Annotated in this window: 47 protein-coding genes and 1 pseudogene; 36 read left to right on the forward strand and 12 right to left on the reverse strand. The window is 51.2% G+C overall.

Features of this window, described 5'->3' with window-relative positions; all coding sequences use genetic code 11:
- The first annotated feature begins 199 nt into the window (after positions 1 to 199).
- Positions 200 to 454, forward strand: a complete 255-nt coding sequence (locus J3482_RS13010; RefSeq protein WP_146824355.1) for an antibiotic biosynthesis monooxygenase family protein — start codon at positions 200 to 202, stop codon at positions 452 to 454.
- 345 nt (positions 455 to 799) lie between these two features.
- Here J3482_RS13010 and gyrA read toward each other — a convergent pair whose 3' ends face one another.
- The 6 genes from gyrA to dnaA form a co-directional block, all read right to left on the reverse strand.
- Positions 800 to 3262, reverse strand: coding sequence for a DNA gyrase subunit A (gene gyrA / locus J3482_RS13015; RefSeq protein ID WP_146824356.1), 2463 nt, complete (start codon positions 3260 to 3262; stop codon positions 800 to 802).
- 21 nt (positions 3263 to 3283) lie between these two features.
- A complete protein-coding gene (gene gyrB, locus J3482_RS13020; RefSeq protein WP_146824357.1) occupies positions 3284 to 5200 on the reverse strand; it encodes a DNA topoisomerase (ATP-hydrolyzing) subunit B in 1917 nt (638 codons plus the stop codon).
- A 125-nt stretch (positions 5201 to 5325) separates the two neighbouring features.
- Positions 5326 to 6429 (reverse strand): DNA replication/repair protein RecF, encoded by a 1104-nt coding sequence (gene recF / locus J3482_RS13025; RefSeq protein ID WP_206922511.1) that lies wholly within the window; start codon positions 6427 to 6429, stop codon positions 5326 to 5328.
- Complete coding sequence (locus J3482_RS13030) at positions 6416 to 6652, reverse strand: RNA-binding S4 domain-containing protein (protein ID WP_438938622.1); 237 nt, start codon at positions 6650 to 6652, stop codon at positions 6416 to 6418. Before J3482_RS13030 ends, recF begins: the two co-directional genes overlap by 14 nt.
- Positions 6653 to 7819: a DNA polymerase III subunit beta gene (dnaN, locus tag J3482_RS13035; protein ID WP_223204267.1), complete on the reverse strand. Its 1167-nt coding sequence runs from the start codon at positions 7817 to 7819 to the stop codon at positions 6653 to 6655. It abuts the gene before it with no gap.
- Between the two features lie 189 nt (positions 7820 to 8008).
- Positions 8009 to 9394, reverse strand: coding sequence for a chromosomal replication initiator protein DnaA (gene dnaA / locus J3482_RS13040; RefSeq protein ID WP_146824359.1), 1386 nt, complete (start codon positions 9392 to 9394; stop codon positions 8009 to 8011).
- 479 nt (positions 9395 to 9873) lie between these two features.
- On the opposite strand from dnaA, the gene rpmH reads away from it, so the two are divergent.
- The 13 genes from rpmH to J3482_RS13105 all read left to right on the forward strand — a co-directional run bounded on the left by rpmH (position 9874) and on the right by J3482_RS13105 (position 20743).
- The gene (rpmH, locus tag J3482_RS13045; protein ID WP_081654075.1) at positions 9874 to 10008 is read left to right on the forward strand and encodes a 50S ribosomal protein L34; all 135 of its coding nucleotides are present in this window, start codon (positions 9874 to 9876) and stop codon (positions 10006 to 10008) included.
- A gap of 74 nt (positions 10009 to 10082) precedes the next feature.
- Positions 10083 to 10421 carry a ribonuclease P protein component gene (gene rnpA / locus J3482_RS13050; RefSeq protein ID WP_206922512.1) on the forward strand — a complete coding sequence of 113 codons (339 nt, stop codon included), beginning with the start codon at positions 10083 to 10085 and terminating at the stop codon, positions 10419 to 10421.
- 22 nt (positions 10422 to 10443) lie between these two features.
- Positions 10444 to 10662, forward strand: a complete 219-nt coding sequence (yidD, locus tag J3482_RS13055) for a membrane protein insertion efficiency factor YidD (RefSeq protein ID WP_081654076.1) — start codon at positions 10444 to 10446, stop codon at positions 10660 to 10662.
- A 14-nt stretch (positions 10663 to 10676) separates the two neighbouring features.
- Positions 10677 to 11783 (forward strand): YidC/Oxa1 family membrane protein insertase, encoded by a 1107-nt coding sequence (locus J3482_RS13060; RefSeq protein ID WP_206922513.1) that lies wholly within the window; start codon positions 10677 to 10679, stop codon positions 11781 to 11783.
- 30 nt (positions 11784 to 11813) lie between these two features.
- Positions 11814 to 12464, forward strand: a complete 651-nt coding sequence (jag, locus tag J3482_RS13065; protein ID WP_146824362.1) for an RNA-binding cell elongation regulator Jag/EloR — start codon at positions 11814 to 11816, stop codon at positions 12462 to 12464.
- Between the two features lie 72 nt (positions 12465 to 12536).
- The gene (gene mnmE / locus J3482_RS13070; RefSeq protein ID WP_206922514.1) at positions 12537 to 13919 is read left to right on the forward strand and encodes a tRNA uridine-5-carboxymethylaminomethyl(34) synthesis GTPase MnmE; all 1383 of its coding nucleotides are present in this window, start codon (positions 12537 to 12539) and stop codon (positions 13917 to 13919) included.
- Between the two features lie 74 nt (positions 13920 to 13993).
- Positions 13994 to 15880: a tRNA uridine-5-carboxymethylaminomethyl(34) synthesis enzyme MnmG gene (mnmG, locus tag J3482_RS13075; RefSeq protein WP_146824364.1), complete on the forward strand. Its 1887-nt coding sequence runs from the start codon at positions 13994 to 13996 to the stop codon at positions 15878 to 15880.
- A complete protein-coding gene (rsmG, locus tag J3482_RS13080) occupies positions 15873 to 16577 on the forward strand; it encodes a 16S rRNA (guanine(527)-N(7))-methyltransferase RsmG (protein WP_146824365.1) in 705 nt (234 codons plus the stop codon). Before mnmG ends, rsmG begins: the two co-directional genes overlap by 8 nt.
- Before the next feature lie 154 nt (positions 16578 to 16731).
- Positions 16732 to 17592 carry a nucleoid occlusion protein gene (noc, locus tag J3482_RS13085; protein ID WP_021296368.1) on the forward strand — a complete coding sequence of 287 codons (861 nt, stop codon included), beginning with the start codon at positions 16732 to 16734 and terminating at the stop codon, positions 17590 to 17592.
- A 178-nt stretch (positions 17593 to 17770) separates the two neighbouring features.
- Positions 17771 to 18538, forward strand: a complete 768-nt coding sequence (locus J3482_RS13090) for a ParA family protein (protein WP_021296369.1) — start codon at positions 17771 to 17773, stop codon at positions 18536 to 18538.
- Complete coding sequence (locus J3482_RS13095; protein WP_206922515.1) at positions 18531 to 19391, forward strand: ParB/RepB/Spo0J family partition protein; 861 nt, start codon at positions 18531 to 18533, stop codon at positions 19389 to 19391. Before J3482_RS13090 ends, J3482_RS13095 begins: the two co-directional genes overlap by 8 nt.
- A 12-nt stretch (positions 19392 to 19403) precedes the next feature.
- On the forward strand, positions 19404 to 20123 hold the full coding sequence (locus tag J3482_RS13100) for a DUF554 domain-containing protein (RefSeq protein ID WP_146824367.1): 720 nt from the start codon (positions 19404 to 19406) through the stop codon (positions 20121 to 20123).
- A gap of 95 nt (positions 20124 to 20218) precedes the next feature.
- On the forward strand, positions 20219 to 20743 hold the full coding sequence (locus J3482_RS13105; protein ID WP_206922516.1) for a DUF4446 family protein: 525 nt from the start codon (positions 20219 to 20221) through the stop codon (positions 20741 to 20743).
- Between the two features lie 44 nt (positions 20744 to 20787).
- Here the strand turns inward: J3482_RS13105 and yyaC are convergent, their stop codons facing one another.
- Positions 20788 to 21399: a spore protease YyaC gene (gene yyaC / locus J3482_RS13110; RefSeq protein WP_021296373.1), complete on the reverse strand. Its 612-nt coding sequence runs from the start codon at positions 21397 to 21399 to the stop codon at positions 20788 to 20790.
- A 93-nt stretch (positions 21400 to 21492) separates the two neighbouring features.
- On the opposite strand from yyaC, the gene J3482_RS13115 reads away from it, so the two are divergent.
- The 8 genes from J3482_RS13115 (at position 21493) to rpsR (ending at position 27959) form a co-directional block, all read left to right on the forward strand.
- Positions 21493 to 22104 carry a hypothetical protein gene (locus J3482_RS13115; protein WP_021296374.1) on the forward strand — a complete coding sequence of 204 codons (612 nt, stop codon included), beginning with the start codon at positions 21493 to 21495 and terminating at the stop codon, positions 22102 to 22104.
- A gap of 22 nt (positions 22105 to 22126) precedes the next feature.
- Positions 22127 to 23026, forward strand: coding sequence for a mechanosensitive ion channel family protein (locus tag J3482_RS13120; protein ID WP_021296375.1), 900 nt, complete (start codon positions 22127 to 22129; stop codon positions 23024 to 23026).
- Positions 23016 to 23246 (forward strand): DUF951 domain-containing protein, encoded by a 231-nt coding sequence (locus J3482_RS13125; RefSeq protein WP_021296376.1) that lies wholly within the window; start codon positions 23016 to 23018, stop codon positions 23244 to 23246. The genes J3482_RS13120 and J3482_RS13125 overlap by 11 nt, the downstream gene beginning before the upstream one ends.
- A complete protein-coding gene (locus J3482_RS13130; RefSeq protein WP_146824369.1) occupies positions 23218 to 25242 on the forward strand; it encodes a molybdopterin-dependent oxidoreductase in 2025 nt (674 codons plus the stop codon). The genes J3482_RS13125 and J3482_RS13130 overlap by 29 nt, the downstream gene beginning before the upstream one ends.
- A gap of 375 nt (positions 25243 to 25617) precedes the next feature.
- The gene (gene ychF, locus J3482_RS13135) at positions 25618 to 26718 is read left to right on the forward strand and encodes a redox-regulated ATPase YchF (RefSeq protein WP_146824370.1); all 1101 of its coding nucleotides are present in this window, start codon (positions 25618 to 25620) and stop codon (positions 26716 to 26718) included.
- Between the two features lie 146 nt (positions 26719 to 26864).
- Complete coding sequence (rpsF, locus tag J3482_RS13140; protein ID WP_021296380.1) at positions 26865 to 27152, forward strand: 30S ribosomal protein S6; 288 nt, start codon at positions 26865 to 26867, stop codon at positions 27150 to 27152.
- A 17-nt stretch (positions 27153 to 27169) separates the two neighbouring features.
- Positions 27170 to 27655: a single-stranded DNA-binding protein gene (ssb, locus tag J3482_RS13145; protein ID WP_021296381.1), complete on the forward strand. Its 486-nt coding sequence runs from the start codon at positions 27170 to 27172 to the stop codon at positions 27653 to 27655.
- A 73-nt stretch (positions 27656 to 27728) separates the two neighbouring features.
- Positions 27729 to 27959, forward strand: coding sequence for a 30S ribosomal protein S18 (rpsR, locus tag J3482_RS13150; RefSeq protein WP_021296382.1), 231 nt, complete (start codon positions 27729 to 27731; stop codon positions 27957 to 27959).
- 113 nt (positions 27960 to 28072) lie between these two features.
- Here rpsR and J3482_RS13155 read toward each other — a convergent pair whose 3' ends face one another.
- A complete protein-coding gene (locus J3482_RS13155; protein WP_021296383.1) occupies positions 28073 to 28258 on the reverse strand; it encodes an H-type small acid-soluble spore protein in 186 nt (61 codons plus the stop codon).
- Between the two features lie 165 nt (positions 28259 to 28423).
- On the opposite strand from J3482_RS13155, the gene J3482_RS13160 reads away from it, so the two are divergent.
- The 11 genes from J3482_RS13160 (at position 28424) to rlmH (ending at position 38751) form a co-directional block, all read left to right on the forward strand.
- A complete protein-coding gene (locus J3482_RS13160; RefSeq protein ID WP_021296384.1) occupies positions 28424 to 28729 on the forward strand; it encodes a MazG-like family protein in 306 nt (101 codons plus the stop codon).
- A 160-nt stretch (positions 28730 to 28889) separates the two neighbouring features.
- Positions 28890 to 29333 (forward strand): 50S ribosomal protein L9, encoded by a 444-nt coding sequence (gene rplI / locus J3482_RS13165; protein WP_021296385.1) that lies wholly within the window; start codon positions 28890 to 28892, stop codon positions 29331 to 29333.
- Positions 29334 to 29411: 78 nt separating this feature from the next.
- On the forward strand, positions 29412 to 30797 hold the full coding sequence (gene dnaB, locus J3482_RS13170; protein WP_146824372.1) for a replicative DNA helicase: 1386 nt from the start codon (positions 29412 to 29414) through the stop codon (positions 30795 to 30797).
- Positions 30794 to 31243, forward strand: a complete 450-nt coding sequence (locus J3482_RS13175) for a hypothetical protein (protein ID WP_146824373.1) — start codon at positions 30794 to 30796, stop codon at positions 31241 to 31243. The genes dnaB and J3482_RS13175 overlap by 4 nt, the downstream gene beginning before the upstream one ends.
- A 19-nt stretch (positions 31244 to 31262) precedes the next feature.
- Positions 31263 to 31988, forward strand: coding sequence for a response regulator (locus J3482_RS13180; RefSeq protein ID WP_146824374.1), 726 nt, complete (start codon positions 31263 to 31265; stop codon positions 31986 to 31988).
- 1 nt (position 31989) lies between these two features.
- The gene (locus tag J3482_RS13185; RefSeq protein ID WP_146824375.1) at positions 31990 to 33765 is read left to right on the forward strand and encodes an ATP-binding protein; all 1776 of its coding nucleotides are present in this window, start codon (positions 31990 to 31992) and stop codon (positions 33763 to 33765) included.
- Entirely contained in the window at positions 33762 to 35066 is a 1305-nt protein-coding gene (gene yycH / locus J3482_RS13190) for a two-component system activity regulator YycH (RefSeq protein ID WP_146824376.1), read from the forward strand. The genes J3482_RS13185 and yycH overlap by 4 nt, the downstream gene beginning before the upstream one ends.
- Complete coding sequence (yycI, locus tag J3482_RS13195; protein WP_146824377.1) at positions 35063 to 35890, forward strand: two-component system regulatory protein YycI; 828 nt, start codon at positions 35063 to 35065, stop codon at positions 35888 to 35890. Before yycH ends, yycI begins: the two co-directional genes overlap by 4 nt.
- 11 nt (positions 35891 to 35901) lie before the next feature.
- Positions 35902 to 36711, forward strand: coding sequence for an MBL fold metallo-hydrolase (locus tag J3482_RS13200; protein WP_146824378.1), 810 nt, complete (start codon positions 35902 to 35904; stop codon positions 36709 to 36711).
- Positions 36712 to 36849: 138 nt separating this feature from the next.
- The gene (locus J3482_RS13205; RefSeq protein ID WP_236018225.1) at positions 36850 to 38175 is read left to right on the forward strand and encodes a S1C family serine protease; all 1326 of its coding nucleotides are present in this window, start codon (positions 36850 to 36852) and stop codon (positions 38173 to 38175) included.
- A 96-nt stretch (positions 38176 to 38271) separates the two neighbouring features.
- Positions 38272 to 38751: a 23S rRNA (pseudouridine(1915)-N(3))-methyltransferase RlmH gene (gene rlmH, locus J3482_RS13210; RefSeq protein WP_031218573.1), complete on the forward strand. Its 480-nt coding sequence runs from the start codon at positions 38272 to 38274 to the stop codon at positions 38749 to 38751.
- A gap of 65 nt (positions 38752 to 38816) precedes the next feature.
- Here the strand turns inward: rlmH and J3482_RS13215 are convergent, their stop codons facing one another.
- Complete coding sequence (locus J3482_RS13215) at positions 38817 to 39410, reverse strand: hypothetical protein (RefSeq protein WP_206922517.1); 594 nt, start codon at positions 39408 to 39410, stop codon at positions 38817 to 38819.
- A 202-nt stretch (positions 39411 to 39612) separates the two neighbouring features.
- Between J3482_RS13215 and J3482_RS13220 the strand changes: the two genes are divergently transcribed.
- Together J3482_RS13220 and J3482_RS13225 are read left to right on the forward strand one after the other, a co-directional pair.
- Entirely contained in the window at positions 39613 to 40440 is an 828-nt protein-coding gene (locus tag J3482_RS13220) for an AbiTii domain-containing protein (protein ID WP_206922518.1), read from the forward strand.
- A gap of 50 nt (positions 40441 to 40490) precedes the next feature.
- A protein-coding gene (locus J3482_RS13225; protein WP_206922519.1) for an IS3 family transposase occupies positions 40491 to 41758 on the forward strand; the annotation gives its coding sequence in 2 pieces (ribosomal slippage) (positions 40491 to 40794 and positions 40794 to 41758; 1269 coding nt in all).
- Between the two features lie 299 nt (positions 41759 to 42057).
- Here J3482_RS13225 and J3482_RS13230 read toward each other — a convergent pair.
- On the reverse strand, positions 42058 to 42531 hold the full coding sequence (locus J3482_RS13230; protein WP_206922520.1) for a hypothetical protein: 474 nt from the start codon (positions 42529 to 42531) through the stop codon (positions 42058 to 42060).
- A gap of 339 nt (positions 42532 to 42870) precedes the next feature.
- Between J3482_RS13230 and J3482_RS13235 the strand changes: the two genes are divergently transcribed.
- Positions 42871 to 43965: a hypothetical protein gene (locus tag J3482_RS13235; RefSeq protein WP_206922521.1), complete on the forward strand. Its 1095-nt coding sequence runs from the start codon at positions 42871 to 42873 to the stop codon at positions 43963 to 43965.
- A gap of 32 nt (positions 43966 to 43997) precedes the next feature.
- On the opposite strand, the gene J3482_RS13240 is transcribed toward J3482_RS13235, so the two are convergent.
- The gene (locus J3482_RS13240) at positions 43998 to 44525 is read right to left on the reverse strand and encodes a hypothetical protein (RefSeq protein WP_206922522.1); all 528 of its coding nucleotides are present in this window, start codon (positions 44523 to 44525) and stop codon (positions 43998 to 44000) included.
- Positions 44526 to 44543: 18 nt separating this feature from the next.
- Positions 44544 to 44720, reverse strand: a pseudogene (locus J3482_RS22165) (recombinase zinc ribbon domain-containing protein); the annotation flags it as partial.
- Positions 44721 to 44776: the final 56 nt, after the last annotated feature.

Here is a 44776-nt window from a genome sequence, read left to right on the forward strand (position 1 = left end):
TTCATTTCATCCAAGTTCTGCTGAACTCTGAAAGGAACGAAACATCGCACGATGACGCGTATCGTACACTTTAGATAAGCTGTGCCGCCGAAGCGACGTCAAATAGATTATCACTTCCATACCAATCTGTCAACTAGCGTTGTCGAGATAATCGATGAATCGGAATCGGATTGAACGGAAATAAGGAGGCATGAATCCTATGGCAACCATCGCAAGGACACTGAATCTACCCTACTACGCGGTCATTTTCACATCAGAGCAATCCGACGTGTGTACCGGTGATGCGGATATGGCAAAAGGCGTGATGGAACTTGTGCAAGGACAACCTGGTTTTCTCGGCGTCGAGCGGGCTTCGGGTATTACCACATCGTACTGGCGGGACTTCGCGTCCGTCCGCCCATGGAAGGAAAACGAGCGTCATCCGCCCGCTCAAGCAAATGGTAAGGCGGTCTAGTATGATGCCTATCAAACGAGAAACTGCAAAGTAGAGCGCGATTATGGGTTCCCTCGCGAGACTGTATTAACAAGCCATCCCCCGTTAAACACAAAAACAGCCACTGGGAGAAGAAGACCCATGGCTGTTTTTGCTGACTCTCGGGCGCATCATCCATCGCCCTATCCGTGGTGAATCCGACCGGTGGCGTTAGTCCCGAACAATCCTATCCACGACGATGTAACAAAGCCCTACAAATGTAGCAAACGCGAGGAACATCGCGGCAGTGTGAATAAGAAACTGCCATAAGACGTTAGTCATCATAGACGATATCCTCCTTTGCTTTAAGCGTACCAGAAAAGTAGATTACTCTTCCACTGTCTCCTCGTCTTCAGAAGCCATCACACGACTGACGGTGGCGACTTCATCGCCCTCCGCAACATTAATCAGTCGCACCCCTTGCGTGTTTCGGCTCTGTGTCGAGATGTCCTTGACGTGGATGCGAATGGCAACGCCACTTTGCGTAATAATCATCAAATCATCTTCCGGTGTCACCATGCGCATTTCAATGACGTTTCCGTTCTTCGGTGTGCAGTGCATCGTCTTGATACCCTTGCCACCGCGCATCTGGCCCCGGTATTCCGTGACCGGCGTGCGCTTGCCGTACCCGTTGGCAGTGACGACGAGGACGTCGTGATCATCTTCCGCCACATCCATCGCGATAACCGCGTCGTCGTCGTTCAAGCTAATTCCCTTCACACCTGTCGCCCCGCGGCCCATCGCGCGGACGTCCTTCTCGTTGAAGCGAATAGCCAACCCAAGGCGCGTAACCATCATGATATTCTTCTGCCCGTCGGTCAGTTTGACCGCAATGACGTCGTCATCATCCCGCAGGTTAATGGCAATCAGACCGTTCTTGCGAATATTCGAGTACTCACTCAAGGCCGTTTTCTTCACAATGCCGTGGCGCGTTGCGAAGAACAGGTTAATGCCGGAGATCTCGTCGGGATCGAGCGATTGAACCGGGATAACCGCCGTGATTTTCTCGTCCTGCTCGATATTGAGCAAGTTGATAATCGGAATCCCCCGCGCCTGGCGACTGAATTCAGGCACCTCGTAACCCTTGATGGCGTACATTCTGCCGCGGTTCGTAAAGAACAAGAGATAGTCGTGCGTCGAGGTCACATGAAGTTGCTCCATAAAGTCCTCGTCGCGCGTCCCCATCAGCGACATGCCGCGACCACCGCGCCGCTGACTGTGATACGTCGAGAGCGGGATGCGCTTGATATAGCCACGATGCGTCACTGCAATGACGACGTCGTGCATCGGAATCAAGTCCTCGTCGTTTATCTCGCCCTCAGCCGCACTGATCTTCGTCCGCCGCTCGTCGCCAAACTTATTGGCGATTTCGAGCAATTCCTCGCGGATGACGCCAAGCAATTTCTGCTCGTCTGCGAGAATCGAGCGCAGTTCCGCGATGCGCGCCTGCAACTCCGCGTACTCTGCTTCAATCTTCTCGCGTTCCAAACCGGTCAACCGCTGCAGACGCATATCGAGAATCGCTTGTGCTTGCTCTTCCGACAGAGAAAAGCGTGTCATCAGGCCTTCTCTTGCGATCTCTGCCGTCTGCGAAGCCCGAATCAGGTTAATCACTTCATCGAGATTGTCGAGCGCGATGCGCAAGCCCTCCAAAATGTGTGCACGGGCTTCCGCCTTGTTCAAATCGTACTGCGTACGACGGCGAACGACTTGTCGTTGGTGATTTAAATAGTGAACCAGCGTCTGCTTAAGCGTCAGGACCTTTGGCTCGCCATTGACCAGGGCCAAATTGATGACGCCAAAGCTGGTCTGCAGGCTGGTATGTTTGAACAGGTTGTTCAACACCACCTGCGGGCGGACGTCGCGGCGGAGTTCCACGACGACGCGCATTCCGTTTCTGTCCGATTCGTCGCGCAAATCGGTGATGCCGTCGATCTTCTTATCCCGAGCCAATTCCGCAATCTTTTCGACGATACGCGCCTTATTTTGCTGATACGGCAACTGGGTGATGACAATTCTCGTTTTGCCACCAGACATCTCCTCAAAGTGCGTGACCGCGCGGACTGGAATCGAGCCGCGCCCCGTCTCATAAGCCTTGCGGATGCCTTCCCGACCCAAGATGATACCGCCTGTCGGGAAATCTGGGCCCTTAATCGACTTCATCAACTCTTCGAGCGTCACATCTGGGTTGTCAATCAACTTGATGACGCCGTCAATGACTTCACGCAGGTTGTGCGGCGGAATATTGGTCGCCATACCCACCGCGATACCAGATGAACCATTGACCAATAAGTTTGGATAGCGAGCCGGCAAAACCGTCGGTTCCTGCTCCGTCTCGTCGTAGTTCGGCATGAAGTCGACAGTCTCTTTGTTGATATCGCGGAGCAATTCGAGGGCAATAGCAGACATGCGAGACTCTGTGTAACGCATCGCCGCTGCAGAGTCGCCATCAATCGAGCCAAAGTTCCCGTGACCGTCGACAAGCGGGTAACGAGTCGAGAAGTCCTGAGCCAACCGAACCAAGGCGTCATAGACCGACGAATCGCCATGCGGGTGGAACTTACCGAGCACTTCGCCGACGATACGGGCGGACTTCTTATACGGTTTATCTGGTGTCATGCCAGAGTCGTACATCGCGTACAAAACTCGGCGGTGTACAGGTTTTAATCCATCGCGAACGTCTGGAATCGCGCGAGCGACAATGACGCTCATCGCGTAATCCATAAACGAATTTCGCAACTCTTGGCTAATATCAACCGGCAGTACACTGCGGTTCTCTTCGTCTGCCAAACAGATTCCTCCTCGAGTCGATTAGATGTCCAGGTTGCGGACATAACGCGCGTGTTCCGCGATGAAATCGCGGCGCGGTTCCACTTTATCCCCCATTAGCGTACTGAAGATCATATCCGCATCCATAGCGTCTTCCATCGTCACTTGCAGCAGGGTCCGAGATTCCGGATCCATCGTGGTCTCCCACAACTGCTCCGGATTCATCTCACCGAGACCTTTGTATCGTTGGATGCCGACACCCTGACGGCCAGTCTCCTGCAAAATGGCTTCGAGTTGCGCGTCAGAATACGCATAGCGAACCGTTTTCCCCTTTGAGATCTTGTAAAGCGGAGGCTGCGCGATATACACGTAACCCGCATCAATCAACGGCCGCATAAAGCGATAAAACAACGTCAATAGCAGAATGCGGATGTGGCTGCCATCGTGATCGGCATCCGTCATAATGACCACCTTGTGGTAACGCGCCTTCGAGAGATCAAATTCGTCACCAATACCGGTGCCCGCAGCTGTGATAATTGCGCGAATTTCCTCGTTAGACAAGATTTTGTCCAGCCGGGCCTTCTCCACATTGATAATTTTCCCGCGCAGTGGAAGAATGGCTTGCGTCTGTGGATCCCGCCCCATCTTCGCTGATCCACCTGCGGAGTCACCCTCCACCAGGTAAATTTCCGATCGCTCTGGATCTTTCGACACACAGTCGGTCAACTTACCCGGCAGACTGCTGACTTCCAGTGCACTTTTGCGCCGCGTCAACTCGCGAGCCTTGCGTGCCGCTTCCCGCGCACGTGCCGCGGTGACACATTTGTCGATAATTCTGCGCGCAACCGATGGATTCTCGTCGAGGAATGTCTGCAACTTGTCGCCAAAGAGACTCTCGACGATACCGCGAACCTCGCTGTTGCCAAGCTTTGTCTTGGTCTGCCCTTCAAATTGCGGCTCCGGAACTTTCACACTGACGACAGCGACAATCCCCTCGCGGACATCGTCCCCTGTCAGGTTGCTCTCGCTCCCCTTAATCAGGTTGTTCTTGCGGCCGTAATCGTTAATCACGCGAGTCAACGCGCTCTTAAAGCCAGATTCGTGCGTCCCGCCTTCACCTGTGTTGATGTTGTTGGCGAACGAGTAAATCGTTGAAGCATAGCCGTCGTTGTACTGCAGGGCCACTTCGATGGTGACATCGTCCTTGACACCTTCGACAAACACCGGCTCTGGATGCAAGACATCTTTGGATTTATTTAAATAGCTGACGAATTCCTTGACGCCGCCCTCGTAATGAAATTCTTGCGTCTTGCCACCTTCGCGCTGATCTTCCAGCACAATCGCCAATCCTGCGTTGAGGAAAGCCAACTCGCGAAGGCGATGCTGCAGTGTTTCAATCTGAAACACCGTCGTCTCTGTAAAAATCTCCGGATCTGGCAGGAACGTGACACTCGTACCGTGTTTATCAGTATCGCCAACCACTTTCAAATCGTACTTGGGAACACCGCGTTCGTACTCTTGCACGTATACGTGCCCGTCGCGCCAGACTTCAACTTTGAGCCACGAAGACAACGCATTGACGACCGATGCGCCGACGCCATGAAGCCCGCCCGACACCTTGTAGCCGCTGCCGCCAAATTTACCGCCTGCATGAAGCACGGTCAGTGCCGTCTCGACGGCCGGCCGACCGGTCTTTGGGTGAATTCCCACAGGAAACCCGGCGCCGTTGTCAATAACTGTGACACTGTTGTCCTCGTGAACTTGCACAATAATGCGCGTACAACGCCCAGCGAGCGCCTCGTCTACCGCATTATCGACAATTTCCCAGACGAGGTGGTGAAGTCCCTTTACACTCGTGGAGCCAATATACATGCCCGGACGCTTGCGAACAGCCTGCAAGCCTTCCAGGACTTCTATCTGAGACTCATCATAAACTTGTTCCGTACGTGTATCCGCCAACTAGTTTCCCTCCACATTCGCACCAGTTGGTCGGTCAGTACAAACCAACCGACGTGCTGATACGATGTCACGTTCCACTGCTGTATAGGCTTCAGAATCACCCAGTTTACGCCGTTTCAGACGTTTCACTCCGTTATTATACCAGAAGCCACCTGAAACAGGCGGGCATCTGAAGTCAGCTCGTGTTCCAGGTGAAACAGGCTGGTCGTCGTGATGATGGTTTGCACTTTGCGACTCATCGACAACACCAAATTGCGCTGACGCGTATCATCCAGTTCCGACAACACATCGTCCAGCAAGAGTACTGGGTACTCGCCTATTTCCCTGTAAATAAAGTCAATCTCGGCAAGCCGCAAAGATAACGCGATTGTCCGCTGTTGCCCTTGGCTTGCAAAACTTTGTACATCTTGTCCATTGAGAAAAAGTTGTATGTCATCGCGGTGTGGTCCCACGGTTGTATAACCCATGCGAAGGTCCATCTGCCGTCGATCCGCCAAAGCCCGCACAAATTGTTCGGCGATATCGTCGATGGACAACTCCGCGCTCACGCGTGGCACTGTCGACGTGTACCGAAAATCGAAGATTTCCCGACCTTCGGAAATATCGACGTATACCTGATGAGCAACTGGCTGCAACTGTGTCAAAAAGCGTAGCCGCCGTAGAATCACATGGGCGCCATAGACGGCTAACTGTTCGTCAAAAGAAGCGAGGTAAGCGTCGTCGGTTATGCCATTTTTCAAAAGTTTGTTTCGCTGGGCGAGCGTTCGTGTGTAATTCGACAAATGGTGTAAATACATCGGCTGGGTTTGACCGAGCTCGACATCAATAAACCGTCGACGCTCTTTGGGTCCGCCTTTGACCAATTGAAGATCTTCAGGTGCGAATAAGACAACCTGAAAATGACCGACAAAATCCGTCATTTTCGTTTGTTGAACGCGGTTCACATAAGCCTTTCGACCCGATGTGCCAAGTTCAAGGCGCAGTCGCCGCGGCCCGTGTAACGCTTCTACAACGCCGTCGACGACTGCTTGTTCTTGATTCCAGCGCACCAAGTCCTTATCTTTCGCCGTGCGATGCGATTTCCCAATGGCCAATAATGCAATGGCCTCAAGTGCGTTGGTCTTTCCTTGTCCGTTTTCACCGCAAAACACATTCACATGTTCGGACAAATGAAGGGCTTGCTCATCATAATTCCGAAAATTGACCAGCGTTAAGTCAGTCAGATGCATTCGGGTCGCCCTTTAACATATATGTCTGTCTGCCAATGCGCACTGTATCCCCGTCTAGGAGTTTCCGGCCGCGTCGCGTTTCGCGTTCCCCATTGACAAAAAGTCGACCTTCCTCGAGAAAGATTTTGACCTCTCCGCCGGAAGATACGATATCCAGTTTTTTGAGCAATTGGCCGACGGTGATGTAAGGCCCGGAAAATCGAATTTCCATAAGCTTTGTCAATTACCTCCAAAGCACAGGGGAAATCAGTTGCAGCATGGTTTGATCCCCTGTCTTCTCAATGACGAACGCTTGTGTCGTTCCGTTGAATCGCGCAGTCACTTGAGCGGCATCTAACGCTCTCAATGCGTCCAAGACATATCGCGCATTAAAGGCAATCTGTAAATCATCCCCAGTCTTTTGTTCGACGGTGATGGTTTCAGAGACATTACCAATCTCAGGTGAGTTAGAACTGACTGTGATGGTGTCGTTTTGAATTTCCATGCGCACCATATGATTATCTCTATCTCGCGCAATTAGCGCAGCACGATCAATGGCGCCTAATAAAGCTTGTCCCGCAGCTGTAATTTCCGTCTTATGCGATGTTGGAATAATGCGAGATGTATCTGGATAAGTGCCATCGATGAGTCGCGTATAAAAGCGCGTATCTCCGATGACAAATAGACTGTGACTTTCGGTCAGATACAATTCCACAATAGAGTCATCCGTTGGCAAAATTTTTCCCAACTCGAGCATCGACTTACCTGGAATCACAGCTTGCCACACAGGAGCATCTGTCAAATGAACATAATGTGTCGCCATCCGTAAGCCGTCAGTGGCCGTAAAGGTTAATCGATCATGATTGCATTGAACGTTGATTCCGGTCAGGATAGGGCGCACTTCGGTATTCGCGGTTGCAAATGCCGTGGTTCGAATCAAATCTCCCAACAGCGAAGCCTGAATTTGTAGTCCCTGTACACCGACAAACGTTGGGAGTTTAGGGAATTCTTCCGCGTCAATCCCATGCAAATGAAATTCAACAGATGTCGTCGATATTTCTGTCATATAGTTGTTCGCAACTTGCATAGTAATGACTGTGTCTGGCAATTTACGAACGACTTCTGAAAAATATCTCGCCGGAAGGACAATTGAACCAGCTTGTTCAACCGTCAATTGATTGTCGTCCGAGGCATATATTCGCGTTTGAATTCCCAATTGTGTATCATACGCGGTCGCAACGATTTCTTGGTTGCTAACCTCTAGCAATATTCCGGATAACACTTGTTTAGTCGTGCGAACAGCAACAGCCTTCGACACAGTTTGAATAGCTTGCATTAATGCTGATTTTTGAATGGAAAACCGCATCACGATGGCGTACCCCTTCCAAGTTTCCGCATCACGTTCAGCCAATGATGTACTCACTAAAGTATATAGAATGAGGATCTAGGATCATATATCTAAAATCGTAATCATAGTAATAGGGCCGGTGAATATGTGGATAACCGGAACATCTATGGAATCTAGCAATCAACAGCCTGTTCATAAACCTGTGGATATATGCATTAGTTTTTCGGACAAACGTTATCCACATGTGGACAATCAGGTCAGGGTACGAATCGCTTGCGCCAAACGCTCTAACGTCGCTTTCAATTCGGCATCTTTTTGCAACTCTTCGTTGACCCGCTCGCAAGCGTGTAACACAGTAGTATGATCTCGCCCGCCAAACGCTTCACCAATTCTCGGCAGGGACATTTCCGTCAGCTCTCGTGTCAGATACATTGCAATTTGTCGAGGAAAGGCGATATTCCGCGTGCGCTTTTTCCCCTTTAGATCTTCTATTTTCAGGCCAAAGTGGTCGCCAATGACCTTTTGGACATGGGAAACGGTAATCGTTCGAATGCGGTCTGGCGAAATAATGTCTTTCAGCGCAGCCTTGGCCAGTTCTGGTGTGACATCCTCATTAACCAATGAGGAATAAGCGACAACCCGAATGAGAGCGCCTTCCAGTTCACGAATGTTTGAATCGATTTGATTGGCAATGTACGACAATACTTCTTCCGGAATCTCTAGTCCCTCGGAGCGGGCTTTGCGTTGTAGAATCGCAATCCGCGTCTCCAAATCGGGCGGCTGAATATCCGTGATTAGTCCCCATTCGAATCGCGATCTCAACCTATCCTCCAACGTTGGAATTTCTCGCGGGGGACGGTCACTGCTGATGACAATTTGTTTGCCGGCTTCGTGCAAGCTGTTAAATGTATGAAAGAATTCTTCCTGAGTCGATTCTTTGCCGGCCAAAAACTGAATATCATCAATCAGCAAGACATCGATTGATCGATACTTGTTGCGAAACGCTTCGGTCTGACTGTCACGAATGGCTGTGATGAACTCATTGGTAAATTTCTCGGACGACAGATATGAGATTTTTGCCGTCGGATCATGCGTTTTTACGTAATGTCCGATGGCATGCATCAAGTGAGTTTTGCCGAGACCGACACCGCCGTAGATAAACAGCGGGTTGTAACCCTGAGCAGGGCGCTCTGCTACAGCAAGACATGCGGCGTGTGCAAATCGGTTGCTGGCGCCGATGACAAACGTTTCAAATGTGTATCTCGAAATCAGCGTGCCCTGCGACTGGTCTTCTTCTGTGTCAGGTTGGGCGTATAGTTCAGGCCTGGACGGCTGACGAACAGGTAACGTGTCCTGTTTTTCCTCCGACCAATCGGTGACGAACTGGATTCGATACTCTTGTTCGGTCAGTGCGATAATCATGTTTTGAATTGTGGTCGTATAATGCTCCTCAATCCAATTTTTGACGAACGGCGTCGGCGTATAGACGAATAAGGAATGATTTGCCGCGTCGTACTTCAAGATTTTCGTACCCTCGAACCAGGTTTCGAACGTTGGACCTGACAGGCGCTCCTTCATCATGGCCAGCACTTGGCTCCATAGGCCATCGAAGTATTTCGTATCCGTGCGCGCACTCATTTGAACTGATGGCCCTCCTAAAGAAAAAACATAAAAACTTCGCACAACCCCAAAATGCCCGGTGTTACGCGAAATTTTCCGGTTGTCCCCCGTTTGATGTGGATTGAAAACGACGGAACTACACATATTCACTCGATGTGGGTAATGTTATCCACAACGTGTGGATAAACTTGTGGATACATTGATTAATGCACAGGGTCTGTGGATGATTGCAGCGACTATATTACCAGAAAAGACGATAGTCGAGCAATGTCGAAATAAATTATCCACAAAACCCACAAAGCTGCGAAAAATGTGGTTTCCACATGTGGAAATGTGTCTAAACTTGTGGATGTTTGTCTGTGGACAACTTGAAATGAGGATTTGTGCAGAAAGTTGTCCACATGTGGATTGTTGATGAGGAGAAGGCCTTGTTTTGTTGACAATTGTGTGCTTGTCATGTATCCTTTGTAACGTCTGTCTGCAAGGGAGGTGTCCTGATGAAACCGACCTATCAACCGAATGTACGGAAACGCAAAAAGAACCATGGATTTCGCCAACGCATGGCCACAAAAAATGGTCGTCGGGTTCTCGCAGCTCGCCGTAAACGGGGACGTAAAGTTTTGTCAGCATAAAGGCCACGATTCGTGGCCTTTTTTAATGGTTGTCGATATACCTTAGTTTTTTGGTTGCAAAAGGAGGGCGAGTGATGCAGAGTCAATACCGGTTAAAGGAGAATCGTGACTTTCGACGCGTATTTCGTCGAGGAAAATCGTTTGCGACGCCGCGACTGGTATTGTATTATTGCGACAATCGCCTGTCTTCTTTTCGCGTGGGATTCTCTATTAGTAAGAAGGTTGGCAACGCGGTGGTGCGGAATCGAGTGAAGCGGGTGTTGCGCGCGGGATTTCAGTCACTCATTCCAGAACTCTCGGATAAGCCAATCGATATTGTGATTGTCTGCCGCAAAGGCGCTGCAGCGTCCGATTACCACGAATTGATGAACGATGTCATGAAACTCCTGCAGAAAGCCAAAATCGTGGTATGATTTGGACGAGGAGCTGAGTGGAATGAAGTTCATTCTTCTCGCATTTATCCGCTTTTATCGGAAGTGTATATCTCCACTAACACCCCCCAGTTGTCGCTTTGTTCCGACGTGTTCGGAATATGCGATGGAGTCAATCATGCGGTTTGGGGCCATAAAAGGTGGATGGTTGGCAGTCAAGAGGTTAGTCAAATGTGGGCCTTGGCACCCAGGCGGTGTCGACGAGGTTCCGTTACCGAAGTAGTAGGGGGATTTGTGTTGGAGTCAAAGCGTAAACAACGCAGATGGACGTTCGCACTCAGCGCCTTGGTAGTCGTCGCGCTGACGGGTTGCGGAATGTATCCGAAGAAGCCGGGAGATTGGCCGCACAATGTCTGGGGAACCGTCCTCAAGGCCATTTCGGATGTCATTGATTTCTTGGCCCGGCACTTGGGAGATAGTTACGGACTTTCTATCTTGATTGTCACCATTATTGTCCGATTGATTATTCTTCCGTTGTTCATCAGGCAGATGCGCTATCAGAAGTACATGATGGAATTGCAGCCTGAGATGCAAAAAATTCGTTCGAAGTACAAAGGCGACAACCAAAAAATACAGCAAGAAACCATGAAGTTGTACCAAGAGCGCGGCATTAACCCAGCGGCAGGTTGTTTCCCAATGGTCATCCAGCTGCCTGTGCTGTATGCGCTTTATGGTGCCATCATGGGCAACTACGGTTTACACCATAGCGTGTTCCTCGGCATTTGGCAGCTTGGCGCCAAAGACCCATATTACGTGTTGCCAGTTATCGCGGCTTTGAGTACGTTCCTTTCCTCGTGGATCACGATGCGAAACCAACCTACTCAACAACGTGCCATTTTGTTCGTTATGCCAGTGTTCATCTTTATTATCGGAATGCGGTTGCCGGCTGGATTAGTTCTGTACTGGGTGTACACGAACTTGTTCACGGCACTTCAAACATATGTGTTTATGAATCGCAGGGCTGCAGCAACAGCGCCAGTTCCCGCTGCGGCTACCACGACGTCGCGTTCGCGCGGTGGGGGTAGCAAGTCGGGTGGCACATCGAATGCCGGTAAATCTGGTACTCGGACAAGTACAGCGAAAGGTACGGCGAAAGGCAAATCGTCCAATGCTGGTCGTGTAGAGAACAAGTCGTCTGGAAAATCAGGTTCTGCGAAGGCGAAATCTGGTTCTGGTAAATCTGCTACAAGTGGTTCAAAGTCAGGTGGCAAGCAGGGAAACCAGGGGACAAAAGCACCGATGACTTCAGATGATAGTGTGAAAAACAAGCCAAATGAGGCGAATAAAACGGCACCACCAGACACGACGAGCAATGCCCCAGTTGATCATCCGCGGGACGAATAGACCTTTATCGCGACTGAAGGGGAAAGTCAGATGAAGCGCTTAGTAGTAACGGGTCGAACGGTCGAAGAGGCAGTGACATCGGCGCTCGTGAAACTTGGGGTGCCGAGATCGCAGGCACAGGTGCGTGTGATTTCCGAACCGGTGAAAGGATTGTTTGGATTCCTTGGTGGGAAGGATGCTCAAGTTGAGGTGAGTGTTCCACAGAGTCCACTCGAGAACGCGCGTGACTTTGTCGAGACGGTCTTGCGCGAGATGGGTGTTTCGGCCAGGGTGACCATCGATGCGGATGAGGAGACGGACGCGGAGTACGTCGTGAACATCGATGCTGACGCGGATGTTTTGCCATCGCTGATTGGACGGCATGGGTCAACGCTAGATTCCTTGCAGTATCTCGTCAATATTGTGGCGAATCGGGAGCACGAAGGGTTTGTGAAGTTTTCGGTCGATGCGGGGGCTTATCGCAAACGCCGACGTGATAGTTTGCGACGTGCAGCTGATCACGCTGTGGAACGGGTGATTCGAACGGGACGAGCGGTTTCTATGGAGGCGATGTCGCCTGCGGATAGAAAATGGGTTCATACATATTTGCAGGCGCGTACCGATATTTCCTCGTTGAGTGAGGGGGAAGAACCGCATCGCAAAGTGAAAATTGTACCGAGGCGAAATGAGTATCGCGTGTAAGTGTTGTGATGGGATGATGAGCCCTTCTCTGTTGGAGGAGGGTATCTTTTTTGTTCGGAGGAGGCGAAGCAAGTGAATCTGGAGACTATCGCGGCCATTGCCACTGCACTGGGCGAAGCCAGCATTGGTGTTGTTCGGGTGAGTGGAGAGCACGCCAAGGCGGTTGCTGAACGCATGGTGCGGACGCCGAAGGGGCGTAGTGTATCGTTTTCTGGACCACGTAAAATCCTCTATGGACAAATTGTGCATCCGCGTACTGAGGTCGTGATAGATGAAGGGATTATCTTGTGGATGCCAGGACCTCACAGTTATACGGCGGAAGATGTCGTGGAGTTGCAGGTGCACGGCGGGATTCAACTGGTTCAGACAGTGTTGGAGGCTACGCTTGCAGCGGGGGCCAGATTGGCGGAGCCCGGAGAGTTTACGAAGCGCGCGTTCCTCAATGGCCGAATCGATTTGTCGCAGGCTGAGGCCGTGATGGATCTGATTCGTGCAAAGACGGATTTTGCGGGTCGCGTCGCGTTGCAGCAGGTTCAAGGGCGTTTCAGTGAAGAAGTTCGAAGCATTCGGCGCGCGCTCATCGAATTGCAAGCGCATGTCGAGGTGACGATTGATTATCCAGAACACGATGTCGAAGCGGTCGCTTGTGAGCAAGTGGTCGAGGTCGGAACTGCACTGATGCGGCGGATTGGGGCGCTTTTGGATGGGGCGAAACTCGGTCAAATTTTGCGCGATGGTGTTGCGACCGCGATTGTCGGGCGCCCCAATGTGGGGAAGTCGTCGTTGTTAAATGCGTTGTTGCGGCGAGATCGGGCGATTGTGACTGATATCCCAGGAACCACGCGGGATGTGCTTGAGGAGTACGTGAACGTGCGGGGCATTCCGCTCAAGCTTATCGACACAGCGGGTATTCGAGAGACCAGTGACGTAGTTGAACGAATTGGGGTCGATAAGTCGCGGCAGTCCATCCGCGAAGCTGAATTGGTGCTAGTTGTCCTAGATGGCACGATGCCACCGACATCAGAAGACGTCGAGATTTTGCAGAGTACGCGGGGCTTAAAGCGCGTCCTTGTGGTCAATAAAATGGATGCAGGTATCCATCCGGAATTGGCGGAGTTCGTGGATGGCGCAGAGGCCGCTGCGGTCGTGCATGTCTCTGCGCGAGAACAACAGCAGATTGAGCAGTTGGAGTTGGAAATTGCAAGGCTTGTGCAGGGAGAAATGTCGCTAGAGCGGGACACGACGTATATGACAAACGTTCGCCAGAAGAATTTGCTCGAAGTGGCAACAACAGATCTACAGATGGCTATAGACGCTGCGCAAGCAGGTGCTACACTAGATTTGATTGCGGTTCATCTGCAATCCACATACGAAGAGTTGGGACTTGTAATCGGTGAAGAGACGGGAGAGGACTTGCTCGACGAGATTTTTTCCCGGTTTTGTCTCGGAAAATAAGCGTTTAAACATATCATAGTATCTCGTTTTAGCGGGACTTGGTTCGATTCCATCGAGATGGTGAGGTGACCATTGTGAATTTCTTTGCTGGCGAGTACGACGTCATTGTCATTGGTGCCGGCCATGCTGGTTGTGAAGCGGCGCTTGCGGCCGCGCGGATGGGTTGTAAGACGCTGTTGCTGACAATTAATTTGGATACAGTAGCGTATATGCCCTGTAACCCTTCGATTGGTGGCCCTGCGAAGGGCATTGTGGTGCGCGAAATCGACGCGTTGGGTGGGCAGATGGCGCGGAACACGGACGCCACTTACATCCAGATGCGCATGTTGAATACAGGCAAGGGGCCGGCTGTTCAGGCGTTGCGGGCGCAGGCGGATAAAGCGTATTACGCCCTGAACATGAAGTGGACGCTCGAAGCGGAGCCGAATTTGGATTTGAAGCAGGCGATGGTCGAACAACTGTTGACGGAGAACGGGCGTGTCAAAGGGGTTATCACGAAGAGTCACCAGGAGTTTCATGCGAAGGCAGTCGTATTGACGACAGGGACGTATTTGCGCGGTCGCATTTTTATCGGCGACGTCTCGTATGAAGGTGGACCCAATGGTCAGATGCCGGCGATTAAACTGTCCGACAGCCTGTTAGATCTCGGTTTTCAGTTGGTGCGGTTTAAGACGGGTACACCGCCGCGAATTAATCGCAATACCATTAATTTTGACAAATTGATTGCGCAGCCTGGTGACCCAGTGCCACAGCATTTTTCGTTCGATCCCGACACGAAACCGCGCGACCAAGTTCCTTGTTGGCTGACTTCGACGACCGAGGAGGGACATTCGATTATTCTCGAAAACTTGGACCGTGCACCGATGTTCTCTGGTGAAATTAAGGGGACAGGGCCACGGTATTGTCCGTCGATTGAGGATAAGGTGGTGCGCTTTCGGGATCGGCCAAATCATCAGATTTTCCTCGAGCCAGAAGGCCCGAATACGTCTGAGTGGTATGTTCAGGGGTTGTCGACGAGCCTTCCGGAAGACGTACAGTTGGCGCTCTTGCGGACGATTCCTGGGTTGGAGAACGCGGAAATGCTGCGGCCAGGGTATGCCATTGAGTACGATGCAATCGTTCCGACGCAACTGTGGCCAAGTCTTGAGTCAAAGCGCGTTGAAGGGTTATTTACCGCAGGGCAAATCAATGGTACCTCAGGTTACGAGGAGGCGGCTGGTCAAGGAATTATGGCCGGTATCAACGCTGCCCGCAAGGTGCGGGGGGAAGAGCCTGTAGTTCTGTCGAGATCAGATGCGTATATCGCAGTGATGATTGATGATCTCGTCACAAAAGGAACGAATGAACCATATCGGCTGTTGACTTCCCGGGCTGAGTACCGGTTGTTGCTGCGGCACGACAATGCAGATCTGCGTCTGATGGAAATTGGTCACGAAATTGGCTTGCTTAACGAGAAAGCATATGATCGGATGATGAAGAAGCGCGCAGGCATTGAAGTGGAATTACAGCGCCTGCGTCGGACAAGGGTTAAGCCAGTGAGTGCCAATGAGAAGCTGGTGGCGTTTGGGTCAAAACCGGTGGAAGACGGCGTGACGCTGGAACAGCTGCTCCGCCGACCGGAATTGAGCTATGAACAGGTAAAGGCGTTAGATCCGACGGGTGGAGTCGAGTTAGATCCGGAAGTGGTCGAACAGGTCGAGATTCAGACTAAGTACGCGGGATACATTCAGAAGCAGGAGCAGGTGATTGACCGTCAGAAGCGGCTGGAGCATAAACTGATTCCGCCTGAGGTAGACTTTTACAGCATCGCGGGGCTTGCGACAGAGGCAAAGGAAAAACTGACGAAAATTCGCCCGAGGACGGTGGGCCAAGCGTCTCGTGTCGCTGGTGTGACTCCGTCTGATATCTCTATTTTGCTGGTCTATCTGGAAGCCTGGAGAGGAAAGGCTGCTAATGCTTGAGATTTCGTGGCCGAGGCCACTTTCTGCGAGACAACTGAATCAGTTGGACATGTTTATGAACTTGCTTGTCGACTGGAATGCACGTATGAATTTGACTGCCATTACGGATGAGGAACAGGTTTATGTAAAGCATTTTTACGATAGCCTCGCCGTGTTATTGACACCGCAGTGGCAAGTGATGACCAAGAAGGATTTGCGGGTGATAGATGTGGGAACCGGTGCAGGGTTTCCGGGTATCCCGCTTGCGATTGTTGAGCCGGAGATGTCGTTTGTGTTAAATGACGCCTTGCAGAAGCGGGTTGGCTTCTTACAGGCGGTTGTGGATGAATTGCAGTTGTCCAACGTGCAAGTGATTCACGCGCGTTCGGAAGATTTGGCGCGGGATGCGAAGTTTCGCAAGCAGTTTGATGTGGTCGTCTCGCGGGCGGTCGCGCGTCTGAATGTTTTATTGGAACTCATGTGTCCTTTTTTGGTTCAAAACGGTGTAGGATTCTCATATAAAGGTCCTAGTTTTGACGAAGAGAAAGCAGACGGCCTGCGTGCAGCTAAAAAATTGGGTGCTATCTTACAAGAAGAATTGACCTACACCTTGCCGCTAGAGATGGGAAAACGGACGATTGTTCCGTTTCGACAAACAACGCCTGTTCCGAATGCGTATCCGCGTAAGGCGGGGGTTCCACAGCGCAAGCCACTATAACGTACAGCCCAGTGTCGGACGTTGTCGATGCGCATGGTATCTTGTAAATTTTTGATAATGTTTGTCGACCTGAAGGATTATTAGGCTTTGGTGGTGAAAACCAGAGAACAGTGTCGAGATATCGCTTTGTTCTGTGGAGAATTGAGGGGTAAGAATGAAAGAAGCGTGGGGACGGTTTATTAATCTTCGCGACTCGGGGAACACAAATGCGCAAGTGGTCCAACTCCCTGTAGGTGACATAGTATCGAACCCATATCAACCACGAACGATTTTTAATCAAGAGGCCATCGAGGAGCTCGCAAAGACCATTCATACCCATGGCGTCATTCAACCGATTGTCGTGCGCAAGAAAGACAATCAATACGAGTTGATAGCCGGCGAGCGTCGTCTGCGTGCAGTTCGGCATCTGGGGTGGACAACCATTCCCGCTATCGTTCGGGAGATGAACGACGCGCAGACTGCGTCTGCGGCGCTCATTGAGAATCTCCAGCGCGAAGGTCTTACGCCCATTGAGGAAGCTGTTGCTTACCAGCAGTTATTGGAGTTACACGGTTTGACTCAAGAAAGTCTTGCGCAACGTTTGGGCAAAGGGCAATCGACGATTGCGAACAAGTTGCGCCTATTGAATCTACCAGAAGCAGTACAAACGGCCTTATTGACGAAATCAATTACTGAGCGCCATGCCCGTGCCCTGCTTGCGATTCCTACTGAAGAAGTACAGATTGAGCTGCTCCAGGAGTGCATTGACAAAGGTTGGAACGTGAAGCAAATGGAAGAGCGCGTGAAGGCGAAACTCGCTGGATTCCAACAGGAAGGCCAGAAGCGCGGTCGACCGCGGCGCAGAGGCCTGTCTAAGGATGTTCGATTGGCCGTCAACACCATTCGCCAGTCGCTTGAAATGATTGAAAGCACCGGACTTACAGTGAACTATGAAGAAGCGGATGAGGAAGAATACTATCAATTTACCATCCGTGTTCCAAAACAGAAAATCGCTCCGGCCCCGCAAGCGGAGTGAGCCCATGCGGCAGCGGCCTTGATTGGGTCGCTGTTTTGTTTTTCCCACCCGCAGTTAACGCAAAGTCAAATAGGCGTCGAATACCGATACATTTTTTTCGCCACATCTAAGCTGTTTTGCAGTAGAATGTGAAATAGTCACTTCGGACGTATGTTTCATGAATGAAGGAGGACTGTTTGTGTCCAACGCCCGAGTTATCGCTATTGCAAATCAAAAAGGTGGCGTCGGTAAAACAACCACAGCGGTCAACCTCGGCGCGTGTTTAGCGACTTTAAACAAGCGTGTATTGCTGATTGACATTGACCCACAAGGCAATACCACTTCAGGGGTAGGCATTAACAAAGCCGATGTTAAGTATTGTGTGTATGATGTGATTATTAACGACGTCTCGATGTCTGAGGCGGTCATGCCTTCCGGATTGGAGAACCTTTCTCTTTTGCCGGCCACCATTCAGTTGGCGGGCGCCGAGATAGAATTGGTTCCTACGATATTGCGAGAAGTCCGCCTTCGTCGAGCAGTGCAGACGATGCGCTCCCAATATGATTACATCGTCATTGATTGTCCGCCTTCCCTCGGGCTGTTGACCGTCAACGCGTTGACAGCAGCTGATTCGGTTTTGATTCCCATTCAGTGCGAGTATTACGCGTTGGAAGGGTTAAGCCAACTGCTAAACACCATTCGCCTGGTTCAAAAACACCTGAATACGTCGCTTGAAGTTGAAGGTGTTGTTTTAACGATGTTAGACGCTCGAACCAACTTAGGTTTACAAGTCATTGAGGACGTCAAAAAATTCTTTGGTGAAAAAGTGTATCGCACGATTATTCCGCGTAACGTTCGACTCAGTGAGGCGCCTAGTCACGGCCGCCCAATCATTCATTATGACCCGAGGTCAAGAGGCGCTGAATCTTATATGGAATTAGCCAAGGAAGTGATTGGAATTGAGTAAACGTGGTCTTGGAAGAGGGCTCGATGCACTGATTCCACAATTGAACGTTTCCGATCATGATCACGTCGTTTCTGTTGACGTTCGGGATCTACGGCCGAATCCATACCAACCTCGTCGGGAGTTTAACGAGGAGAAACTTCAAGAGTTGTCGCAATCCATTCTGGAGCATGGCATTATTCAGCCGTTGATTGTGCGAAAGAGTGAAGTGCGTGGATTCGACATTGTTGCTGGTGAACGGCGCTTTCGAGCCGCGAAGTTGGCTGGATTGCAAGTCGTTCCAGCGGTGGTTCGGGAACTCAGTGACATTTTATTGATGGAAATCGCCTTGATTGAGAACTTGCAGCGGGAAGATCTCAATCCAATAGAAATTGCCGATGCTTATGCAAATTTAATTGAAAAATGTCAGTTGACGCAGGAAGAACTCGCACATCGGGTTGGTCAAAGTCGAAGTCATATCGCGAATATGCTGCGATTGTTGAATTTGCCTGTCCAAATTCGCGAGATGGTCTCTCGTGGCACACTGAGCATGGGTCATGCAAGGGCACTCTTGTCTGTCGAGGACGAGGCGCGTCAAATCTCGTTGGCGAATCAAGCCGTCGAAGAGGATTGGAGTGTACGTAAACTAGAAACTGTGATTTACGAGCCCAAGAAAAAACTTGTTTCACGTGAAACACAGAAGGAAAAGAAAGTCTTGCCCTTGGCATATCGCAGATATGAGGAACAGGTTCAACAGTTCCTGGGGACTGCGGTCCGTATCCAGCATGGTAAGAAACGCGGTAAAATCGAGATTGAATACTTCTCAGAGGACGACCTTGAACGCATTATGAATCTAATGTTGTCCAGCATTCAGTAGGCGGGTGTAGGCATGTTTCTCCTGGGTACGATTGTGGATGCGCTGGCCATCCTCGTGGGATCCGCGATTGGTCTCGCGCTGCCGCGCATCCCTGATCGGATGAGAGATACGGTCATGCAGGGGCTCGCTCTTTGTGTTCTGTTGATTGGAATGAGTATGGCGCTTGGTGATACAGGTGACATTCTCATCATTATCGTCAGTGTGGTTTTGGGTGCGGTTCTTGGCGAATGGATGAACATTGATGAGGCGCTTATCCGCTTTGGCCATGGCCTAGAAGGTTTTTTTCAGCGCGTCTATAAAGGTCCGATTGCGGAGGGGTTTGTCTCTGGCACCTTATTGTTCTGTATTGGGTCGATGGCGATTGTAGGTGCGATACAGGATGGCCTGAGTGGCAATCATAAAACACTATTCGCAAAGTCCGTGCTCGACATGTTTACAGCAATTGTGTTCTCGACCACATTGGGTTTTGGTGTCGGCTTGGCCGCTGTCCCTGTGTTTCTGTATCAAGGTGCGATTGCACTGATTTCACATTGGGCTGGAAGCGTATTGAACGCCCCAGATATCATCGCGTGCATCACGGGTACCGGTGGTGTATTAATTATCGGAATGGCATTGAATATGTACGGCATCAAGCGATTTGCAGTGGCAAATCTGTTACCTGCCATCGCGATTGCGCCAATTCTAAAGAGCACTTGGCCGCACATTCTCCACATCGTTCATGTCGTTTCATGAAGACTTCTCAACAAGTAATATTTGGGTGATGTGATGGATGAGTTTCACGTTATACTAGGTACAGGCATTGTCGCAGGAAGGGACGAAGTGACTCAATGTTTTGGTCGTTGTTACAGCCTTATTTACCGTACATAACTGTGGGCGCAGGCGTCCTATCCATTATTTGTCTCATTATTGCCATTGTCGCTTTGGCTTCCAGTCGGCGCATGAAACGTCGACTGTCGCAGTGGAAGGACATTGCCTCAACTTCTGACCTGGAAGATGTGTTTCTCAGCACAAAGCAAGCTGTGAAATCCATTCAGGAACAGATGTCGGATGTCGAAATGGCACTCGCGCAAATGCATGAGGCGTTGCAACGCAAAGTGTCGACACCAGTTATGCAACGCTACAACGCGTTTGCGGAAGTGGGCAGTGATTTAAGTTACTCGGTCGCATTTTTAGATGATGTGGGAGACGGCGTGGTGCTTACGTCGATTTACGGCCGGGACGATTCGGTGACTTACGGCAAGCCGGTCGTTCATGGCGATTCTGAGTACCTACTGACGGCAGAAGAACAAAAAGTCATAGAGTCCGTCATGCAGCATGAAGCGTCGGATAAGGTTAAGGTGAAGAGTTTGTAAGCGGAGACGCATGTCTCCGCTTTTTGCATGAATCGCGATTCTGGTTACACCCCGAGGCGCATTCGTTGCGTGACAGCATATTTTTGTAGGCTCGCATGTAATGCGTGAACGACGATGTCACACATTTTAATTACGATTCCAAGCCGCGTATTTTGCAAGACGAAGTACTCCATAAATCCACTGACATTCACTATTCCGGTTACCGTTAAATCGCCAAACTCCGGCAGCGTTTTCTTCACACCCGCCCCAGGCCGTAGCGGCCCTTGTTCGACCATAATGTGTCCGACGTGATCGAATTTTCCGAGGCACGCATCGATGGCGATGACAAACGGCGGATCCTGATACTGTTCTTTAATCCGTTCTAACGTATGCCCTAAATTGACTGCATGTACCGGCTCGTCCAACGTACCGAATACATCTACGCCGGTGATGCGGGGCAGTGCGCGCAGGCGCGAGCCAATGATTGGGCCGAAGGCGTCACCTGTTGAGCGATCAGTCCCCACACAAACAACCAAAATCTGCGATTGGCGGCATAGTGCGAGACCCTGGTCGAGAAATTCGCCCAGACGTTGTGTCGCATCTAATTCATCAAATGCGACTCGTCCAATCACGCCTCCCGCTGGCATTTCTGTAAAGTCTGTCTGGCTATTTTTCAACGGGAATCCTCCTACAACGGAATATTCCCAGTATACGTTCGCGTAGCATCAACTATACCTGTCCCATAGTTGAAACAGAAAAGGGGTACTTCATTGGTAGATATCATGCTGATAGGAGAAGTGTTCTGGGTCTGGCTGTGGGTGCGCAACAGAAGTGCGGAAAGAGCGCTTTTATACGTGGGCGCCATGTTTACAGCGGTGTTCGTCGCGACGCATGTTTCGCCGTGGTTCGCTCGTCGGTTCATGGAGACGGGGAACACCTTTATGTGGTTGGCCGACAGGATGCAAGAGGCCACGCGACCGGTCGGTGCCGTTGGCGCGTTAGTTCCGCCTGTTCCCGTGGGTGCCATGGGCTCGTACGCCGACACGCGATGGATTGCACTTCATCTATTGCAGGGAATGTTTACAGTGCTTATGACCTGGGCCATTTTTACGTTGTTCATGGTAACAGAGCATTTGATGGAGGCGTTTTGGGACGACCATCGAACCTTGGTGGTCTATGGCGACACGTTCTTGGCCAATTTGTCCGGCGTCATTTGTGGGCTTGTCTTGGCGTGGACCAGTGTTTGGTTTGTGGCCAATTTATCGTGGTTCTCGTTACCAAGTGTTGTGTATGAGTCGATTAACCGGTCTTTGTTTTTTATCACGGGTTCGCATATTGTAGCCTATCTTTCAAGTCTACATGCTATGTTATCATGGGCATAATGACTTGGGAGGAGGACGACATGTGCAAAACAATCTCAGCTGGTGGAAACAATTCAAACACGACTTGGTCGATCCGACGCATGTGGAACGCCTTCTTCTGACTGTGGGCGAGGATTTGCTTCGGGTGATTGTGCTGTATATCATCGCTCGAATCATTATCCGCCTTGCGTTGCGGTTGTCGCGAAGGCTCTTGAAGCTCCATCGCAATCGTATGGACAAGCGTCGGCTTGATACACTAGATTCCCTGTTCAGCAATATCATTCGTTATACGGTGTACTTTTTGTTTGCTGTGGAGTCGCTTGCCGTTTTCCATTTAAATATCACGACGCTATTAGCCGGTGCAGGAGTCGTCGGACTGGCTGTCGGTTTTGGGGCACAAGGACTGATTAAAGATCTGATTTCGGGTCTCTTTATTCTATTTGAAGACCAGTACGGTGTTGGCGATACGGTGCAGATCAACGGGTTTACAGGCACGGTCGTATCGATAGGTGTTCGCTTGACTCGCGTGCAGGCGTGGACGGGAGAAGTGGAGATTATCCCGAATGGGCAAATTGCTACGGTGACGAATTACTCGCGGACCAACTCGGTCGCTGTAGTGGACGTCGGCGTTTCGTATAATGCAAATCTGAAGCAAGCGATGCAAATCATCGAGCAGGTGATGAACCAGTTGAAGCAAGAGGAAGAGAATGTCATCGGGGATGTCTCCATCGCTGGTGTGCAGGAGTTGCGGGATTCCGATGTGTTGATTCGTGCGACAGCTGTTTGTGCGCCGATGACGCAATATGGCATTCAACGAAAGGCACAGCAGCGAATTAAGGAGGCATTTGATGAAGCTGGTATCGAAATTCCGTTTGTCCATCGGACAGTGGTCTTAAAAGGCGACGTCAATGCGATGGAGAGGGGGAACGACCATGTCGGTTGAGTACGCCATGCACGATATTGTGAAGATGAAAAAGCCACACGCCTGTGGCGAGAACGCTTGGGAAATCATCCGATTGGGCATGGACATTCGTATCAAATGTCAGAAGTGCGGACACAGTGTGTTGATTCCTCGGGCGCGTTTTGATCGGCTGATTCGCAAGATATTGGTCCCGCACGAGGGGAGGGCACCAAATGACCATCAAGACGGCCTGTCCCATTGATTGTTACGACGGTTGCAGTATGCTTGCGACTGTAAAAGAAAACGGAGAAATTCAATTGCAGGGGAACCCGGAACATCCAATTACGCGGGGGGCTTTGTGCAATCGCGGGCGCCGCTTGGCGGCGCGGCGAGATGGTGAAGACAGGGTCGTCTATCCACTCAAAAAGGTAGGTGGAGAATGGGTGCCAATCTCCTGGGCGCAGGCTTATCGGGAGATTGGTCAGCAGATTCGCGTCGCGATCGACAAGTATGGCCATCATTCCATTTTGCACGCCTTCGACTGGGGGTCAGGTGCTCTGCTGAAGAGCCTGAGTCAACGGTTCTTTTATCAACTTGGCGGCTGCACGGAGACAGTGGGCAGTCTTTGTTGGGACGCGGGTTTAGAAGCGCAACGCTATGATTTCGGACAAGCTCGTAGCCATGCGCCAGATGATATGGTGCGCAACAGTCGTGGAATCGTGGTTTGGGGTCGGAACGTAGCGACGACCAATGTTCACATGATGCCATTTATTAAAGCGGCACAGGCGCGTGGTGCAAAGCTTGTGGTCGTGAATCCACTGCCTACGGATGTGGCGCGTCGGGCAGATATGTGCGTCTATCCGCGACCTGGGACAGATGCCCTGTTGGCGCTTGGCGTGCTTCGAGTATGTCGCGATTTAAATCTTATCGACCAGCGATTCACGCAAACATGCGCAGTTGGTTGGGACGCGTTTGCAAAGACGTTGGATGCGTATGCGCTTGACCGTGTTTCACGTGAAACAAATGTGGAACCTGAGCAAATTCGGGCTTTAGCCGAGTTCTATGGGCAATCGGGTCCTGTCACCACACTGCTTGGCATCGGGATGCAGCGATATGCTGGTGGAGGCAATGCGATTCGCGCCATCGATGCCTTGGCGGCCGCCACAGGTAACGTCGGTATTCCAGGAGGTGGCGTCAATTATGCGCAGCGGGGGATGGCGGCGTTTGTGGACGAAGACGCACTCACTGGACGTAGTGCGGCGGATGTCCGGGAATTTGTGCGTGGAACACAGGCGCAGGAAATTCTGTCGTCGAATCCACCGATTCAGGTGTTGTTTGTCACACGAACCAATCCATTGACACAGGTGCCTGACTCTGCTACTTTGCGCAAGGCATATGCGGGGATTGGTTGTAAAGTCGTCATTGATATGTACATGACGGAGACGGCACAGGCCGCCGATTATGTTTTACCTTGCACCAGTGTATTGGAGGAGGAGGACGTCACCTATACGACGATGTGGCATCCGTATCTGTCTTATATTCACCCTGTGGTACCGCCAAGAGGAGAGAGTAAACCGGAGTGGCAGATTTTCTCGGAGTTGGCGGACGTACTGGGTATGGGTGAGAAGATGGCGGGAAGTGTGCAATCGTGGTTGACATTAGCTTTGAGACCGTTATTGGCGCAAGGTATCACATTGGAACAAATCCAAACAGATGGATTCGTTCGTCTGCCCATTGAAGAGGTTCCATTTGCAGATGGTCGGTTTTTGACGCCAAGTGAAAAGTTCGAATTCTGGTCGAATGCGGCAGTCGCAGATGGACAATCTGCGGTGGCGACGTATGTGCCGCCGCGCCGTGCCCATGGCAGTGGCCATCATCGGTTGACATTGTTGACGATTCACCCGCGCAAACACGAAAATTCTCAACGTCAACATGTCGTTGGGGACGTGGTTTACCCAGTGGTTGAGATGTCGCGCGTGGTGGCCGACGAGCACGGTATCCGATCCGGCGACGCAGTGCGCCTATACAATGATAAAGCGAGCCTTCAAGGGGTTGCAAAGGTGCGCGAAGAAGGTCATCCTTATACGGTGCAAGTGGAGTCTGGGTGGTCTGGACAGGGTATTTCTATCAATGATTTTACAGACGCTGATTCGGCTGATTTTGGCCAACAGACGGCTCAGTATGATTGTGCGTGCAGCGTTGAACTTATCGCATCTGCGCTGGTCATCGGTGTAGAAAAGAGAGAGCCCGTACAATAGGCGGGCTCTCTGCATCTATAAGGAATAAAAATGCCGATTATGAGGCTTGGCAGTTGGGACTGGTCTGGACACGCTTGCTGAGGTCTTCGGGTTGAATCGCCAATGCTTTTGGGTTGAGTTTGCGTACTTTGAGCCTACGCAGCAGTTTCCGTAGCATGGACAGTCACCTCCTTATAGTCATAGTATTACTTCAAAACGCGAAAGTATCCAAGGGGTTGTCCATCAAGTTGTGGTCCCATGGTGCGTTTTGCGTGTCGCACGTTGTGTTTGAACGCTACAATATACTATACGCGCTTTTGTCGTACAAAGTTGCATTGTCAGAGATAAGTTGTTCCACCTATACTTGATTTGCAAGGTACGTAGCGAGGTGTCAATATGCCATTACAGGCTGGAATTGTAGGATTGCCGAACGTTGGTAAATCGACGTTGTTTAACGCGATTACTAAAGCTGGGGCAGAGGCTGCCAATTATCCGTTTTGCACGATTGATCCTAACGTTGGTGTCGTTGAGGTCCCGGATGTCCGTCTACAGGGACTCGCTGAGATTGTTCATCCGAAGCGAATTGTTCCGACGGCGTTTGAATTTGTCGACATCGCGGGATTAGTCAAAGGCGCGAGTCAAGGCGAAGGGCTTGGCAACCGATTTCTTGGTCACATTCGGGAAGTCGATGCGATTGTTCACGTGGTGCGCTGTTTTGAAAATGGGGACATCACGCATGTGTCAGGGTCGGTTGATCCACTTCGAGACATCGAGACGATTGAAATCGAGTTGATTTTGGCTGATTTAGAAACGGTGCAGAAGCGGCTCGATAGAGCGAAGAAAAACATGAAGAGCGGCGACAAGAAGTTTAAAGTTGAGGCGGATGCGCTGGAACGCTTGGCCGCTGCGTTAGAAGCGGGGCAACCAGGCCGCTCAGTTGAGCTGTCTGATGACGAAACGGCGCTTCTGCGGGATTTGCACTTGTTGACCACCAAACCCATTCTCTATGTGGCTAACGTGGGTGAGGACGAGGCTGCTGACAGCAGTGGGAATCCTCACGTAGAAGCCGTGCGGCAGCGCGCTGCCAGTGAACAGGCTCAGGTGGTGGTGGTGTCCGCCCAACTTGAGGCGGAAATCGCTGAGTTGGAGGGGGAGGACCGGGATGCATTCTTGGCCGACCTCGGACTTGCTGAAGCTGGATTGGACAAGCTCATCCGCAGTGCATATGACTTGCTCGGTTTGCGGACGTATTTCACGGCTGGCGAACCGGAGGTTCGTGCCTGGACGATTCGTGAGGGAACGAAGGCGCCGCAGGCAGCGGGCGTCATCCACAGCGACTTCGAACGCGGCTTTATTCGAGCCGAGGTGGTCGCGTACGAGGATTTAATCCGCGCGGGCAGTTACACTGCGGCCCGGGAACAGGGCAAAGTGCGATTAGAAGGAAAAGACTATATCGTGGAAGACGGCGATGTGATGCATTTCCGGTTTAATGTCTGATACGGGCAGCCTGAGAATGGATTGAAAGTATTGTATCTAGGCTGTATGTGTGTTAACATTGTTAATCGGCGCATTAAATTCGTTTTTTGTCGCCATTCATCCTTGCTCCGAATAGGGGCCATGAGACCAGAAGGAGGTGTCACGGTATGCGTAAGTACGAGACGATGTTCATTCTGAATCCAGCTCTCGAAGGTGAACAGACGACGGAGTTGGTTCAAAAATATCAAACGCTCATCTCTAACCAAGGCGGTCAGATTGACGAACTGCAGGAGATTGGCAAGCGTCGTTTGGCGTACGAAATCGAAGGCGACCGTGAGGGCTACTACGTGTTGATGCAATACACGGCAGGTACAGAAGTGCCAAAAGAGCTCGAACGCGTCATGCGCATTGACGACAATGTCGTTCGTTATTTGACAGTCCGCGTGGGTGAGTAATTCGCGGAGGGGAATTTATGCTGAACCGGGTAATATTAATTGGCCGTTTGACCGCTGATCCTGAGTTGCGTTATACCAATTCAGGAACACCTGTTGCGTCGTTTACACTCGCTGTCGACAGAATGCGTTCTGGTCAGGCGGGGGAACGGCAAACAGACTTCATCAATATTGTGGTCTGGCAGAAACAGGCGGAAATCGTATCGCAGTATTTGCAGAAGGGTCGGTTGGCTGCGGTTGACGGGCGCCTGCAGATTCGGACATACGATAACCGAGAGGGTCAAAAGGTTCGGGTTGCTGAGGTTGTGGCGGAATCTGTTCGCTTTTTGGACAGGGGGTCCGACGCACCACAGGGTGGTGGTTATGGTGGCGGTGCGCCAAGCACAAGCACCAATACGAATCGGTCACCGCGCCCAGAACGTGGTTCAGCACCTCTGTACGAAGATGATCCATTTGCTGACGACAGTCAAACTATCGACATTTCGGAAGATGATTTGCCCTTTTGATTTGTACGACAGGGTATTTTACCAAAACAAACGATTGGCTGTTATTCAGTCATAACGACGAGGAGTGATTCTTATGCCGCGCAAAGGTCGTGGCGGGAAGCGTCGTAAGGTTTGCCAATTCTGCGTCGACAAGATCGATCATGCAGATTATAAAGATATCGGTCGTTTGAATAAGTTCTTGACCGAGCGTGGCAAAATTCTTCCACGGCGTATTTCCGGCAACTGTGCACGCCACCAACGTCAGGTGACGGTTGCAATTAAACGTGCACGTCAAATCGCGTTGATGCCATACACCACTGAGTAATTTTGTGGTGTGAGATAGAACAAAAAGCACCCAGCCTTGGTGGCTGTGGTGCTTTTTGTTATGACAGGTTGTGCAGGTGTGATAAACGCTTGTTTTGCTTGTGCTGGTACAAGTTAGTGGACAGTTTTTTTCTCCTGTAGTTCCGATACAGGAACGTTCGTTACAGATCCGTTTTCATAACTGACTTCAGCATATGGGCTTGATTCAAATAGCCTATCGATACGGACGGGTGTACCCTCATATGTCACATCAATATAATCTGGTGACTCAAAAATCTCTTTCGCGCGTTGCATATCCATATGAAACACCTCTCGTCGTGTTTAATCTGTATTGTTGCCTTGGACGGCGTCAGGCATGCGAGTAATCACGCGGGTTCGGGCAGGAATCAGTGGTTGGCTTGTGGAACCTTACATAATAGATTTTTGTTCGGGTATGCCATTACGCCGGGGGGAGGGAGGATTCGCATGGCTGACTTGGAATCGAAAGTGGACTTGACCCGCAAGTTGCAAACGGTCGAGCACGATAGGATTGAACTCGTCCAACAGGCAGTTGAGGTGTTACGTAGCATTCAGTCCGGCAATGAGGCGGAATTGACAGATGCGTTGGCAGGTGTTGTGGGGCTGGGTTACTTACTGGCTGTGCAAATGGGGATTCATCCACATCGAATTGACAACGTGATTGCCGGAGGGTACCGGGTGGCTGCAGAAGTGGATGCCAGTCGCAAGCCCGAATTACTAGAGGTCGCGAAATACCTCTCAGAACGTCTGTAATCCGTGATGGCGATGAATCCAGTTGTCAAAATGCGGACATCGACACGTTTGTTGTGTCGCTTGGTCGCTTTTTCATTTGCTCTATTGCGCTTGGCAGACTACCATAAACTTATATCACTGTCGGCTCTCTGAGATTCGGCAAGATAAGGGGGACATGTCGATGAAAGTCATCTTGTTACAGGATGTGAAAGGTCAAGGGAAAAAGGGAGAGGTCAAGGATGTGAGTGAGGGGTATGCTCGCAATTTCCTGTTGCCTCGCAACTTGGCCGAAGAGGCGACGGCATCGGCATTACACCGCCTTCAAACCCAACACGACAAAGTTGCCCGGCATAAGGCGCAGGAGCTCCAGGAAGCGAAAGACCTCGCGGCTCGGTTGGAAGATAAAAAGATTGTCGTGAAAACACAGGTCGGCGAGGGTGGAAAGCTGTTTGGTGCCATCACGACCAAACATATCGCAGATGCGATGAAACGCGATGGATTTGCGGTGGATAAGCGTAAAATCCAGTTGCATGATCCCATTAAGTCACTTGGTGGGCACCGTGTTCAGGTAAAACTTCATCCAGATGTATCCGTCAACATTTTGGTTTACGTGGAAGCCGAGTGAGCATGGAGCTTGTGTGGATGCCCGCGGCTTCTCGAATCTGGTTTACCTGCGAGCTCTTGACAATGGAAGGCGATAGATATGGCAAGTGAACAGTCTGTATGGGGGCGTCCTGCAGTGAACGATTCGATGTTGCGGATGCCTCCGCAACAGGTTGAGGCTGAGCAAGCGGTGCTGGGCGCGATGTTGATTTCCGAAGACGCTGTCAACGAAGCGCTTGAACTCCTGGAGGCAGAGGATTTTTATCGGTCTGCGCATCAGTCCATCTACCGTGCCATGCGGGAGGTTTATGATGCGGGTCAGCCAATTGACGTCGTTACTGTGGCGGCGGCGCTGCGCAATCGTGATGACGCGCTCGATCAGGTCGGTGGTGCGGAGTACTTGGCCGATTTGGCCGCGGCTATGCCCACCGCGCTACATGTGGGGCAATACGCGCAAATCGTTCGGGAAAAGGCCTTGTTGCGGCGGATTATCGCAGCGGCTACGGATATCGCTGAGGAAGGTTACAGTCAAGAATTGCCCGCCTCGGATGTGTTGGCGGACGCAGAAAAGCGAATTTTGGAACTCAGCCAGTTTCAAAAGACGCGCGATTTTACCCATATCTCGGATGTGCTGGAGACGACGTTTGAGCGTATCGAGCAACTGTACGCAAGTGATGGCAGCATCACTGGGGTTCCGACGGGCTATAGTGAGTTGGATAGGATGACGAGTGGATTCCAAAAGTCTGATCTCATTATTGTCGCTGCTCGTCCATCCGTCGGGAAAACTGCGTTTGCGCTAAATGTGGCGCAAAACGTGGCTGTTCGGCATGGCGTTCCTGTGGCGATATTTTCGCTTGAAATGTCCAAAGACCAGCTCGTTCAGCGTATGCTTTGCGCGGAGGCGTATATTGAGGGCCAGAAGTTGCGGACAGGCTCATTGGACGACGACGATTGGCCGAAGTTATCGATGGGCGTTAGCGCTCTCAGTAATTCACCGATATATATCGATGACTCGCCCGGGATTACCGTTCCGGAGATGCGCAGTAAACTGCGCCGTTTGAAACTGGAAAAAGGGTTAGGGCTTGTGGTCATTGACTATTTGCAGTTGATTCACGGTCGCCGGGGGTCAGGGGAGAATCGCCAGCAGGAGATCTCGGAAATTTCGCGTTCGCTAAAACAACTTGCACGTGAACTTGAGGTTCCCATTGTGTCGCTTGGTCAGCTCAGTAGATCGGTTGAGCAGCGTCAGGACAAGCGCCCGATGTTATCTGATATTCGTGAATCGGGGTCTATCGAGCAGGACGCCGATATTGTCGCGTTTTTGTACCGCGATGACTATTACGACCACGAAACAGAACGTCAGAATATCATTGAAATCATTATTGCGAAGCAACGAAATGGTCCGGTAGGGAAGGTTGAGCTCGTGTTCCTCAAGAATTACAACAAGTTTGTCAATCTCGAGAAGTCCCACCAGCAAGAAGCATGAAACCGGAAGAATTGATGGAACTGCGCCCGTTGACTCGTAAAGAGTATCAGCGGCTGCGCGCCAAACATCGGGCGCGGCGCCACCGCCGGCGTCGGTCGAGAATTCGGCGGCTGCGCATACTCAAATCGCTTCGCAGTCTCCGGTTTTGGTTACGCGTGGTCATGGGGCTGTTTGTTCTGTTGTGCGTGGCGTTTTGGGCTCGTTTTGCGTTTGTCTATGACATTCCAAGTGTCGCCCGTCCCGATTTGCCACAGGGTATTACGGCGTATGTGACCGTCAAACCGTGGTGGTTTGGCCCGCCAGTGTTCGATTTGCGGCAGTATGTGCCTGGGGATATTGACGGTGCGCCGGTGGCGGATCCAAGTCAAATGTTTTTGATGAACCTAGGGAAGTACACGGCGGTGGTCGAGCACCCACAATTCATTTGGGCATTGAGAAAAGGGTAGATAGCAGAAAGATACTGTGATGTCTACGAGTTTTCCAAGGCAGGTGCGAAACGTGCAGCACATCCTCGTTGTCGAAGATGAAGAACCGATTTCTAATATCCTGAAGTTTGCCCTAGAGCGCGCCGATTACCGCGTCACTTGTGCGTTTGACGGTAGAGAAGCGCTGGCGCTATGGAAAAGTACGTCACCAGACTTGATTCTACTGGACGTCATGCTGCCTCAGCTCGACGGCTTTGATGTTCTGCGGACAGTGCGTGCGTCATCGGTTGTGCCGGTCATCATGTTGACGGCCAAAGATGATGAGGTGGACAAGGTATTGGGACTGGAATTAGGGGCTGACGACTATGTCACGAAGCCATTTAGCACGCGCGAGTTACTAGCGCGTGTCAAGGCCAACCTGCGCAGGGTGACCTTTGAGGGTGAGCAGGAAGGACGGCGCCGGGACAGGCTGGTGATTCGCGACCTGGTCGTCGATTTGACGCATTACGAAGTGACGAAGGCGGGTGAACCCATTGCGCTGACGCATCGGGAGTTTCAGTTGCTTTCATTTCTCGCGGCACGCCCTGGACAGGTGTATACGCGGGAGCAACTGGTCAGCGAAGTGTGGGGGATGGACTACGAAGGGGATGAGCGGGCCGTCGACGTGACGATTCGCCGTCTGCGCGAAAAACTAGAGTCGGATGCGAGTCAGCCGGAGTACGTCATGACGCGTCGCGGTGTCGGCTACTATATCAGGGGTCTTTGACATGGTAGTGTGGCGCAGTCTCCGCGTGAAGCTCGTGCTCGTCTACACTCTTTTGATTCTGTTTGCCGTGGAACTGATTGGTGCGTATTTCGTTCGAGCGCTCACCACATCACTCATCCACAACCAATCGGAAGCCGCAAAGAGTCAGGCGCAATTGATGGCGACGCTCGTCGGGCCACAGTTGGAACACGCGTCCAAGCAGCAATTGAGTAGTGCGGTCACGGCTGTGCTACAATCTGTCCCGCAGTTTCTCAATGGCACGGTGTATCTACTGAACGCAGACGGTTACGTCCTGTACACGTCGGCGGGCGGTGCGCTCGTGGGACAAAAGCGGACCGATTCCGAGGCCACACAAGTGCTCATCCATCATCAAGACACCGTCGCGATTCGGTTTGATCCGGTCGCCAGCCAACACGTCCTCGTCGTCGCGGTTCCGATATATCAACGCGCCAAGTTTACTGGCGTGTTAGAGTATGTCACCTCGATTCAACCGACCTACGATACGATTCGTCAGGTGACCTCCATTTTCTATACAGGCAGTGGATTCGTGCTCGTGCTCACCATTGTGCTTGGCATCGTCCTCTCGCGGGCTCTCACGCGACCTGTTCTCGAAGTGACTCGACAGGCCAGAGTGATGGCTGCGGGCGATTTCTCCAAGCGCGTCACGCCGAGCAGCAACGACGAGTTTGGAGATTTGGTCGTCGCTATCAACCACTTGGCTGAGGAACTAGATGAAGCGCTGTCCATGAATCGCAGTGAACAGGAGCGGTTGCGCGCGATTATCACCTCGATGAGCGACGGGGTCATCGTCCTCGATTCCAAGCTCGACATTCTTTTCATGAACCACTCGGCGGCGCAGATGCTTGGCATTACGAGCAAAGAGACTTGGAATAAGGTCGATGTCCTCAATTTAGAGGAGATGGCGGGGGAAGCGTTGACGGGTGATTGCATGCGGATTCGCGTCGTTGGCGAGGAAATCTACCACATTACCCTGACGCGCGTTCAGCGCCGCGAGCAGACGGACGGTTTTGTCGCTGTGGTTCGCGATGTGACTGAGCAGGAACGCCTCAATCAGGCGCGTCGCGAGTTCGTCTCCAACGTCTCGCATGAGCTGCGCACCCCACTGACCAGCGTCAAGTCGTACATTGAAGCCTTGCGAGATTTGGGCGACGACGAAAAAGATATGCGGGATAATTTTCTTCAGGTTATTGCGCAGGAGACAGATAGAATGGTCCGTCTGACGCGAGATTTGCTACAACTCTCTGGGCTTGATCGAGGACAGACGTACAATCTGCACCAGTCTATCGGATTGACTGATCTGCTCTTGCAAGTACAACAGCGCTTTCAATTGCAGGCCGAGCGCCAGGGCCTCGAATTTACCGTCGTGGCGCCGGACGATGACGACGTCTTTATTGTCGGCAATCGGGATATGGTCAACCGTATCCTCGACAACCTGTTATCCAATGCCATGAAGTATACGCCTGCGAAGGGGCACGTCTCGGTGTCGACACGCGTGTTTCGGGACAGGGTGATTGTCTCGGTCAAAGACGATGGTATCGGCATTCCCAAAGAAGACCTGCCGCGTGTGTTTGAACGGTTTTATCGCGTCGATAAAGGCAGGAGCCGCCGGCTGGGGGGCACTGGACTGGGCCTCGCTCTGGCGCGAGAGATGGTCGAGCGAATGGATGGCACCATCGCGATAATGAGTGAGCCAGAACAAGGCACACAGGTCAATGTTACGTTTGTTCGCGATGAGGGGGTGGAGAAAGCGCGATGAAGCCGTTGGTCCGCACCGGGAAAACTGTACTACTTGTTGCACTGGTCGTCTTGAGCATTGTCTTAAGCTATTTTTTGTGGTCGGGCAATTTAAAAGAGGGATCAGAAATCGGTATTGTTCAGGATTCCCCGATGCCCACCGAAACCACGCCGGACGTGGCGCACGCCGTCCGACCCTACCGCATTGTGGTTCAAGCGGCAGGTGGAACGACCATTGCCAATCCAGACAGCAGTGCCTATACCAACTGGCTATCTGCACTGGCCACCGCGCATGCCCTAGACCGCACGACTATCCACCAACTACCCCAAAACGTCGATTTTCAGGTGACCTTACAATTTGGGACGGAAGTTAATCATACCCTCGCGGGAAAGTGGCTGAATCCCTTCTCCTCGACCATCGGCAAATGGAGCGGACGGTCCATCATTCTCTACAAGCCGAAAGACGATACCAATTGTCGGGTCGCTTTTCCAGTCGACAATGGCATGATGACGGTGAAAACCGACTTGCCTGCCACGACTTTGTGGAAACAAGCGGACAAACAAGTGTCTGCCGCGCCATACGATGTCCTAGACGGCACGAGTGGTCCGAGCTATATTCCACGCGCTTTGTCGATGAGCGAGTTCATCTACAGTGTGCGTCAACCGGATACCTTGCCGCTCGTTCACACGTTTTTTGTGAATCCACAGGCGATTACCCGGATTCAACAAGACCAAAACACGTCGCTTTGGACGGATGGCAGCCGGGCGGTGCTTTGGGACAAACAGACGATGGATTTGCAGTATGAGGACCCCAACGGCACACAAGTCCCACTGCACGATGATGCGCTGTTGAGCGGGATCGACTTCATTCACTCGCACGGTGGAGGGCCTCAAAGCGTCATCGCTTTCGACCAACTCGGCAGTTTGACTGTCAACCCCAATGCGCCAAGCTATGTGTTGACGCAGTACGTCGACGGATTCCCGATATTGTCGAACACGGCAAACTACAATATCAATATGGAGAACGGTCGTGTCCTGGAATATGACCGCCCGATGTGGGTCCTCGAACAACCCGTGGCCCAATCCGCTGTGCACGTCCTTGACCGCGGGCAGCTTCTCAATAAGCTCAAGTCGCTCGATCCCGCCGATACCCCGACGAACCTCCGCATCACCCTAGGTTATGCCTTAGTGACGAATCAATCGCTATCGGCACAAAACGAGGTGCAATTGCAGCCGGTATACTATGTGACTAGCGGCAGTGGGGCAGGGTGGATGGTCGATGCACAAAGCGGATCACTCGTGTTAGGAAGTGACCCTTCATGAACTGGGAGACGGCCAAAAATTGGCTTATCGGCTTATTTCTGATACTCGACGTCCTGCTGTTGTGGCAACTGTCCTCCTCTCGGCAACTGAATAATGGTTATGTTGAGTCCAAGTCGGACTTATTGGCCAACACAAAGACATTGCTGGCCGAGCACGGGTTGACGCTTGCGACCGACGTGCCGTCGAAACAGCCGGAGTTGTCGTCGTTTCAAGCAAATGTGGCGACTCCGTCGATGAAGACGTTGCAACAGGCCGTCTTGCCGCAAGCGAAGCACGTACAATTCGCGAACGATATTGGGCAAACACAAACCGACGTCGGCCAAATTGTGATGTCTCCCGCGGGGGGCTGGCAGGTGACATTTGTGCCCCCAAAACCTTTGACGGCACAGCGCAGTCCACTCTCGTACGTCTATCACGGGAGCGAATACGAGGAAGACGCAGTGACGTCATCTCCCCAACAGGAGACATTCTTGCAGTCGTACAAAGGTTATCCGATTTTTGACGCGCGTGTGGTCACCAGTCAGACCAAGCGTGCTTTGAATACGTACACGCAGTCGGAATTGACGTCGATTGTACCCACCGGATCGCCAAAACCGGTCATTTCCGCATTGGACGCATTGGACAGCCTCGCCAATGCGGTGGACAAAACGGATGAGACGGAGAATAATAGAATTTTGAGAGTGGATATCGGCTTTGCGAGAAAAGTACCGCTGTACCAGACAGGGGTATCCGACAACTACTGGTTTCCGGTCTGGCGCGTGGTCACTTCCAATGAGTCCTACTATGTCAATGCATTTACTGGAGAGGTGGAAATCGCTCCATAGGAGGTTTTTGCGTGCAGTTCAGCATTCTGGCCAGCGGCAGCAACGGGAATTCCGTGTACATCGAGCATGAGGATACGCGCATTTTGCTCGATGCAGGTATCAGTGGGAAGCAATTGCGTACGCGGCTGGAGGCAACCTGCCAACGCGGGTTGGAAGGATTGTCTGCTGTGCTGGTCACGCACGAACATGACGATCACGTCCGCGGCCTCACACAGGTTTACAAGTACGCCAAGAGCCCCGTCTATATGACGGAGGGTACACATGCCGCCTTGTCTGAAAAACTGCGACCGGAGGCGGCGAGTTGCCCCGTCGCGTTTGTCCGCGAGGACGAAGTCTTTTACATAGGCAGCATCCGCGTGACGCCGTTTGCGATATCTCACGACGCTGAACAGCCTGTCGCGTATCGATTTGATACGGACGACGGCAGCCTCGCTGTGGTGACAGATCTCGGATACGTCACAGACCACCAAAAGGATTTGCTGCAAGGGTGTCAGGCGTATGTGTTTGAGAGTAACCACGACGTGGACATGCTGCGGGCCGGACGTTATCCGTGGCACCTGAAACGGCGCATCTTAGGTGACAAGGGCCATCTGTCGAATGTCGATGCCGCTTACGCACTTGTGGACATTCTTCCGGATGCGCCCGTCGACGTCTACCTGGCTCATTTAAGCCAAGATAACAACCATCCAGATTTGGCGGATATTACCGTGCAAGGGATATTGAGCGACGCTCGCTCGAGGATTGCCAGGGAAATACGAATTAAACGAACCAGTCGACACGAAGCGACACCATTCGTTTCACTTACTCAACAGACTGTATGATGAAGCACCCATTTGTTCAAACTAACGTTGCGAAACATCACCGTTCGGTAGATGTCCTCAAACGATACCTCTTGATTTGTGAGTCTCGGATGCACAGTTAGCAACGTGCAGGGAATGAGACAAGGAGGGCAATGACAAATGGGTTTTCTTCATGGAAGAACACGCAAGCGTACACAGCGCACGCGAAATCGTTCCCGATTTACGTGCAACATCAAACGGGTTCAGGTTGCAGTACTCACTGCAATGATTGGCACAACGGCTACGTATGGGGCACAAACGGCTTTGCCTCGTGGGCTAGGTGGAGCTGTGTCGAGTAATGTGGCATGGGCTGGCGTGCAATCGACCGTCGGTCAGTCGGCAAGCGGCACGATGCATGTGCAAACCGTCGGATTCAACGTGGACGATGGGGTCACCAGTGCCGTGAAGCGGGTGGAGCCTGACGTTGTTGGGATTCTCAATTACGCTCAAGTGTCCAACTACTTTTCTCAGCAGTCTAAGTTGCAGGCCACAGGCGTCGGTACCGGTGTCATGTTTTACAAAGACAACAAGTTTGCCTACCTCGTGACGAACAATCATGTCGTCGAAGGTGGGGCGAAGGTGGAAATTGTCCTCAATGCGGGCAAGCATGTGAACGCGACGGTAGTCGGAACGGATCCCTATACAGACCTGGCTGTCCTGAAGGTTCCTGCGGCGACTTTCAAACGGATCAATCCGGTCAACTTTGCAAACTCCGACACGATTGAGCCGGGTGAGTCGGCGATTGCGATTGGCACTCCGATGGGTCTCGACTTTGCCGATACGGTGACAAAAGGTATTGTCAGCGCCAAGTCGAGGATTATGCCAGTACAAGATGAAGCAAGTCAACAGACGCTGGATTATCAGTCGGTGATTCAGACGGATGCCGCAATTAACCCGGGGAATAGCGGTGGGCCGTTGGTGAACATCAATGGGGAGGTCATCGGCATCAATAGCAGCAAAATTGTCGCGCAGAACTTCGAAGGAATGGGATTTGCGATTCCTTCCAACTCCGTGCGCAATATTGCAAAACAGTTGATGCAGACCGGTCACGCACAACATTCGGCTCTTGGTATTGAAGCGTACTCGCTCTCATCGTTGCCACAGCAGATGTGGCCCGATGTGCCAGTGGACTATGGTGTGTGGGTGAAACTGGTGACATCGAGCAGCGTGAAGAAAGATGGGCTGAAGGCGGGCGATGTGATTGTCGGGCTCAATGGCAAGACCGTAAAAACGATTGCGGACCTGCGCACATACCTGTTCCAATTGAGGCCCGGGGATAAGGCGATACTGAAAGTCTATCGGGGCGGTCAGGCCCTGATTGTCAAAACCAAGGTTGGAGCCATGGAGACCCAATTGACCACGGCCAGTGCGCCGACGACCAGCAGCGGTGCCGACGACAGTGACAGCGCGGAGCCCATGATGCCATTTAGTGGCGGCATTCAGTGAGGCAGTGAACAAGAAATTGATATAAGTCGCCTTACTACGTCGCCGCGCCATCGGTGCGTAGATGGCTACATGAAACGATGAACGGACGTGTCACGGGTGCATATAGAAGTTATTGCAGTAGGAAAGCTAAAGGAACGCTATTGGACGGAGGCGCTTCGGGAATATCAGAAGCGCCTTTCAGCGTATGTCGACTTGTCTATTCACGAGGTGCCAGATGAACCGGCACCAGAGACGATGTCGGCCGCAGAACAAATGCAGGTCCTACAGCGCGAGGCCGAGAAAATCGGCAAGTTGCTCCGGCCACGCGATGGCATCGTCTTGCTCGACATCCAAGGCAAGTCTTACTCGTCAGAGCAGTGGAGTCAAACTTACAGTGATTTGCTGGGCGAAGCCTACGGAAGGCTGGTGTTCATCATCGGCGGCTCCAACGGCGTGCATCCCGATTTGAAAAAGCGCGCGCGTGTTCGATGGAGCTTCGGACCGCTCACTTTGCCACATCAGTTGGCGCGTGTGGTATTGTTGGAACAATTGTATCGGGGAATTCGGATTATGCGGGGGGAACCATACCACAAATAACGGCAAGTTTTTTGGGGTGTGACGGCCCGCAAGGCGGGGGAGCGTGGAGAACGAGCACAAAACCATCAAGAAGAAAGTCTGATTGTTTCTGCTAGCTGACGCAAGTTTGCTACTAAAGCATCGAACCGTCCTGCAGTCTTTAACCATGCTCCAGAACTGCTCATATTTTTCTGACTTGTAACACGTAAAGCGGCCAGTTTCGACTGTTTACTCCCGTGGGCAGCAAAGTTTCTTAAGGCGGTAAGTTGGTCAAGAGTCGTCTGGTACATTGGATCTTTGATTATGAGTGTAATTGTATGGCCCTTTCCAGCACACTTATAGAAGAGGTCAAGTAGAGAACTGCGCCCATGAAAGTCAAAGTATTTTCCCCCTGTTATGCGCGTTATGAGGTATTCACAGACCTCATCTGTTAAGTGTTTGGGGAAATCTACTCCAGCTTCAGCACAAAAGACCCTATTGTCCTTATTCACCAGAGCTACGAGCACGTTTAGCATAAATTCTTCGAAATGTCGGTACAGCCTAATAATCGCAGCATCATAGATCAAGGTCTTGTGCTTGTCTGATGCACCTCTTCCCATAGTAGAAACGAAGTCCAATAGCTCTGCAAGGTCATCTTGAAAGCGAGTTGCCCATAATCGAATATCCTTTTTCCTACTCACTCTACAATCCTCCGGCCCTAGAACGATAGGTTCAATGAGTAAAATATACCATTTTCCTATGAAGGATAGAAGTGGGGGTAGAGTCCTGTGCTATTTCGTCTTCCCTCAGTTCATCACGACTCTACTTCTACCTTAATCATGCAGAATGGTAAAATAGACCTGTAAGAGTAGAGAAGCAGTGACTGACACTGGGGGGACAAAAATGGGTTCCATAGTGCTCGAATTGCAGCAAGACGCTATGCAAAAGTCGGGGTCGGTTTCAGACTTGCTCCGTAAGGCATATACCGTGGCGCGAAAACTAAAACTTTCTGACTTTGCAGCATGGGCGAAGACGGAACTTGAAGGTTACAATAATGAGACTCTTGATGCTATTCCCGAGTACAGGGTGGTTAGAGGGCGTTTACGAGCATTGAATCCTTATAGTGGTTGGATTCCTGCCGAATTGACAGGCGATCTTTCTGCAGTAGTTGAGAGCACGAAGGCAGCCGAGTCGGTTCCTGAAATTGAGCATCTCCTGGCAGAGAGCAGTGAGTATCTTGTTAAGTACCTTCCCCATGAGTTGTCGAGAAGTCTAGGGAGGTTGTTTCAGTTAGATACACAGTACCAGTTACTTCTTTCACGTTCTGACTTTGAGGGTATCTTGCACAACTTGAGACAAGCTGTTCTTGACTGGGCACTCCAACTTGAGGAGGATGGGATTTTGGGTGATGGCATTCAGTTTAGCGAAGACGAGAAGAAGACTGCAGGTCAAAATCAATATCACGTCACCGTTACCGGGGCAGGTTCTCAGATTCAGATTCAACAAAATACTGTGCATTCCACTCAACAATTGGGTAACCAGGGAGTAGACGTTGAACAACTAAAAACCCTCGTTTCCATGATTCGGGAGCATGTGGCGCAATACGGGCTTGAGGACATTCAGCAAAGAAGCATCTTAGAGGCATTAGATGTTGTGGAAGAACAGTCAGAATCCAGTTCGCCAAACTACGGTCTTATAAAGAAGTCGTTACTCTTAAGCCCCGGTATATAATTGGACAATACCCGATGTTTATAGAACAATAAACTCAGGAGGCGTTGTCCGTGGTAAGACGTAAATTTTCTCAGCAGTTTAAGGAGCAGGTTGTGAAAGAGTGTTTGGAAACCGGAAACGTATCGATTGTGGCACGCAAGCATGACATTCTTTCGAATGTGGTCAATCGTTGGGTGCGCCAGTATCAGAATGGAGGGCTCTCAAACGGGAAGACCTGTGCGGGTGCTACAGTCGTTACGAGTGATGAATATCAACAGCTCGTAGCAGAGAAAAAGGAATTGGAAAAAGCAAACGAACAGCTGAAGAAAACGTTAGGGGAACAAACGCTGGAGGTTTCTATCCTGCGTGACCTATTAAAAAAATCCAACCCTCACTTGCGGACAAAATAGAGATCGCAAGAAAGTGGATAGCCAAAGGCTACGCTGTGAGCCGAGTGCTACGCATTGTGGGGGTCTCTCGTTCCACATATTACTTTCAAGAGACACATGAGCCCAAACCACGGGTTTATCGCGGCGGAAGACCTATACCAGGTTATTCTTTAGCTGGGGATGGACGTAAAGTCAGTGATGAACAAATCAAAGAGTGGTTAATGGAGGAGGTTGAAGCGGACGGATTCGGCTATGGATACGTCAAATTAATGGTGCAGTTACGGAGACATCATGGGGTGGTTATTAACAAGAAGAAGGTCTATCGGCTATGTAAGGAACTAGGCATTCTGAAACCGCAGCGTCCATTGCATCGTCACTATCCGAGGAAATTAGCCCGAAATCGGGACATTACTGCCCCAAACCAACTTTGGGAGGTTGATCTGAAATACGGCTATATTCATGGCGAGGACAAGTTCTTTTTTATCTTGTCGTATATTGACGTGTTTGACCGCGAGATTGTTGGATATTACATCGGGCTACGCTGTGAAGCGAAAGATGCAGTCATGACGCTAAAAAGCGCACTGTGGAAGAGAAAGCTATTGACAGGTGGACAAGCAATGCCAGTGATTCGTTCGGATAACGGTCCACAGTTTATCAGCAATGTATTTGAAGAGGCGTGCGAGGAACTGAAGATTGAACATGAACGGATTCCGCCTAAAACGCCTAACATGAATGCACATATTGAGTCATTCCATCGTCTGTTAGAAGATGACAGATTATCCTCATGTGAATTTGAGACGTATGCAGAGGCATACGAAACGGTGGATAAATACATGAGGTGGTACAACCACGAGCGGATTCATTCAAGCATTCACTATTTGTCACCCGCAGAATTCCATCGTGAACATGTGAAAAACGGGTTGATGCCAACAAAGTCGATCCGCGTTTAAAAACACGAGAGAAAATTCTGGATACCGTTGAAGTTGTGTTCGAATCTTAAGTCACTTTTCAAAAGACATCGATTGTCCAATAAGAGGGGGTTGATCCGGTTAAACTTCATTGTTCAAACCTTACAGAAGGCTGCTGGAAGCCTCGTTGCTTCAGGGGTTATTCATGAGATAGGGAAATTCCACTTTTAGAGGGCTTGTTAAGATACCTTAACGGTTACAGTGCGATCGTCAGCACCCCCTTATAATCCAACGGCCCTTCCGGCGAAGCGGAAGGGCCTCATTCTCTAATGTTGTTAACCTCACTCCACCATCACGCTGCCATCTTCAGTGACCCAAAACACCTGAAACGGCATGGCGAGCTTCAACCATTCGATTCTTGGCAAAAGATTAGCATAGGTCACGAAGCCTGCAGGAAGGGCTAGGGTGAGCCTTGCGTTGGGGTCCTGACCATGGTAAAGTAGCAGGTCGAAAACGGCCGCCGAGAACCAATGGCGGGCTTGCGTGTTGCTGCTCTTTTCTGGGTAGCCCTTCATGCTCACCCATAGCTCGCTTCCGTCGGGCGCGACAGCGACGATGTCCTTGCCAGCCTCGCGAGATGCGGTGTCCGCCGCGTGGAGAATGGTATACCCGTTGTAGGCAAGGTAAGACACAACTTGCGTTTGTACGTTTCCTTCCCAGTACCAAGCCGCAGTTCCCTTTGCTTCAAGGGCAGATTCTTGGACTGTCGCCGCCGTTTCGGAGTAGGTTGGTTGGGACCCGGAAACATGACTCACCAACTTGAACTTACGGCAGCGAGAGCATTTGCCTCGATGACGTAGGATACTTTTTTCCTTCAGGAGAGCAGTACAAATTGTATACACGGTTTGTCTCGGCTTGACACCGGAAGCATCCGAAATGCAATCGTCGCAAAGCTCGGCGAATGACAGGATAGATAGTATCTTGCCTGTATTAGTCACGTCGTGCCTCCGAAAGTTCAGTCACCTCTAATTCTACCAAAAGTAGGGGAGTGGTGGAGGACCTGACTTTTGCGCTTTTTGTGATCCACCAGTTGAGTAAAAATAGTTATAATTGGATACGAAAGTACAGTGCGTGACTAGAGGAGATAACGGGTGATGAAAGCAAGACTCTTGGCGGCGGTTATACCGACGCTTCTACTTATGACCGGGTGTGGTGTTTCTCCGTCTGCGACCCCGAAGACAGACAATGCAACGGTTAGCAACGATACTACAAGTAACGTGGCATCAAACACGACAGGCGCCGAATCCACAGGTAGCTCGGCAAACTCGGATGTTGGCGGCTACATATACAGCAACCCACAGGTCGTTATGTTCGTTAGTTACACCAACAACTCCGGGCAACTCAGTGGCACTTTCTACGAAGACTACGAGGGATCGGGTAATCAGTTTCAGACATTTGACTCGCCGCTCACGGGTGAGATTAGCGGAGATAACATCAGCATTACTTTGCAAAACGATGGCAACACCTACACGGGAAATATTTCGGGCGGTACGCTGAACCTAGCATTTCCACAGCAGGATGGTACCGTACAGAACCTGCAATTTCAGATGGGTACATTGAACGACTTCAACCAAGACGTTTCAGAAGTACAGGGCACCGTGTCTAATGACCAGGCCGCTGCAGCGCAGGCTCAGCAAACGGAAAACTTGCAAAATAATCTGTCTCAGCTAGAGAATGCCGTGAGCGGGGATATACAATCGGTTTCTTCATCTGAGGAATCTTTGAAAGAAGACGTAAAGAATACTGGGAAGGATATTTCCAACGAACAGCATGACCTTGCTACATTACAAAATGACGAGCAGCATGTGCTTACTGAGCCGGCGGGTGACCCAGGAACACAGTCCGATGCTTCGGGCGTAGCATCGGACGCATCAGGTGTGGCATCCGACGATTCGGGAATACAGTCCGACGATGATGGCTTCATGACTGACAAAAATGCTTTGGCAAGTGATGTTTCGGCACTTCAATCCGATTTTCAAAAGATGAACTCCGTGGCATCCCAGCTTGGTGTGACCGTGCCTTCATCGGTACCTACTAGCTCTGATGTTTCAAAAGCTGTAGCATCGGCTGGGTCAGTCGAGAGCAGTACATCAAAAGCCATTCAGGGCTATATCTCTCAAAGTAAGGGTATGGTGTCGACGGCAAACGCTCTGGCCAACAAGGCACAGAACTATGCCGGGGGTCAATGATCTAGTTGAACACGGGTATTTATCGGACAACTCTATAATGTAATGGTCAGCGGAAAAACCCCCTTACAATCAAACGGCCCCTCCGGCAAACCGGAAGGGCCTTCGTTCAAAAAACTGCTCTGCAACCTCTCGTCCAGGCATACCTCCACTGACCCGATGGCCCGGTCCTTGACCTCGATCCTGCGGACCATCATGTGAAGCAGCGCCTTTTGCTGCTCCGGTGGCGACTTCTCCATCAGTCGGTGAAACTTGGTCAGCACCGTCTTCACGACGGCGAGCGGCACGTGGGACACGTTCTGTGAGCCAAGCTCTGCCCGCAGTTCGGACCGACGGGCCTGTAGGCGGTCGACTTCGGCTTGCAGGTCATTCAAGCGGCTTACGAGCATTTCCTGTTCGATACCGTCAGCCTCAAAGAGTTTGTACCATTTGGCTTTCTTTGCTTCCACGCCTTCGAGCGCCTTCTCGACGGTCTTCAACTCCGCCTGCCGTGGCTTGTAAGCGCCGGACCGACGCCCGTTGATTGCGTCCACCACGTCGCGCAAGACTTTCGGTCTGACCACAGCCTGCCGTAAGCGGTCGAACACTGCCTCCTCCGCGACTTCGGCCCGGATGCCGTTCGACTTGCAGACGGAGGAACCCTTGTTCTGGAATGCCCCGCACACGTAGTACCTGCGGTAAACAACGGTGCCATCTTTAAGTCTGTCCTTGGTACTGTCAACATCGGCTGTAAAATCCCCAATAACAGCGGAATACAATTCCCCAAAAATAACGGATTAAATTCCCCAAAATCATCGGGATGAATTCCCCACCC

This window comes from Alicyclobacillus suci, from assembly GCF_017329615.1.
Lineage (GTDB): Bacteria > Bacillota > Bacilli > Alicyclobacillales > Alicyclobacillaceae > Alicyclobacillus > Alicyclobacillus suci.

Bases quoted from the DNA above. Each gene is read 5' to 3' on its own strand.
- J3482_RS13010 (WP_146824355.1), top strand. From the start codon at position 200: ATGGCAACCATCGCAAGGACACTGAATCTACCCTACTACGCGGTCATT.
- recF (WP_206922511.1), bottom strand. From the start codon at position 6,429: ATGCATCTGACTGACTTAACGCTGGTCAATTTTCGGAATTATGATGAG.
- dnaA (WP_146824359.1), bottom strand. From the start codon at position 9,394: ATGAGTGCGCGCACGGATACGAAATACTTCGATGGCCTATGGAGCCAA.
- rpmH (WP_081654075.1), top strand. From the start codon at position 9,874: ATGAAACCGACCTATCAACCGAATGTACGGAAACGCAAAAAGAACCAT.
- rnpA (WP_206922512.1), top strand. From the start codon at position 10,083: ATGCAGAGTCAATACCGGTTAAAGGAGAATCGTGACTTTCGACGCGTA.
- yidD (WP_081654076.1), top strand. From the start codon at position 10,444: ATGAAGTTCATTCTTCTCGCATTTATCCGCTTTTATCGGAAGTGTATA.
- jag (WP_146824362.1), top strand. From the start codon at position 11,814: ATGAAGCGCTTAGTAGTAACGGGTCGAACGGTCGAAGAGGCAGTGACA.
- rsmG (WP_146824365.1), top strand. From the start codon at position 15,873: ATGCTTGAGATTTCGTGGCCGAGGCCACTTTCTGCGAGACAACTGAAT.
- noc (WP_021296368.1), top strand. From the start codon at position 16,732: ATGAAAGAAGCGTGGGGACGGTTTATTAATCTTCGCGACTCGGGGAAC.
- J3482_RS13100 (WP_146824367.1), top strand. From the start codon at position 19,404: ATGTTTCTCCTGGGTACGATTGTGGATGCGCTGGCCATCCTCGTGGGA.
- J3482_RS13105 (WP_206922516.1), top strand. From the start codon at position 20,219: ATGTTTTGGTCGTTGTTACAGCCTTATTTACCGTACATAACTGTGGGC.
- J3482_RS13125 (WP_021296376.1), top strand. From the start codon at position 23,016: ATGTCGGTTGAGTACGCCATGCACGATATTGTGAAGATGAAAAAGCCA.
- J3482_RS13130 (WP_146824369.1), top strand. From the start codon at position 23,218: ATGACCATCAAGACGGCCTGTCCCATTGATTGTTACGACGGTTGCAGT.
- ychF (WP_146824370.1), top strand. From the start codon at position 25,618: ATGCCATTACAGGCTGGAATTGTAGGATTGCCGAACGTTGGTAAATCG.
- rpsF (WP_021296380.1), top strand. From the start codon at position 26,865: ATGCGTAAGTACGAGACGATGTTCATTCTGAATCCAGCTCTCGAAGGT.
- ssb (WP_021296381.1), top strand. From the start codon at position 27,170: ATGCTGAACCGGGTAATATTAATTGGCCGTTTGACCGCTGATCCTGAG.
- rpsR (WP_021296382.1), top strand. From the start codon at position 27,729: ATGCCGCGCAAAGGTCGTGGCGGGAAGCGTCGTAAGGTTTGCCAATTC.
- J3482_RS13155 (WP_021296383.1), bottom strand. From the start codon at position 28,258: ATGGATATGCAACGCGCGAAAGAGATTTTTGAGTCACCAGATTATATT.
- J3482_RS13160 (WP_021296384.1), top strand. From the start codon at position 28,424: ATGGCTGACTTGGAATCGAAAGTGGACTTGACCCGCAAGTTGCAAACG.
- rplI (WP_021296385.1), top strand. From the start codon at position 28,890: ATGAAAGTCATCTTGTTACAGGATGTGAAAGGTCAAGGGAAAAAGGGA.
- dnaB (WP_146824372.1), top strand. From the start codon at position 29,412: ATGGCAAGTGAACAGTCTGTATGGGGGCGTCCTGCAGTGAACGATTCG.
- J3482_RS13175 (WP_146824373.1), top strand. From the start codon at position 30,794: ATGAAACCGGAAGAATTGATGGAACTGCGCCCGTTGACTCGTAAAGAG.
- J3482_RS13180 (WP_146824374.1), top strand. From the start codon at position 31,263: ATGTCTACGAGTTTTCCAAGGCAGGTGCGAAACGTGCAGCACATCCTC.
- J3482_RS13185 (WP_146824375.1), top strand. From the start codon at position 31,990: ATGGTAGTGTGGCGCAGTCTCCGCGTGAAGCTCGTGCTCGTCTACACT.
- yycH (WP_146824376.1), top strand. From the start codon at position 33,762: ATGAAGCCGTTGGTCCGCACCGGGAAAACTGTACTACTTGTTGCACTG.
- yycI (WP_146824377.1), top strand. From the start codon at position 35,063: ATGAACTGGGAGACGGCCAAAAATTGGCTTATCGGCTTATTTCTGATA.
- J3482_RS13205 (WP_236018225.1), top strand. From the start codon at position 36,850: ATGGGTTTTCTTCATGGAAGAACACGCAAGCGTACACAGCGCACGCGA.
- J3482_RS13220 (WP_206922518.1), top strand. From the start codon at position 39,613: ATGGGTTCCATAGTGCTCGAATTGCAGCAAGACGCTATGCAAAAGTCG.
- J3482_RS13235 (WP_206922521.1), top strand. From the start codon at position 42,871: ATGAAAGCAAGACTCTTGGCGGCGGTTATACCGACGCTTCTACTTATG.